Source organism: Rhizobium sp. GN54, assembly GCF_021026345.1.
Taxonomy (GTDB): domain Bacteria; phylum Pseudomonadota; class Alphaproteobacteria; order Rhizobiales; family Rhizobiaceae; genus Mycoplana.
Genome location: NZ_JAJNCZ010000011.1, coordinates 1 through 57,671, shown reverse-complemented (window position 1 = coordinate 57,671; position 57,671 = coordinate 1). Strand labels below are relative to the sequence as shown.

52 protein-coding genes and 2 pseudogenes (1 of these 54 running past the window's edge) are annotated in these 57,671 nt (G+C 60.7%); 31 read left to right on the top strand and 23 right to left on the bottom strand.

Annotated features, from left to right (window positions below; genetic code table 11):
* From LQK81_RS22355 to LQK81_RS22320, 8 genes are all read left to right on the top strand, one after another.
* Positions 1-988 carry the 3' portion of an SIS domain-containing protein gene (locus tag LQK81_RS22355; protein ID WP_230808628.1) on the top strand. It extends 26 nt beyond the left edge of the window, so the window shows 988 of its 1,014 coding nt (coding positions 27-1,014); its start codon lies off the left edge, out of view; its stop codon occupies positions 986-988.
* 88 nt (positions 989-1,076) lie between these two features.
* Positions 1,077-2,402 carry an ABC transporter substrate-binding protein gene (locus LQK81_RS22350; RefSeq protein WP_230808627.1) on the top strand — a complete coding sequence of 442 codons (1,326 nt, stop codon included), beginning with the start codon at positions 1,077-1,079 and terminating at the stop codon, positions 2,400-2,402.
* Positions 2,403-2,415: 13 nt separating this feature from the next.
* Positions 2,416-3,381 carry a carbohydrate ABC transporter permease gene (locus LQK81_RS22345; RefSeq protein ID WP_230808626.1) on the top strand — a complete coding sequence of 322 codons (966 nt, stop codon included), beginning with the start codon at positions 2,416-2,418 and terminating at the stop codon, positions 3,379-3,381.
* Positions 3,378-4,238 (top strand): carbohydrate ABC transporter permease, encoded by an 861-nt coding sequence (locus LQK81_RS22340; RefSeq protein WP_230808625.1) that lies wholly within the window; start codon positions 3,378-3,380, stop codon positions 4,236-4,238. The genes LQK81_RS22345 and LQK81_RS22340 overlap by 4 nt, the downstream gene beginning before the upstream one ends.
* A 10-nt stretch (positions 4,239-4,248) precedes the next feature.
* Entirely contained in the window at positions 4,249-5,094 is an 846-nt protein-coding gene (locus LQK81_RS22335) for a sugar phosphate isomerase/epimerase family protein (RefSeq protein ID WP_230808624.1), read from the top strand.
* Entirely contained in the window at positions 5,091-5,960 is an 870-nt protein-coding gene (locus tag LQK81_RS22330) for a PfkB family carbohydrate kinase (protein ID WP_230808623.1), read from the top strand. Before LQK81_RS22335 ends, LQK81_RS22330 begins: the two co-directional genes overlap by 4 nt.
* Positions 5,957-7,360 carry an NAD(P)/FAD-dependent oxidoreductase gene (locus LQK81_RS22325; RefSeq protein WP_230808622.1) on the top strand — a complete coding sequence of 468 codons (1,404 nt, stop codon included), beginning with the start codon at positions 5,957-5,959 and terminating at the stop codon, positions 7,358-7,360. Before LQK81_RS22330 ends, LQK81_RS22325 begins: the two co-directional genes overlap by 4 nt.
* Before the next feature lie 38 nt (positions 7,361-7,398).
* On the top strand, positions 7,399-8,514 hold the full coding sequence (locus LQK81_RS22320; protein WP_230808621.1) for an ABC transporter ATP-binding protein: 1,116 nt from the start codon (positions 7,399-7,401) through the stop codon (positions 8,512-8,514).
* A 94-nt stretch (positions 8,515-8,608) separates the two neighbouring features.
* Here the strand turns inward: LQK81_RS22320 and LQK81_RS22315 are convergent, their stop codons facing one another.
* From LQK81_RS22315 to LQK81_RS22285, 7 genes are all read right to left on the bottom strand, one after another.
* On the bottom strand, positions 8,609-9,847 hold the full coding sequence (locus tag LQK81_RS22315) for an alanine racemase (protein ID WP_230808620.1): 1,239 nt from the start codon (positions 9,845-9,847) through the stop codon (positions 8,609-8,611).
* A 7-nt stretch (positions 9,848-9,854) separates the two neighbouring features.
* Positions 9,855-10,724 carry a DMT family transporter gene (locus tag LQK81_RS22310; protein WP_230808619.1) on the bottom strand — a complete coding sequence of 290 codons (870 nt, stop codon included), beginning with the start codon at positions 10,722-10,724 and terminating at the stop codon, positions 9,855-9,857.
* A 3-nt stretch (positions 10,725-10,727) separates the two neighbouring features.
* On the bottom strand, positions 10,728-11,492 hold the full coding sequence (locus LQK81_RS22305; protein ID WP_269065089.1) for a class II aldolase/adducin family protein: 765 nt from the start codon (positions 11,490-11,492) through the stop codon (positions 10,728-10,730).
* Complete coding sequence (locus LQK81_RS22300) at positions 11,489-12,673, bottom strand: pyridoxal phosphate-dependent aminotransferase (RefSeq protein WP_230808617.1); 1,185 nt, start codon at positions 12,671-12,673, stop codon at positions 11,489-11,491. Before LQK81_RS22300 ends, LQK81_RS22305 begins: the two co-directional genes overlap by 4 nt.
* Before the next feature lie 95 nt (positions 12,674-12,768).
* Positions 12,769-13,224 carry a hypothetical protein gene (locus LQK81_RS22295; protein WP_230808616.1) on the bottom strand — a complete coding sequence of 152 codons (456 nt, stop codon included), beginning with the start codon at positions 13,222-13,224 and terminating at the stop codon, positions 12,769-12,771.
* Positions 13,225-13,266: 42 nt separating this feature from the next.
* Entirely contained in the window at positions 13,267-14,853 is a 1,587-nt protein-coding gene (locus LQK81_RS22290) for an amidohydrolase (RefSeq protein WP_230808615.1), read from the bottom strand.
* Positions 14,854-15,048: 195 nt separating this feature from the next.
* Positions 15,049-15,675: a TetR/AcrR family transcriptional regulator gene (locus tag LQK81_RS22285; protein WP_230808614.1), complete on the bottom strand. Its 627-nt coding sequence runs from the start codon at positions 15,673-15,675 to the stop codon at positions 15,049-15,051.
* Positions 15,676-15,896: 221 nt separating this feature from the next.
* Between LQK81_RS22285 and LQK81_RS22280 the strand changes: the two genes are divergently transcribed.
* From LQK81_RS22280 to LQK81_RS22255, 6 genes are all read left to right on the top strand, one after another.
* Positions 15,897-16,811 (top strand): polysaccharide deacetylase family protein, encoded by a 915-nt coding sequence (locus LQK81_RS22280; RefSeq protein WP_230808613.1) that lies wholly within the window; start codon positions 15,897-15,899, stop codon positions 16,809-16,811.
* Positions 16,812-16,855: 44 nt separating this feature from the next.
* Positions 16,856-17,692 (top strand): ABC transporter substrate-binding protein, encoded by an 837-nt coding sequence (locus tag LQK81_RS22275; RefSeq protein WP_230808612.1) that lies wholly within the window; start codon positions 16,856-16,858, stop codon positions 17,690-17,692.
* A gap of 50 nt (positions 17,693-17,742) precedes the next feature.
* Positions 17,743-18,582, top strand: a complete 840-nt coding sequence (locus tag LQK81_RS22270) for an amino acid ABC transporter permease (RefSeq protein WP_037408609.1) — start codon at positions 17,743-17,745, stop codon at positions 18,580-18,582.
* Positions 18,579-19,361 (top strand): amino acid ABC transporter ATP-binding protein, encoded by a 783-nt coding sequence (locus tag LQK81_RS22265; RefSeq protein ID WP_230808611.1) that lies wholly within the window; start codon positions 18,579-18,581, stop codon positions 19,359-19,361. Before LQK81_RS22270 ends, LQK81_RS22265 begins: the two co-directional genes overlap by 4 nt.
* Before the next feature lie 73 nt (positions 19,362-19,434).
* Positions 19,435-20,679 carry a hydantoinase/carbamoylase family amidase gene (locus LQK81_RS22260; protein ID WP_230808610.1) on the top strand — a complete coding sequence of 415 codons (1,245 nt, stop codon included), beginning with the start codon at positions 19,435-19,437 and terminating at the stop codon, positions 20,677-20,679.
* Positions 20,676-22,292 carry a 5-guanidino-2-oxopentanoate decarboxylase gene (locus tag LQK81_RS22255; protein WP_230808609.1) on the top strand — a complete coding sequence of 539 codons (1,617 nt, stop codon included), beginning with the start codon at positions 20,676-20,678 and terminating at the stop codon, positions 22,290-22,292. Before LQK81_RS22260 ends, LQK81_RS22255 begins: the two co-directional genes overlap by 4 nt.
* A 445-nt stretch (positions 22,293-22,737) precedes the next feature.
* Here the strand turns inward: LQK81_RS22255 and LQK81_RS22250 are convergent, their stop codons facing one another.
* The 11 genes from LQK81_RS22250 to LQK81_RS22200 all read right to left on the bottom strand — a co-directional run bounded on the left by LQK81_RS22250 (position 22,738) and on the right by LQK81_RS22200 (position 35,069).
* On the bottom strand, positions 22,738-23,856 hold the full coding sequence (locus tag LQK81_RS22250) for a sialidase family protein (RefSeq protein ID WP_230808608.1): 1,119 nt from the start codon (positions 23,854-23,856) through the stop codon (positions 22,738-22,740).
* A gap of 24 nt (positions 23,857-23,880) precedes the next feature.
* A complete protein-coding gene (locus LQK81_RS22245) occupies positions 23,881-25,515 on the bottom strand; it encodes a dipeptide ABC transporter ATP-binding protein (RefSeq protein WP_230808607.1) in 1,635 nt (544 codons plus the stop codon).
* 23 nt (positions 25,516-25,538) lie between these two features.
* The gene (locus LQK81_RS22240) at positions 25,539-26,342 is read right to left on the bottom strand and encodes a hypothetical protein (protein ID WP_230808606.1); all 804 of its coding nucleotides are present in this window, start codon (positions 26,340-26,342) and stop codon (positions 25,539-25,541) included.
* A gap of 50 nt (positions 26,343-26,392) precedes the next feature.
* Complete coding sequence (locus LQK81_RS22235; protein WP_230808605.1) at positions 26,393-27,262, bottom strand: ABC transporter permease; 870 nt, start codon at positions 27,260-27,262, stop codon at positions 26,393-26,395.
* Entirely contained in the window at positions 27,259-28,209 is a 951-nt protein-coding gene (locus tag LQK81_RS22230) for an ABC transporter permease (RefSeq protein ID WP_230808604.1), read from the bottom strand. Before LQK81_RS22230 ends, LQK81_RS22235 begins: the two co-directional genes overlap by 4 nt.
* A 127-nt stretch (positions 28,210-28,336) precedes the next feature.
* Positions 28,337-30,004, bottom strand: coding sequence for an ABC transporter substrate-binding protein (locus tag LQK81_RS22225; RefSeq protein WP_230808603.1), 1,668 nt, complete (start codon positions 30,002-30,004; stop codon positions 28,337-28,339).
* Between the two features lie 90 nt (positions 30,005-30,094).
* Positions 30,095-31,105, bottom strand: coding sequence for a sugar kinase (locus LQK81_RS22220; protein WP_230808602.1), 1,011 nt, complete (start codon positions 31,103-31,105; stop codon positions 30,095-30,097).
* On the bottom strand, positions 31,102-32,028 hold the full coding sequence (puuE, locus tag LQK81_RS22215) for an allantoinase PuuE (RefSeq protein ID WP_230808601.1): 927 nt from the start codon (positions 32,026-32,028) through the stop codon (positions 31,102-31,104). The genes LQK81_RS22220 and puuE overlap by 4 nt, the downstream gene beginning before the upstream one ends.
* Positions 32,029-32,038: 10 nt before the next feature.
* The gene (locus LQK81_RS22210; protein WP_230808600.1) at positions 32,039-33,223 is read right to left on the bottom strand and encodes a hydantoinase/carbamoylase family amidase; all 1,185 of its coding nucleotides are present in this window, start codon (positions 33,221-33,223) and stop codon (positions 32,039-32,041) included.
* A gap of 184 nt (positions 33,224-33,407) precedes the next feature.
* A complete protein-coding gene (locus LQK81_RS22205; protein ID WP_230808599.1) occupies positions 33,408-33,767 on the bottom strand; it encodes a RidA family protein in 360 nt (119 codons plus the stop codon).
* Positions 33,768-33,803: 36 nt separating this feature from the next.
* Entirely contained in the window at positions 33,804-35,069 is a 1,266-nt protein-coding gene (locus LQK81_RS22200; protein ID WP_230808598.1) for an amidohydrolase family protein, read from the bottom strand.
* Positions 35,070-35,440: 371 nt separating this feature from the next.
* Here LQK81_RS22200 and LQK81_RS22195 point away from each other — a divergent pair, with 371 nt between their 5' ends.
* The 8 genes from LQK81_RS22195 to hydA all read left to right on the top strand — a co-directional run bounded on the left by LQK81_RS22195 (position 35,441) and on the right by hydA (position 44,338).
* A complete protein-coding gene (locus LQK81_RS22195; protein ID WP_230808597.1) occupies positions 35,441-36,886 on the top strand; it encodes an amidohydrolase family protein in 1,446 nt (481 codons plus the stop codon).
* A gap of 95 nt (positions 36,887-36,981) precedes the next feature.
* Entirely contained in the window at positions 36,982-37,731 is a 750-nt protein-coding gene (locus tag LQK81_RS22190; protein ID WP_230808596.1) for an SDR family NAD(P)-dependent oxidoreductase, read from the top strand.
* A gap of 2 nt (positions 37,732-37,733) precedes the next feature.
* The gene (locus tag LQK81_RS22185) at positions 37,734-38,870 is read left to right on the top strand and encodes an ABC transporter ATP-binding protein (RefSeq protein WP_230808595.1); all 1,137 of its coding nucleotides are present in this window, start codon (positions 37,734-37,736) and stop codon (positions 38,868-38,870) included.
* Between the two features lie 147 nt (positions 38,871-39,017).
* Positions 39,018-40,196 carry an ABC transporter substrate-binding protein gene (locus tag LQK81_RS22180; RefSeq protein WP_230808594.1) on the top strand — a complete coding sequence of 393 codons (1,179 nt, stop codon included), beginning with the start codon at positions 39,018-39,020 and terminating at the stop codon, positions 40,194-40,196.
* Positions 40,197-40,277: 81 nt separating this feature from the next.
* The gene (locus LQK81_RS22175) at positions 40,278-41,273 is read left to right on the top strand and encodes an ABC transporter permease (protein ID WP_230808593.1); all 996 of its coding nucleotides are present in this window, start codon (positions 40,278-40,280) and stop codon (positions 41,271-41,273) included.
* A complete protein-coding gene (locus LQK81_RS22170) occupies positions 41,270-42,121 on the top strand; it encodes an ABC transporter permease (protein ID WP_230808592.1) in 852 nt (283 codons plus the stop codon). Before LQK81_RS22175 ends, LQK81_RS22170 begins: the two co-directional genes overlap by 4 nt.
* A gap of 29 nt (positions 42,122-42,150) precedes the next feature.
* Positions 42,151-42,888, top strand: a complete 738-nt coding sequence (locus LQK81_RS22165) for an SDR family NAD(P)-dependent oxidoreductase (RefSeq protein WP_230808591.1) — start codon at positions 42,151-42,153, stop codon at positions 42,886-42,888.
* Positions 42,827-44,338: a dihydropyrimidinase gene (hydA, locus tag LQK81_RS22160; protein WP_230808705.1), complete on the top strand. Its 1,512-nt coding sequence runs from the start codon at positions 42,827-42,829 to the stop codon at positions 44,336-44,338. Before LQK81_RS22165 ends, hydA begins: the two co-directional genes overlap by 62 nt.
* Positions 44,339-44,356: 18 nt before the next feature.
* Here the strand turns inward: hydA and LQK81_RS22155 are convergent, their stop codons facing one another.
* Complete coding sequence (locus LQK81_RS22155) at positions 44,357-45,250, bottom strand: IclR family transcriptional regulator (RefSeq protein WP_023513036.1); 894 nt, start codon at positions 45,248-45,250, stop codon at positions 44,357-44,359.
* Between the two features lie 194 nt (positions 45,251-45,444).
* Here LQK81_RS22155 and LQK81_RS22150 point away from each other — a divergent pair, with 194 nt between their 5' ends.
* From LQK81_RS22150 to traR, 9 genes and pseudogenes are all read left to right on the top strand, one after another.
* The gene (locus tag LQK81_RS22150; RefSeq protein WP_330166573.1) at positions 45,445-46,686 is read left to right on the top strand and encodes a pyridoxal-phosphate-dependent aminotransferase family protein; all 1,242 of its coding nucleotides are present in this window, start codon (positions 45,445-45,447) and stop codon (positions 46,684-46,686) included.
* The gene (locus LQK81_RS22145) at positions 46,686-47,522 is read left to right on the top strand and encodes an ABC transporter substrate-binding protein (RefSeq protein ID WP_230808590.1); all 837 of its coding nucleotides are present in this window, start codon (positions 46,686-46,688) and stop codon (positions 47,520-47,522) included. The genes LQK81_RS22150 and LQK81_RS22145 overlap by 1 nt, the downstream gene beginning before the upstream one ends.
* A gap of 5 nt (positions 47,523-47,527) precedes the next feature.
* Positions 47,528-48,415, top strand: a complete 888-nt coding sequence (locus LQK81_RS22140) for an amino acid ABC transporter permease (protein ID WP_230808589.1) — start codon at positions 47,528-47,530, stop codon at positions 48,413-48,415.
* Positions 48,412-49,212: an amino acid ABC transporter ATP-binding protein gene (locus tag LQK81_RS22135; protein ID WP_023513032.1), complete on the top strand. Its 801-nt coding sequence runs from the start codon at positions 48,412-48,414 to the stop codon at positions 49,210-49,212. The genes LQK81_RS22140 and LQK81_RS22135 overlap by 4 nt, the downstream gene beginning before the upstream one ends.
* Positions 49,196-50,623, top strand: a complete 1,428-nt coding sequence (locus LQK81_RS22130) for an aldehyde dehydrogenase family protein (protein WP_230808588.1) — start codon at positions 49,196-49,198, stop codon at positions 50,621-50,623. The genes LQK81_RS22135 and LQK81_RS22130 overlap by 17 nt, the downstream gene beginning before the upstream one ends.
* A 565-nt stretch (positions 50,624-51,188) precedes the next feature.
* The gene (locus tag LQK81_RS22125; RefSeq protein WP_230808587.1) at positions 51,189-52,001 is read left to right on the top strand and encodes an ABC transporter substrate-binding protein; all 813 of its coding nucleotides are present in this window, start codon (positions 51,189-51,191) and stop codon (positions 51,999-52,001) included.
* Between the two features lie 60 nt (positions 52,002-52,061).
* Positions 52,062-53,594, top strand: coding sequence for an amino acid ABC transporter permease/ATP-binding protein (locus LQK81_RS22120; RefSeq protein ID WP_230808586.1), 1,533 nt, complete (start codon positions 52,062-52,064; stop codon positions 53,592-53,594).
* A gap of 44 nt (positions 53,595-53,638) precedes the next feature.
* Positions 53,639-53,839, top strand: a pseudogene (locus LQK81_RS22115) (D-amino-acid oxidase); the annotation flags it as partial.
* Between the two features lie 373 nt (positions 53,840-54,212).
* A complete protein-coding gene (gene traR / locus LQK81_RS22110) occupies positions 54,213-54,917 on the top strand; it encodes an autoinducer-binding transcriptional regulator TraR (RefSeq protein ID WP_230808585.1) in 705 nt (234 codons plus the stop codon).
* A 3-nt stretch (positions 54,918-54,920) separates the two neighbouring features.
* Here the strand turns inward: traR and LQK81_RS22105 are convergent, their stop codons facing one another.
* The 4 genes and pseudogenes from LQK81_RS22105 to traF form a co-directional block, all read right to left on the bottom strand.
* Positions 54,921-55,229 carry a transcriptional repressor TraM gene (locus tag LQK81_RS22105; RefSeq protein ID WP_230808584.1) on the bottom strand — a complete coding sequence of 103 codons (309 nt, stop codon included), beginning with the start codon at positions 55,227-55,229 and terminating at the stop codon, positions 54,921-54,923.
* A 320-nt stretch (positions 55,230-55,549) separates the two neighbouring features.
* Positions 55,550-56,179 (bottom strand): TraH family protein, encoded by a 630-nt coding sequence (locus tag LQK81_RS22100; protein WP_230808583.1) that lies wholly within the window; start codon positions 56,177-56,179, stop codon positions 55,550-55,552.
* Positions 56,180-56,192: 13 nt separating this feature from the next.
* Positions 56,193-57,347, bottom strand: a complete 1,155-nt coding sequence (locus LQK81_RS22095) for a conjugal transfer protein TraB (protein WP_230808703.1) — start codon at positions 57,345-57,347, stop codon at positions 56,193-56,195.
* A 31-nt stretch (positions 57,348-57,378) separates the two neighbouring features.
* Positions 57,379-57,671, bottom strand: a pseudogene (gene traF, locus LQK81_RS22090) (conjugative transfer signal peptidase TraF); the annotation flags it as partial.

Genomic DNA, 57,671 nt, shown 5'->3' with positions numbered 1-57,671 from the left:
TGTAAAGATCCAAAGCGGCGCGGTTGCAATCGCCAAGGACGTGCGTGTCCTGATGCGCGAACTGCTGGACGGCGGTCTGGAACGCATCTTCTTCATGGGGACCGGCGGCGTGCAGTTTCTGACCCAGCCGGCCATCGAGCTTGCACGCAACGCAACGCTCTTCCCGGTTTCAGCCGCCTATTCCGCTCAGGTCGTTCTGGAGCCGCCGGCAGGCCTCGACGACAAGGCGCTGGTCGTGCTGCCGTCGCTCTCCGGCACCACCAAGGAGAGCGTGCAGCTTCTCGCCTTCCTGAAGGAGCGCGGCGTGAAGACGCTGTCGCTCACCGGCCACAAGGATACGCCGCTCGGCCGTGACGCCGACCACAACTTCACCAACTTCGCCGAGGACGATACGTCTTCAGAATCGTTCTATCTCCAGACCCTGCTCATCGTGCTCGCCCTGCTGGCCGAGCGCGGCGAATACGCCGATTTCGATGCGACGGTCGGCGAACTGGCGCTGCTGCCGGAACTGCTGGTTTCGGTGAAGGAAGGCTACGAGGCCGAGGCCGCCGCGCTCGCCCGGGAAATCAAGGACGAGACCTACCACATCTTTACCGGCGCCGGCTCGGTCTGGCCGGAAGCGCACTACTACGGCATGTGCATTCTGGAGGAGATGCAATGGATCCGCACCCGCCCCGTGCAGGCATCCGACTTCTTCCACGGAACGCTGGAACTGGTGGAGCCGGGCGTCAGCCTCTTCGTCTTCAAGGGCGAGGATGCCTTCCGCCCGCTGACGGACCGCGTGGAGAACTTCGCCAAGCGTTACACCGACAAGGTGCGCGTTCTCGACGCGGCCTCCGCCAAGCTTCCGGGCGTCTCGGCCAAGACGCGCAGCCTCATCTCGCCGATCGTCCTGGCGACCATGCTGGAGCGCCTGAGCGCCCATCTGGAAGTCCTGCGCGATCATCCGCTGACGACGCGCCGCTATTACAAGCGCGTCGAATACTGAGATTTTCCTGGTCCGGCGGCGACGCCGGACCAGGTTTTCGACTTTTGCATGCCCCAAAGAAACGAAGACAACAGAGAGGAACTGCGAAATGAAAGCCAACACGTTCTTGAGCACGACGAGCCTCGGCTCGCTTTTCGCTGCCGCATTCGTCATCGGCGGTGTCGGCAGCGCCTCTGCGGCCGATCCGGTCGTGGCCGATCCCAATGCGGCGGTCGAATATTCCGGCACGGTCAGCGTGCTGACGAAATTCGGCCTGCAGCAGCTTTCCCCCTTCTTCGTCAACGCGGCCCAGGAATATGAAAAGCTGCATCCCGAGGTGAAGGTCGAACTCATCCAGGAGAGCGACGACAGCGTGAAGGGCAAGACGAAGGCCCTGGTCGCGTCCAATTCTCTGCCGGACGTCTATTTCACCTGGACGGGCAGCTGGGGTGAGAATTTCGTGCGCGGCAACCGCGCCGTCGACTTGACGCCGGTCATCGGCCCGGACACCGAATGGGGCAAGACGCTTGCGACGGCCGCGGTCTCCGCCTTCCAGTACAACGGCAAGCTTTACGGTATTCCGCTTTATCTCGATGCCAAGTTCATGGGCTACAACAAGAGCCTGTTCGAAAAGGCGGGCGTTGCCGAGCCGAAGACCTTCGAGGACCTGCTGAGCGCCTGCGCGGCCCTCAAGAAATCCGGTGTGACGCCAATCTCCTTCGGCAACAAGGAAGGCTGGCCGGGCGTACACTATGCGGGGCAACTGCTTGCCTACAACGTGCCGCAGGCGACGCTCGAAAAGGACTTCGTCCCGGCCACGGCGGAATTCGCCGATCCCGGCTACGTCGCCAGCCTGACGCAGTTCAAGCAGCTGATCGACGAATGCTCCGATGGGTCGGGTACCAACGGTTCCTCCTATGCCTCGGCCCTGCAGCAGTTCAGCAACGGCCAGTCCGCCATGTACTACCAGGAGATCATCGAATTCGATCAGGCGACGGCCGACGGCGCGTTGAAGCGCGAAGACTTCGGTTTTTTCAAGCTGCCGGTGCCTGCCGACGCCAAGGGTGACGTCAAGGCCATCGAGGGTGCGCCGGAGGGATACATGATCAGCGCCGCCTCGAAGAACATTCCGCTTGCCATCGATTTCATGCGGTTCGTCACATCGGCCGATAACGGCAAGGTGCTTTCGGCGCCGCCCTACGGCCAGCCGAGCGCGACGGTCGGCGGCTATTCTGCCGATGCCATGAACCCCGCGGTCGTCGATGGGCTGAAGGTGATCGCGGATTCCTCCTACCTCATGCCCTGGCTCGACACCGCCAATCCGCCGCGCGTGGCTGCCGCCTGGCTTTCCGGCCTTCAGGCGCTGATCGGCGGCACCATGCCCCCTGAAGAGGTCATGGAACGGGTCAAGGAAGCGGCGGCTTCGTCGAAGTAGGATCGGTCCGACGATGACTGTCATGAAGCAAGACTACAAGGGTGGAGCCGTCAAAATCGGCTCCACCGGGCCGGGCCGGCCTGAACAAGACCGGCTCGGCCCGATCGCCGGGATCCTGTCCTTCCGCTGGGTCCTGATCGCCTTCGTCCTGATCCTCTGGTTCGTCTATTACCCGATCATCGACAACTTCCTCGTCAGCACGAAGAACCAGGACATTTTCACGGGGCAGACCGACTTCGTCGGGCTTGACAACTACCGGCGCCTACAGGGCGACCCGGTCGTCTGGACGGCGATCGTCAACAACACGCTCTATGCCGTCATCTCCGTCATTTTCCAGGTTTTCGGCGCGTTCGTGCTGGCGGCCCTCATCGAGGGGCTTGCCGAGGAGAGATGGCGCCGGTTCTGGCGCGCCGTCTATTTCATACCTTCGGCCATCTCGATCACGGTCACCGGCCTTCTCTTCTATTTCATCTACCAGCCTGATATCGGCCTTCTGGATTCGGCGCTGACGCAGATCGGGCTTGCGGACTGGTCGCGCGCCTGGCTCGGCGAGGAGGGAACCGCGATCTACGCTGTCATCGCCATGAGCCAGTGGCAGGGTTTCGGCTATTCCACGCTGCTGTTCGCCATCGCGATCCAGAAGATCCCGCGCGAACTCTACGATGCGGCGATCATGGACGGGGCGGGAACCTGGCGGCGCCTGTGGAACATCACCTTTCCGCTGACCCGCGAGATGACCGGTCTCATGGTGATCGTCACCATCACCGGCGCGTTCCAGGTCTTCAACGAGGTCATGGTGATGACCGGTGGCGGGCCGAACAACAGCAGCCAGGTGCTTGGCACTTGGCTCTACCAGCAGGGCTTCATCGAAAACGACTTCGGTTACGGCGCGGCCATCGCGTCGCTGATCTTCGTCATCACGCTCATCACCGGCTTTGCGCAGCTCTGGTACACGAAGAGACGGAGGGTCGAGCTGTGAGCATCTCTCATCAACCGCATGAAACGGAGCGCAGGGACTTCGTCGCCGTTCTGGCGAAGGTCTGCCTCGTCACCTTCCTCACCAGCCTCGGCATCGTCGTTCTCTATCCGTTGTTCTGGATGGCGCTCAACGGTTTCAAGACCAATGCGGAGATCTTCGGCAACCCCTTTGCGCTGCCCAGCGGGTTCAGCATCGCGAACTACATCTCGGCCTGGAACCAGGGCATCCGCAACTATATCGCCACGAGCATCATCGTCACGCTCGGATCGGCGGTCTGCACGGTTTTGGTCAGCGCCTGGACCGCCTATGGTCTCACCCGCTCGAAACTGCCGGGCAAGCCTTTCTTCGTCGGCATCGTGCTCGGCGGCCTCATGCTGAGCCCGACGGTCGCCGTGATCCCGTTGGTGCGCATGATGCAGGACCTCGGCCTTTACAATACCTACTGGGCGCTCATCATTCTCTACACCGCCTTCCGCATTCCCTTCACGACCTTCCTGATCCGCGCCTATATGCTGGGGCTACCGCGGGACCTCGACGAGGCCGCCGTCATGGACGGCGCCAGCGAAGGCCAGATCTTCTGGAAAGTGACGCTGCCGCTGTGCAAGCCGATCCTGGTCTCCTGCGTCATCCTGCATGTGCTCTTCGCCTGGAACGAATATCTCTTCGCGATGATCTTCACCAGCGGCGCGGATCTGCAGACGCTGCCCGTCGGCCTCACCTCGATCATGGCAAAACACGGCACCAACTACGCGGTCGTCTTCGCCGCCATGACACTCTCGGCACTCCCCATCGTCATCGCCTTCTTTGCGGCCCAGCGCTTCTTCATCCGCGGGCTGGCCGAAGGCATCGGAAAATAGGGCAGGCATCATGTTTAAACGACAACAGCTCATCGGTGCGAACTTCTCCTTCCAGCACCACCCCTTCCGCTGGACCGCCGAAAAACTCAGCGGCATGGGCTTCCAGCGGATGGAGTTCTGGGGTGTCGCCCCGCATCTCGATCTCTTCCACGACAATCGCGCGCGGCTTGCGGAGGTGAGGGCGATCCTTCGCGACAACGGCCTGACGGTCCACTGCTTCACGCCCGAGCAGGTCCTCTATCCGATCAACATCGCATCTGGCGACAGCGCCTATCGCGCGGCGAGCGTGGAGCGTTTCCTGCGCGCGGCGGATATTTGTGCGGAACTTGGTGCGAAGTATCTTTTCCTGACACCCGGCCGCGGCTTCGAATGCGAAAGCCGCGAAACCGCCTGGGGCAATTCGATCCAGTCGATAAACCGGATCGCGGCCCATGCACGCTCGCTTGGCGTCTGCTGCCTGCTGGAACCGCTTCAGCGCCTCGAAAGCAACATCGTCACCGATGCCGACGCGCTTCACAGCTTCTGGCGCGCGCTCGACGGCGACGATATCGACATCGTTCTCGATCTCGTCGCCATGGCGACGGCAAACGACAGCGTCGACGGCTACTTCGAGCGCTTCGGCAAGCGCATCGCGCATGTGCATATCGTGGATGGAACGCCAGCCGGGCATCTTGCCTGGGGCGACGGCAACCTGCCGCTTGGCGACTATCTCGGACAACTAGGCAGGCACGGTTTCGCCGGCACGCTGACCTTCGAACCTTTCGGCAACGGTTCCTATGCGCTCGATCCCCTTGCCGCCTGGCGGCGATGCCTCGACGCCATTGCCACCCATCTCGATGAAGCGGACACAGAATGACGACGGCCAATCCCAACCTGATCGCTGTCGGTGACAATTGCCTCGATGCCTACCTCAGCAAAGGGTTCGTCACCGTGGGCGGCAATGCCCTCAATGTTGCCGTGCAATGGCGGCGGCACGGTTTGAATGCCCGCTATTTCGGCGCGCTGGGGCCGGATGCGGAAGCCGACATCATGCTCGCCGCCATCGAGCAGGCGGGGCTCGACCGCAATGACGTCGAGATCCGCCCCGGCGCATCGGCAGTCACGTTGCTCACGGACGACGCCGGCGAACGGCGCTTCCTTCTCGAGTCGCTCGGCGTGGGGGAAAAATACGTTCCGAATGCAGACCGCTACAAGGCGCTGCGGCAAGCCGACTGGGTGCATCTCGGCACGAATTCCAGCGAAACGCTCGTCCGCCGGCTCGTCGCCGATGACGTTCCCTTCAGCATCGACGTTTCCACCCGGCATTTCGACCTTTCGCTGCACGACGTGCCGCTGGTCTTCGCCTCCGGCCCGGACGATCCGGCTGAGCCGGTCGATCCGCTGATCGCACAGTTCAGGGCCGCAGGTGCCCGGCAGGTCGTCGTCACCTGCGGCAAGCGCGGCTCCCTCCACGACGATGGAACCGTGACATCCAGGGCGGGTTCCGTGCCGGTTACCGTCGTCGACACCTGCGGCGCGGGGGACAGCTTCATCGCGACCTTCATCGCGTCGCGGTTCTTCGCGGGCCTGCCCGTGCAGGCGGCGCTCGACCTCGCCGCCGAAAGGGCATCGGAAACCTGCACCCATCTCGGCGGCTTCCCGCAGCCCATCCGGGCCATCCCGGACTGGCTGATTAACAAATATGTCGATGTCATCGGCAGCACGGAGAGGGTGGAAACATGAACACCATCACACTGAGGCCGCCCGTCGCGGCGCCAAAGAGCGATCGCTCGTTCTGGCTGCAGAGCATCGCGGCGGATGCCGTCGCGCCGCCTTTGCAGGGCAGCGCGGATTGCGACGTTGCCATCGTCGGCGGCGGCTATGCCGGCCTCTGGACCGCGCTCCGGATCAAGGAACAGGCGCCCGAAACGCGCATCACCATGCTCGAAGCGGATTTCTGCGGTTCCGGTGCGTCGGGTCGCAATGGCGGCCAGGTCCATAGCTGGTTTGCCGAAATCGACATGCTGCACGCGCTTGTCGGCGAAGACGACGCGGTCATGCTGTGCCGGGCAACCGCCGACGCGATCGAGGAATTGAACGGCCTGCAGGCCTCCGGCACCATCGACATGGACCTGAGGCTCGACGGCTGGCTGTGGACGGCCAGTTCGACCGCCCAGGAAGGCGCCTGGACGGCGGCAACCGAACTTTGCCGCGCGCTCGGCGAGAACCGCTTCCGCCCGCTCCGGCGCGAAGACATCCTGCATCGCACCGGCTCGGCCGTCTCCTATGTCGGCATTCTGGAGGAAAGGGCAGGGACGGTGCAGCCCGCAAAGCTCGCCATCGGCCTGCGCAGCCTGGCGCTTTCGAGGGGCATCGTCCTTCACGAACGCAGCCCGGTGATAGAGATCGTGCCGGGCCCCCGGCCCAAATTGCGAACCGCGGAGGGAACACTGACCGCCGGCAAGGTGGTGCTCGCCGCAAATGCGTGGCTCTCCGCTATTCCGGAACTGCATCCCTATCTCTATGTAGTCAGCAGCCAGGTCATCGCAACGGCGCCCGTGCCCGATATCCTCGCGCGGATCGGTTGGACGGACGGGGCATCGATCTGCGACGCACAGCAGCATGTCCTCTATTACCAGCGCACGCCCGAGGGTACGGTGATCTTCGGCCGGGGCACGGGCGGCATCGCCTATGGCGACCGTATCGACGCCCGTTTCAACCGGAGCGGCGACGGCGGCGCGGAGAATATCCGCGAAATGCACAGGGTCTATCCCGAGCTGAAGGACGTGCCGGTGCTCCACGACTGGAGCGGCCCGATCGACTGCACGGCGCAGCACCTGCCGGTCTTCGGGCATCTGAAGAATCACGCGAACATCTTCTATGCGATGGGCTTCAATGGCACCGGCATCGCGCAGGCGCCCGTCGCCGGTCGGATCGTGGCGAGCCTCGTCCTCGGGCGCGACGACATCTGGAGCCGATGCGGTCTGGTCGGTATCGGCAAGCGCACGAGGCTGCCGTCCGAGCCTCTGCGGTATCTAGGCGCCCGGGTCGTTCGCCGCGCCATCCGGCGCAAGAACGACCTCGAAATTCTCGACAGAAAACCCGGGCCGATCACGCGGTTCCTGGCCGGGCTCGCGCCCTGACGACATGTGCTTTTGAAATCGAACAACGGAATGGAACGATGGCCGATCTGTCGCTGAGAAACATCCGCAAGGCCTATGGTGACCTGGAGGTCCTGCACGGGGTCGACCTCGATATAAAGTCGGGCGAGTTCATCGTCTTCGTCGGTCCGTCGGGCTGCGGGAAATCGACCCTGCTGCGCTCGATCGCCGGCCTCGAGACGATAACCTCCGGTGACCTCGTCATCGATGGCGCGCGGATGAATACCGTCGCCCCCTCCAAACGCGGCATTTCAATGGTGTTCCAATCCTATGCGCTCTATCCGCATATGACTGTCTACGAGAACATGGCCTTCGGGCTGCGCATCGCGGGAACGCCGAAAGCCGAGATCGATGCACGGGTGCGCAGGGCCGCCGAAATCCTTCAGCTCGACAAATACCTGCAGCGTCTGCCGAAGGCGCTTTCCGGCGGACAGCGGCAGCGCGTGGCGATCGGCCGGGCCATCGTGCGCAATCCGCGGGTCTTCCTGTTCGACGAGCCGTTGTCCAACCTCGATGCCGCGCTTCGCGTCGCGACCCGCATCGAGATCGCCAAGCTGAAGCAGAGCATGCCCGATGTGACGATGATCTACGTCACGCACGACCAGGTCGAGGCGATGACGCTGGCGGACCGCATCGTCGTCTTCAAGGACGGCTATATCGAGCAAGTGGGCACGCCAACGGATCTCTATCGCAGACCGGCCAACCTTTTCGTCGCGCAGTTCATCGGCTCGCCGGCGATGAATATCCTGAAAGGCGAGGTCGTTGACTGCACCGAGAGCTCGGCGCGCTGCCGGCTCGCTTGCGGTGTCATGCTCGAATTGTCGGCCGAGCCCGGCAGGCTGGCAAAGGGAGAGGCGATCAGCATCGGCATCCGCCCGGAAAACACGCGGATCGCCGAGGGCGATGGAACCGGTCCGACATTTGCTGGAACCGTTGATCTCGTCGAGCATCTCGGCGAGGTGCAGATTCTTTATCTGGATCTGCCCAATAGCGGCGAGAAGTTCCTCATCAAGGCGGATGGAGAGCTTTCCTACGCGCGCATGCAGGACATCCGCTTCACCGCACGCCTCCAGGACATTCACGTCTTCGATGCCGAGGGCAAGGTCGTTCCGGTTCACAGCCGGCGCGACACCTGACCGACTCCGTTCACAACATTGACAGAGGAGCCATGGCCGCGGGAAGCGCCGAGTCTGAATGTCCGGCATTTTCCGACTTTGCTCGTTTCTTCTTCTAGCTGAAAAGCGTCTGACAAACTCCGGCTATCCGTCCATCGTCCGTGAGAACGTAAAATTGCCTCCAGCGATCGAAGCATGTACATGGATGGGATATCCCAAACGTGACCACATCGCCGACGCTAAGTTCCGGAGCGTTTTCAAGGCGAAGAAAGGCATGCTGGTCGTTCAGTTTGAACACAGACATCGATGAAGGGTGGTGGTCAGCCTTCAAGGCCCCGTCACGGAAAATCGCGAGGGGGACTGGCATGCCCTGGTCGAACGAGACGTCCCGCATCCCAAATCCGCAAATCGCAAGACCCGGCTCCGGAACGGATAGGATCTCAGCCCAGAGCTTCAGCGCGGGCTTGAAGGAACGCTCGGCGGAAACCCTCTCCTTTCCCAGAAGCAAGCCGCCTCGCCGGTCCATGGCAGCCAGCCCCCGCCGATAAATTCCGTGATCGTAGAAGAAAATAGCCCCACTTCTGAGGAGCAGAAATGCATTCTTGTCTTCTTCCACGACAGGGACGATCGCTTCGACGACGCGGTCGAAATAGAGAGAACCCCCGGCACTGATGATGAGGGGATCTGCAGGCATGATCCGACGCAGATGCAGAAAAAAGCGGGTTACGAAGGCAAGCAATGCATCGATACCCTCGATGCGGGCCGTTTCCGTCGGTCCTTCGACGGATCCCTCATACGTGGTGACACCTCGCAGGACCAGCATCGGGTCATTCAGGATTGCCTGGGCTATCAGGTGCGCGGTTTCAAAGCTGCGTGCCCCACTGCGGCCCGCACCCAATTCCACAAGCACCGGTATCGACGATCCTGCCGCGGTCGCGGCGGCGCTGAGCACCGCCACAGCCGCAATGGAATCTGCGATGCAAACGATTTCGCACTCGGGATAGTCCTTCCGCAATGCCGCAAGTCTTGGAGCGTTCCGTAAGCCGCCCAATCCGTTCGCGATCAGGATCCTGCTGATGCCATGAGAAAGCATCGCTTCGGCTTGCTGGAGATTGGCGACAGTAGCCGCCCATGCGCCCGCCTCGATCAGATCGGCAGCAATGTCGGGTGACATCGGTGTCTTGGCGTGAGGCGCGATCCTGACACCTGCGGCACGAAGATAACCCAGGAAGAAATCGCGGTTATGGCAGTATGCGGCCTCGTCCACTGTCAGGGCAGGCAGCAACACCTCGCACGCTGACGGGCGTAAACCAAGGACGGACGAAAGAGTGTGGTGAAATTGTCCTAGCGGCATTCGGTGCTCATCCTTTATGACTTGGGGGCGAACGGCTCGCGAGCGCGAGAACACCAGCAACGGTGGTGAAGAGTGACCCCACCAGCATTGCTAGATCGGGGAGGTCTCCCCAGACAATGAAGCCGGCCACAAGTGACAGGGGCACGGCAGAGTAGCGAAACGGAGCGATCTCAGCGAGCGTGGCGATGCGGGTAGCTTGCACAAAAATCCAGGTACCCGCGGCAGCGAAAACTCCTGCGTACGCAAGAAGCATGAAATCTTGAGGGTGCATCGGCAGATAGCCTCGAGCGGCAATGACCGGTGCAACAAGGATTGGTACGGAGAGCGTCGTTAAGAGGGCGACAAGGCCGGATGGAACATCCGCCGACGTGTGTCGCGTAAACAGGTCGCGAGCGCTAAGAAGAAGGGTAGCAGAGCAGGCAAGAAACAGCGGTACATTGACGCCGGTGGACACCGGCCGCGCGAATATCATTACGCCGATGAAACCAAGCACCACACTTATTGTAAGCCTTCCCGTCAGCCGTTCACCAAAGATCAGGGCGCCGGTGGCGGCAGAAATAATGGGCGCGAGCATCATGATGGCGGTCAATGTCGCAAGCGGCATCTCAGCAAGGGCAAAGACGAAGGCGAGACTTGCAAGCCCGTCGCAAGCAGATCTGATTATCACTGCCGGCATGAGCGCATGCTTCCAGCTGTAAGTAGTACCAGTCACCCGCAAGAGGACGAGTAGCGAGGCGGCGCCGATCACGCCTCGAACCATCATAACCTGAAGGGTATCGAATCGCTCGGTCAGCAGTTTGGTGGCGACGTCATTCTGTATGTAGAGAGTCATGGCGACGACGACGAGCGCCGCGCCTTTCAGGGCCTGGTTTTGCATCGCCTATCGCCGGTAGGACCTGTCGATCCGGTCGAGAAGCCTAAGGTGAGCATCCCATTCCAAAACGAGGTCGCCATCGTCGAATGAAACGATGTCTGCCTGCTCAGCCACCCTCGACCTGACCGACGACTCTGGCAGTTTGATCTCACGATTCATCGAAAGCGTCGCAACCTGGATTTCGCAAGCGAGATTGAGATAATACATCAGGTTGAACGCTTCCGCGACACTGCGACCGACCGTGAGCAGCCCATGGTTTCGAAGGATAAGCGCTCGCTTGTCTCCAAGGTCGGCAACAATTCGGGCGCGCTCCCCGATATCAAGCGCAATGCCCTCGTAGTCGTGATAGGCGACATGCGGCACCAATCCCAGAGCGATCTGGTTCAGCGGGAGGAGCCCTTCTTCCAGGCTGGAAACGGCCATACCCGCTCTTGTGTGCGTGTGAATGACGCAGAGCGCATCATGTCGTGCACCGTGGATGGCGCTGTGAATTACAAAGCCTGCTCGGTTAACCCGATAGGGGTTCTCTCCGATCTTGTTTCCGTCGAGATCGATCGTGACCAGAGAGGAAGCGCTAATTTCCTCCCAAAGCAACCCGTAGGGATTGATCAGAAAGCGACTGTCCTGATCGGGCAGTCGAAGAGTGGCGTGTGTATAGATAAGATCGGCCATCCGGTAATGGGCTATCAACCGGTAGCACGCCGCCAGTTCGACCCGGTGCTTCCATTCGGCGCTATGCAAATGCATTGGTGCGCGCTCCTTGTCGTTCAGGCGTCGTGATCGAGGAATTCAAGCAGCCGCTCAGCCGCGGCCGTGAGCTCCTTCGTTTCCCGGTTAAAACAAAGCCGAAAGTAGCCTTCGCCGGCCATGCCGAACGCTCGCCCCGGCGCCAGGCCAACTCCGGTTTTCTGCAGCAGCCTTCCGGCGAACGCCGTTGAATCGGCGATCCCGTCGATGCCGAAAAACAGGTAAAAGGCGCCGGCGGGCGCAAAATGTACGCGGGAAGAGGTTGCGAGGATTGAAGAGATACTTTCGAGCCCTCTGCGGCACCGCTCCATCTGCGTGGCCAGAAATACCTCGCCATCGTTCAGCGCCGTGCAGGCGGCGCGCTGCATGAATACCGCGACGCCCGAAGTCGAATACTGGATCAGATTTTCGATGGCAGGCCCGGCCGCCACCGGTGCCTCGATCCAACCGATTCTCCAGCCGGTCATCGCCCAGTTTTTCGAGAAGGTGTTCACGAAAAGAACGCGATCCTCTAAGGTAATCAGCGAGTGGAGCGATGGTGCGGCCAAGGCGTCGGAATAGGTGAACCGGCCATAGACCTCGTCCGCGATGATCCAGAGGCCGTGCTTCCGAGAAAGATCCAGGATCGCTTGAAGAAACAGGGGATCTGCGGTCCAGCCGGTCGGGTTTGACGGCGAATTCAGGAAGATCGCGCGGGTTTGGGATGAAATCGAAGCCTCGAGCAGGGCAAGGTCCAGAATCCAGCCGGCCGGGTCGAACCGCATGGCAACCTCACGGACATGGGCGCCAGCTAGTCCGACGGCCGCGGAGAAGTTCGGCCACGCAGGGGTGGGCACCAGGATTTCTTCGCCGACCCCTGCCACCAGCCGAACCGCTAGCTGGATCGCCTGCATTCCGGAGCCCGTGACAAAGAAACGGTCAGGTTCGAACTGTTTTCCGAAAAGCCCGCCATAGACCCGATCATGATATTGGGCTAGCGCGCGGCGAAGCTCGGGGATACCTGGCTGCGGCATGTAAAATGTTTCGCCCCGCTCAAGTGCCGTCGCCGCCGCGCGACAGATCACAGCGGGCGTCGGCAGGTCACCCTCGCCAACCCAAAGCGGTATGATGTCGGAGCGTCCAAAACCATGCTTCATGACCGCGGCGATGCCGCTCGCTGGTGCCGCAACGGCTTGTGGGCTGATGGACAATGAGGGGCTGATCATTACGGGCTCCGGACCAAAAAAACGGGTCAACGGCCAAGCAGAGGCGGTCCGTCGACCCGCAAAGCGCGCCCTTGATAAGGGCGCCGGGGAAAGGCTTACTGGTGATCGTAAGGGTTGCCGCGCGTCACGAAGGGTACGATGCTGATTTTTCCATTTTCATCGGACCGGTAACCGCGCACACCCGCATAGGAAATCTTGTTGGCGTCCAGGAGGCTCTTGGCCGCCTCTTCCTGACCTTCGGGAACATACAGAAAGAAAATGCGCGTTTCGTATTCCGGCAGAGGATCGCCGGCTTCGGAAGCCGCCCTCCAGAGTGGTACCTTGGCCGGATCGAGAACCTCCTCGACGTCGCCGATCTCGCGGGTTTTGCCATCCGAGTCAATGACGACGATGTCGGGGTAGTAGTCACCCGCAGGACCGGGCACCGCACGTCTTTTTCCTGGAGCGTTGGTCAAAGTGGTGTAGTTCGCGGGCCAAGTCGTTTGGCCCGGAAAGGGAAAGCGGTTCGCCGCAACGAAGGCAACAACCTCATCATGCGAAGGTACTGGCATTGTGTTCTCCTTGAACGTTTGTGAATTCGTTAGACGATGTACCTAGCGCACCGACCATTCGGGACCGCGGGGGGTGTCGATCCATTCCGGCCAGCGATAGTCCACTGGCGCCTGGAAGTCGGAAGGAAGCTGAGGCTGCACCCACCGCGACCCGCCAACACCGCCGCCAGTTCTTTCACGGAATTCCTGCTGGGCGCGTTCGAGGGCCGCGCGATCTGTCATCATGTCGAGGATCGTCGTGGAAATGACGTCAGCCGCCTTGCTCCACATCGGGTCGATGCAGGCTGGATCGCCGTTCATAGCGTGCCGAAGCCACTCGCCGTAGCGCTTGCCGGCTGGATCCGGCTTAAGCGTTGGACGGGCGACATAAAGACGGACCGTCGGTGCGTGCCAGGTGTATTCGACATAGTCGTCCGCCGCGTAGTTGAACTGCCATGCCGGCAACTGCTGACGAAAAGCGGCTTCGGCCTCCTGTGGCGGGGTCAACCGCATCATATTGTCGATGAAGGGCTCGTCCATCGGCTCGATGCCGTGATTGCGCTGACCTTCGCGGGCGAATTGCTTGGCCGCGTCGCCCCACACGGGCGCTCCGAGCTTTTCGAAATTTCGGAAGGTCAGCTCAGCAAGGGCATGGTTTGGCAGGCCCGCGCGGGTCTTGGTGATCCAGTCCGCCCGCCAGGTGCAGTGGGTCATCGCGGCGATGTGCTCGGCATTGCGGTCGAGCACGGAGAAGACGGTCTCGCACATTTCCAGCGTCGGCGCCCGCATGGAATACTGTATCTGGGAATAGGCGGGCGCCAGGTTGTCGGCCGTTGCCTGCCCGGCGACGGGAATGAATTCATTGAGGGTCCAGGTGCCGGTGTGCGGCAGCATGGATTCCTTCATCATCTTCGAATTGGTGTACATGAGGCACACGGCGTCGATGGCACCCGGCGCGCGCGCGGTCGCGTGTGCATGCGCCACGGCGCCGCCGCGACTTTGGTCGAGCCAAGTCTCAGGGGTGTCGCATTCGAACGTGTAAATACGGCTCCAGTAGGGCGCGCTGGTCGTGTCCCAGAAGCAGCCGTTGGTGAGCGCGTTAAAGGAATGCGGATGAAAGCTGATCGCGGCATCCAGCACGTCGTAATAGCCGTGGGCGGCATGGACCGGCTTGGAACCGCACATCTTCTCCGCCGGCTCGCCGAAGAACCGCAGAGTGCCGGTGATGCCATGCGCTTCCATGGCCTTCTTGGCCGCTAGAAAGCCGGCGAAAGCTCCCATGCCGAGCGCGGAATGGGGATCGGTGTGGCCAGCGGCGTGTTTCGTCGTTCCGGGCCGCGGCGCGCGGCGCGGCTCGGCGACCTGGGATTGGCCGGGCACCGCATCATATTCGGCGTAGCCGCCAACAACGGGTCCGTCACCGTTCGACCAGGTCGCGCAAAAGGCCGTCGGCATTCCCGCGGACCCCTGCTCGACCTCGAAGCCTTCTTCCCGGAGCCGGTCGACGTACCACTGGGACGAACGGTATTCACGCCATGAAGGCTCGTGAAACGACCAGATCGTCTGATGCCAGGTGGAGATAAGAGCGCGATTTGCATCGAGCCAGTCCAGGGCGTGGTTTTGGGCGGCAGAGAAATCACTTCTGGTCATGGGTGCTCCCGGTTCCGCTCTCAAGGCGCAATGGGCCGTCACCGTTCTCACAAGAGAATGGCCGCTGCGCGTCAAGGCGGTTCAGAAAATTTCAGGTTTGCCCGGCGGAATGAGTATGCCGCGCGGGCCACCACCTATGCATAGGGGATGCGGACAAACCGCGCAAGAACAAATTTGGAGTTGACTCCAAATTTGTTAAACTGGGTCTTCGATAACCCCGCGCAGTACCATTTCCAGATGCGGGATCCCCCATTCGCGCATCGCTTCCGGCTTCATCATGCTGGAGGTGACGAGCCGGGCGAGCGCGGCGCTGCCGATGCCGAGAAGCAGGTCACAAAGCACGGAGAGTTCGATGTCGGGCTTGATCCGCCCGTTCTGTTGATAGGCCGCGAGCATGCGCATGTACTGGCGTCGCAGCAGCAGGTCGAGGCGCTTTCCGGTCCGGTGCGCGATGCCGCCGGTGTCCAGGAACTGCGCCGACATGACCACCCTCCAGCATTCGCGGGTAAGGTGGCGCACAGCCTGATCCGCGAGGAGGCGCTCGAAGGCGAGGATACCTTCCACCGGATCGTCCGGGAGATTTTCCAGGAACTTGCGCCGCTCGGGCAGGGCCGCCTGCACGTGGCGAAGCGCAATCTCCATCAGCAGGTTCGGCTTGTTCTTGAAGTAGTTGTAGACCGATGCGGGCGCCACGGAAGCCAGTTCGGCGATTTCCTCGATCTTGGTGATCTCATAACCTTGCTCGCGAAACAGAGCATCGGCGGCGTCGAGCACTTGCTCCACCCGCTTCTTGCGATGCTTGAACCTCAGTCCTCCGGTCATGTCCTGTCCTTCCACACGGTCATGGAAATATGCATTTTCGTCAAAACTGATTCCGTCTCTATTTTTAGAGTTGACACTAAGTTTGTAGTCGTGGAACATGTCAATATATCGAGCGCGGTTCAAGTGGGAAGCGCAGCCAATCGACAAAATAATGAAAACAGCCGGCCTTTCCGTCGCGACAGGCCGCCGGCCGCGCGCGGCCGCAGGAAGGAGAACGCCTTTTGCTCAAGCTGATCGACAACCCGCCGCAATGGCCGAACGGCGCACGCTGCGCTGTCTGTTTCGCGTTCGACCTCGATGCGGAAAGCTTGCTGCACCTTTATTATCCCGAGGATTCGATGCGGCGCATCACGCTCTCCTCGGCCTTGCGGTATGGCCCGAGAGTCGCGGTGCCGAGGCTTATCCGCATCTGGGAACATTACGGTATCAAGCAGACGGTGTACGTTCCCGGATGGTGCGTCGAAACCTACCCGGAAGCGGTGGAGCAACTGGCGGCGGCGGGCCACGAAATCGGCCATCACGGCTGGCTGCACGAGCGGGTCAACGCCCTCGACGCAAGCGACGAGGCGACGGTGCTGAAAGCCGGCATCCAGGCGATCGAGCGGATCACCGGCAAACGGCCGGCTGGTTATCGCTGCCCCTCGGGCGCGTTCTCGCCCGCCACGCTCGACCTCCTGATCGACGAGGGCTTTGCCTATGACGCCTCGCTCTCCGGCGACGACGTGCCCTACATGATACGCAGTGAAAAGGGCGCTCTCCTGGAACTGCCTTCGGACCACGCACTGGATGACTGGCCGCAATATGTAAACATGCGCGATTTCAATCACATGCTGCCGATCCAGTCGCCGGAGCAGGCCATGCAGGTATTCCGGTCGGAATTCGATGCCGCTTGGGCGAACGGAGGCCTTTGGTCCTCGGTGTGGCATCCGTTCGTGTCGGGAAGGCCCGCCCGTGCCCAGGCCATGGTGGACCTCATCGAATACATGCGGGCCAAGGGAGACGTCTGGTTCGCCACGATGGAGGAGATCGCGGCGCATGTGCAAGGCCTCGTCGATAGCGGTGAATGGAAGCCGCGCGAGGAGAAACTACCTTTCTGGCAACAGCCGGTGCCGCAGATCGTTCGCCCGGTGCGTTAGCCTGAAGCGTTCAAATATCAGTCAAACCAAAAAAAGAGGGAACAATGCGTAAAATTGGAATTCTGGCTACCGCGGCCCTCGCCGCCACGCTCTTCGCCGGCGGCGTCTCCGCCCAAACCGTGCCGCAGGACATCAAGGATTCCGGCAAGCTGATTGTTGGCACCGAGCGCGACCACCCGCCGATGGAGTTCATCGATCCCAAGACGAACGAACTCGTCGGCTTCGACGTCGACCTCATCCGCGCGATCGCGGGCAAGCTAGGGCTGGAGGTAGAGTTCGTCCATTCCCGCTTCGAAGGCCTCACGCCAAACCTGCAATCGCGCCGCATCAACCTGATCATAAGCGGGATGTACGACACGCCGAAGCGGCGCGCGAGCTTCGACTTCATCGACTATCTGAGCGCCGGCACGACCTTCTACACGCTCGACAAGAACACCGAGATCCAGGAGCCGAAGGATTTCTGCGGCAAGGTCGTCACCACCAACCGCGGCACTACATATCCGGACTCCGTCAAGAAATGGAGCGACGAGAACTGCGTCGCCGCCGGCCTTCCCGCCATCGACGTGATCACCGACACCGACATGGCATCCGAGTTCCTCTACATAAACCAGGGCCGCGCGGTCGGCGCCGTGCAGGGCACCGAGGCGATCCCGACCGTGCTCGCGAGCACGGATGGCCCCTTCCGCGTCGTCGGCAAGCCGTTCACCAATGTGCGCATCGGCATCGGCTTCAACAAGGAAGACACCGAATTGCGTGATACGATCCTCAAGACGCTCGACGATCTCTTCAAGTCCGGGGAGTATCTCGAGATCGTCAAGAAATGGGGCCTCGACGCCAGTGCGCTCGATGCGCCCACCGTCAATGCGGGCGACGCGCCGTGACGCTCTCGTTCGCTCTCGAAGACAGGACAAACGACCAGCGAAAGCCGGATATGGACGTCATCGACATCTCGAAACTCAAGCATGCGCGCCCGCTTCACCTCGGGCGCCTTGCAACCGCCGCCGTCCTGCTGGCCGCCGGGGCCTACATCGTGTACGCATTTGCGGTCGGCACCATCGACTGGCCGGTCGTCGGGGAGTACATGTTCAGCGAGCGCATCATGAGGGGCGCGGTCACCACCGTCGTCATTTCGGTGATCGCCATGGCGATCGGCATCGTCATCGGTATCCTGACCGCCATCGCCCGTTCCTCGCGGAACATGGTGCTGTCCTCCGCCGCCATGTTCTACACATGGCTGTTCCGCGGCGCGCCGATGATCCTGCAGCTTCTGATCTGGTACAATCTGGCACTCGTCTTTCCGACTATCGGCATTCCGGGCCTGTGGGAAGCCAAGACGGTGGTCGTCATGACGCCGCTAGCCGCGACCCTTATCGCACTCAGCCTCAACCAGGGCGCCTACACGTCCGAGATCATCCGCTCCGGCATGCTGGCCGTCGATATCGGCCAGTACGAGGCGGCCAAGTCGATCGGCATGACCTATTCCGACACGTTGCGCCGCATCATCCTGCCGCAGGCGATGCGCGTGGTCGTGCCGCCGCTCGGCAATGAGTTCATCGGCCTGCTGAAGGTGACGGCGCTTGCCAGCATCATCGGCTTCGGCGAACTGCTCGGAACGGCCCAGGACATCTATTACAGCAACGCCAAGATCATGGAGATGCTGTTCGTCGCCACCATCTGGTATCTGGTGATCGTATCCCTCCTTTCCGTCGTGCAGATGTGGATCGAAAAGCGTTTCGCGCGCGGCTTCGCAAACAGCGGGAGGCACGGATGAAACCCCTCGTATCGGCCGTCAGGCTCGGCAAGAAATTCGGCGACCACCAGGTCCTCCACGACATCAACATCGACATCATGCCGGGCGAGGTCGTCTGCATCGTCGGCCCCTCCGGATCGGGCAAGACCACATTCCTGCGCTGCATCAACCAGCTCGAGACGATCGAGATGGGGGCGCTCTATCTCGACGGGGAACTGACCGGATACCGCGTCGAAAACGACGTCGTGCACCGCCTGACGGACAAAGAGATCGCCCGCCAGCGCCGGATCACCGGCATGGTGTTCCAGCGGTTCAATCTCTTCCCGCACATGACGGCGCTGGAGAACGTCATGGAAGGGCCGACGCGGGTCCTGCGGCAGGACCGGCAGGCCGCGCGGGACACGGCGATGGGCCTTCTTGCCCGCGTCGGGCTCGGCGACCGGGCCGACGCCTTTCCCAACAACCTATCGGGCGGGCAGCAGCAGCGCGTCGCGATCGCCCGGGCGCTAGCGATGCAGCCACGGCTGATGCTCTTCGACGAACCGACATCCGCTCTCGATGCCGAACTCGTGGGCGAAGTGTTAGGGGTCATGCGTGATGTCGCGGCGACAGGTATGACCATGGTCATCGTCACACACGAGCTTAACTTCGCCCGCGAGGTGGCGGACAAGATCGTGTTTATGGCCGACGGGCGCGTGGTGGAGACCGGCCCGCCCGAGCAGGTCTTGGAAAACCCGCAGGAGGCGCGAACCAAAGCGTTCCTGGCGGCGGTCGTCAGCAAGAAGCAGGACGCCGCCTGAGCGGCGGCCGACCATATCTCAACCTCACTTCGAAAGGACGTGCCGAGGCCTCGCCCCGGCAAACGACGCAGCCATGCCCGCCATCATTATCAAACCGGACCGTCTCCTTGCCGACCTGCACCGGCTCCGCACATTCGGAGCCTACAAAACAGGTGTCCATCGCCCCACCTATTCGCCGGAGGATATGGCGGCGCGCCGCTGGCTGGTGGCGCGCATGCAGGAAGCCGGCCTCTCGTCACGCATGGACGGGATCGGCAACATCGTCGGCGAAAACACTGCGGCGCGGCGGCGGCTGCTCGTCGGCTCGCATTCCGACTCGCAGAACCATGCCGGCTGGCTCGACGGCGCCATGGGCGTCATCTACGGATTGGAAATCGCCCGGGCATTCGTAGAGTCGGGCACGCCCGGCGGCGCGGGAGTGGACGCTGCCGTTTTCGCTGACGAGGAGGCACATTTTGCGAGCTTTCTCGGCAGCCGCTCGGCGATCGGCGCGCTGGATGAAGACGAGATCGATATCGCCCGCAACCTCACGACCGGGGAGACGCTGCGCGAGGCGCTTGCCGATGCTGGCCTTGCGGATCTCGATCGGCGAGCCATCGATCCGTCCCAGTATCTCGGCTATCTTGAAGCCCATATCGAGCAGGGCGACGATCTAGAAGCGCGGGGATTGAAGCTCGGCGTCGTCACTTGCATCGTCGGCATTCATCAGTACCGCGTGCGGTTTTCGGGGGCCAGCAATCATGCGGGTACTACTCGCATGGCAATTCGCCGGGACGCGGGCGCGGCACTGGTTTCCTTTGCCCACGCAATTAACGAACGGTTCCGACAACTGGCGGCGGAGCGTACCGTCTGGACGGTCGGCAATATCAGGCTTGATCCCGGCCAAGTGAGCATCATCCCAAATCATGCAGAAATGCTGCTGCAGGTGCGTGATGCCGACCCGGCGGTTCTTGCTCGGATGCGCGCGGCACTGGAGCATCTGGTTGCATTGACAAGGCAGGCCGGGCCGTGCGGAGTGGAGCTCGAAATTCTGGCACAGAGCGAACCTCACGAGATGAGCTGCCATTTCCAGGATGCACTTGGAAACGCCGCATCCCGCATGGCGCCTGGCCGATGGCAGCGGATGCCGAGCGGCGCGGGTCATGACGCGCAAATCCTAGCGCGCATCATGCCAGCGGGCATGCTGTTCGTTCCCAGCATCGGCGGCGTCAGCCATCATGTCGACGAAGACACACGGGAGGACGACATCGTGCTGGGCTGTGAGGTTCTGGCTGCAGCCTGCTCCCAAATTCTTGAAACTAAAGGTGAACAAACATGAAGACGTTCGGTCAATTCGTCGTAGACTGCCTCACCGACTACGGTGTCGAGTATGTCTTTGGCATCCCAGGGGTACACACGATCGAGCTCTACCGTGGGCTCACGGGCAGCGGCATTCGCCACGTAACCCCTCGACATGAACAGGGTGCAGGCTTCATGGCGGATGGATACGCTCGCGTTTCCGGAAAACCCGGAGTCTGCTTCATCATCACAGGGCCCGGCCTCACCAACATCGCTACGGCGATGGGTCAAGCTTATGGCGATTCCATCCCCATGCTGGTAATTTCGACTGTGAATTCCGCTGGCGCCTTGGGATCGGGGGAGGGCCACCTTCACGAGCTGCCCGACCAGCGTCAGCTAATGCGTCAGGTGACAGCCTTCAGTCATACCATTCATCACCCCCAGGAATTCGAAACGGTCCTTGCCCGCGCCTTTGCAATCTTTGAATCATCACGCCCGAGGCCTATCCATATCGAGATACCAGTCGAAATGCTTGGGAGGGAAGTCGATTTCGTAAGGTCATCTCACCGTCGTGTTTTTACCGCGCCTCCCACAGCGCATGACAAAGAAATCAACGAGGCTGCGCAGTTCTTGAACAATTCGCAACGTCCGCTCTTGATCGCAGGAGGCGGTGCAACTGGAGCAGCACGGGAAATTGAGGATCTTGCATCTCGTCTGAGGGCCCCCGTCTTGATGACTATCAACGGCCGTGGAATTCTGGCGGCCGGACACCCCTTGGGCCTATCGATCAGCGCCGCGAGTCCAGCTGCACTGGACCTTATGGAAAGGGCTGATGCCATCCTTGCCGTAGGAACAGAGCTTGGTCCGACGGACTTCGATGAAACGCTGACAACCCGCCGTCATCTTGGTGAGAAGCTTGTGAGAATTGACATCGATCCCGAACAGCTCGTGCGGTCTTTGCGACCCGCGATCCGGCTCGTCGGCGACAGCAAGGCGACAATAGAGGCGCTAAGCCCGGCAGTGCGACCGCGAGAGGCTGAAGGCTGGGGCCAAACGGCAGCTTCAAGTGCCCGCCACGCACTGGAGAGCAAACTCACTGCTGCCCAGCGGGTACAAATAACAATGCTCGAAACACTTCGCGACACTCTTCCGGGAGTCGTGATCGTCGGGGATTCCAACCAGCCAGTGTATGCGGGATGCATGGGCTTCGAGGCCACGGCTCCAAAAACCTTTTTCAATTCTGCAACAGGTTATGGGACATTGGGTTACGGACTCCCCGCGGCTTTAGGGGCGAAAATCGCCGCTCCCGAGCTACCGGTCGTAGCGCTCATGGGCGATGGCGGCTTGCAGTTCACACTTGCAGAATTGGGAAGTGTGACTGAGTACGGCGCACCCCTGATCCTTGTCCTCTGGAATAACAACGGTTACCATGAGATCGAAAGGGCTATGGTGCGCGCGGGCATCGATCTGCTTGGAGTCAGGATCTTTACGCCCGATTTCAAGTCAATTGCTACGGCGTTCGACTGGCGGCATGAGACGGCAAGCGACGTCACTGAACTCTCAAAGATCGTTAAGAGCGCGGCGGCAACGAGATCGCGTATCGTTGTCGAGCTCGATGAGGCCGCCTTTTGTATCGGGGAGGCATCAGAGTGAATTGCCCCGCGGATTGGCTTAATTCTGTCTTCTTAGGCAATCCGCGTGACAACCACGAGGAGAACCCCCGTCCTTAGAGGCCAGAGCGCGCTGCCGGGCGGACGCTGACGAGAGCATGTATCCGAGCACCCCGCAGACATGTCGACCGATCAATGAGCATTGATTTCCTCGGTTGCCGAACAGAGCACTCTTTGCGATACGGCTGATGGCACGCTTACAGAGACTGTCGTTCATTCGGTCGCTTAAGCTCCTTCGCTGCATTCGCCGCGCCTGCCGCTCTTCGCCGTGATCTGCGGCAGGGTCACCGGCAGCCTATGCCGACATATTCCAGATCAAGCGTGACGGCCACGGCCGTCACGCTTGATCTCGGTGTGCCCGTCCCATAACCAAAGTAGCCGTCTTCCGGCCGTGTGATCGTTTAAGCCACAGGCCGATAAATCGAGCGTCACTGGTCAACCAGCTCGACAAACCATTCGCAAATATTCGTCGAATCGTTCGAATAGGCGTGAGACGCTTGTATGCGAAGGCGCTGGGCGCCGGTGCCTGGGACGGTCACGACAATGCTGTTCGAGTAAGCGCCTTGCCCATGGGTCCGCATCGCGAGATAGCGGCCTTCGTCCCAGTTCACGCCATCCGTGGAGTAGTACAGGACGAAATGCCCCTTGCCTTCGACGGGACCGTAAGATCCGCTGCGGCCGTGCAGGAAATAACCGCCCTTGAAGGCGATCATCTGTGGATTCCTGATCCGTTTGGCGAAACGGCTTTTCTGCGGCGCGCTCCAGCTCAGGCCCTTGTCGCTGGAAATGCAGTAATCGAGGTATTCCTCGTCACGCTTGTGATAGACATAGGCGATGAGACGACCGTCGTTGAGCGCGCACAGCGTGCCGTAGCCGCGGCCCAGCGTGTTGAACGGCAAGTCGCTGACTTCCGTGAATGTGGCGCCATCGTCATGGCTGGCGTAGAGCGTATAAATGTGTTCATCCGTCGTGCCGCAGAAGTCGACCACGGCGTCGTTGCGGAATTTCAAGGCATAGATCACGCCGTCTAGGTAGCACGCACCATAGACGCGTCCTTTCTCGGCGCCGATCTCGACCGGATCGCTCCAGGTCAGCCCGTCATCGGTGCTGCGGGTGGAGGTCGGAACCAGATACGGCTCCCAAAGGGCATCGACCGAGATATCGCTGATCAGATGGAACAAGACGATCGTGCCATTGTCGGTGACGATCCCCTTCTCGGTGAAAATCGCGGAGCCTGATTTGTCCAGGTAGTTTTGCTGTGAATAGGCGAGGGGCTCCGGCTCACTCCAGCTTTGGCCGCCGTCGGAGGAGCGTTTATATTCCATCCAGCCGGCGGCTGAATGACCGGACGTGCCGTGGCGGCCCGGATCGTCGGAGCTGCAGCTCGGATAGAAAGCGAAGATCTCCCCGTCTTGGCGCTGGAACGCGGCGTGCCCCAGATGGCCGCTGCGTCCGTTTTTTTCATGGTCGACGAACACGTTCAGCTCGAGAGGCTGAGGGGTAGTTGCAAAGCTGCTGAAAGATGGGGGAGCGACAGGGGTGGTCATGATGGTTCCTTGGACAATTTGATTTCAATGGCGCTGGGCTTGTAGCGCTTGTGCCATTTGTTCGATGATGTCGCCGAGCACCGGCGCTGCCGACAGAAGCTGGCGTGTATAATCGTGCTGGGGCGCACGGAAGACGTCTGACACCGGGCCGGCTTCAAGGCAGCTTCCATTCTTCATGACGATCAGATGGCCGCCGAGAGCCCGCACCACGTTGAGATCGTGCGTGATGAAGAGGTAAGAGACGTTTTCCTCCCGCTGCAGGCGCAGCAGAAGATCGAGCACGGCCGTCTGAACAGACAGGTCGAGCGCCGAGGTCGGTTCGTCGCAGACGATGACGCGCGGCTTGGCGGCGAAAGCGCGGGCGATCGCAATGCGCTGCTTCTCGCCGCCCGACAGCTGGCTTGGGAACCGCCTGGCGTAATCAGCCGGCAGCTGCACCGCCTCCAGCAATTCTGCGACGCGGGCGTCCATGCCATCAGAGGGGCAACTTCGGTAAAGCTGCATGGGTCGCTTAAGAATCTGCGCGATCGTCTGGCGCGGATTGAGCGAGGCGTCCGGGTTCTGGAAAATCAGCTGCACAGCCTGCCGGTCGGCGCGGGAGCGCCGGCGCGGATCCATCGGCAGAGACAAATTGCCGAGAGAAATCTTGCCCTCGTTGGCGTCGATCAGCCCTGTCACGATCCGGGCAAGGGTGGTCTTCCCGGAACCGCTTTCGCCGACGACGGAGAGGGTCTCGCCCTGCGCCAACCGGAAGCCGACACGATCCACGGCGGTCAGGGTCCTTGCTTGGCCGAGAATGCCGCCACCATATTGCTTGACGATGTTCTCGGCTGCGAGCACCACGGGAGCTTCGCAGCGCGGGCCGCTCTCAGCGACCTCCCTGGGGATCGAGGCAATCAATTGGCGCGTATAGGCATGGCTCGGGCGGCTGAAAACCTCCGCGGTCGTGCCCGTTTCGACAATCTCGCCATGCCGCATAACGACGACGCGGTCGGACACGCGCGCCACCACGGAAAGATCATGGCTGATGAACAGAAGCGCGCAGCCATAGCTCTGGCGTAACTCGCGCACGAGCTTTATGATCTGGATCGACGTCGTCACGTCAAGGCCGGTCGTCGGCTCGTCCATGATGATGAGCTTCGGTCTGCAGGAAATGGCCGCGGCGATCAGCACGCGCTGCTGCTGGCCGCCTGAAATCTCGTGCGTATAGCGGTCGAATAGGTCCGCCGGCCTTGGAAGATTGACCTGCTCGAACAAGTCGATCACACGCTTGCGCGCCTCAGCCTCTGAAAGCTCCTGATCATGTGCGCGCAGCTGCTCCACCACCTGCGGTCCGATGCGCATGCTCGGATTGAGTGCCTTCTTGGGATCCTGCGGCACCATCGAGACGGTGCCGCCTCGCAGGCGCCGCAGATCCGGCTCGCTCGCATTGACTATGTCGCAGCCCGCGAGCCGAATCCGCCCGCGAACGTCCGCTTGCGGCGTCCAGCCCGTCACGGAATAGGCCAGCGTGGATTTTCCCGATCCGGACTCGCCTATGATCCCGACCGCTTCTCCCGGGGCGATCTGCAGCGTCGCGCTACGCACCGCGTCCACCGTTCCACGCGCGGAACGATAGGTTATACCCACATCGACAATGTCCAAGACCGGGTCTGTCATGCAGCCCTCCTTCGCCCAAGGGCTCACAGTCCCGGGATGGGATCGATGGTTTTGAATTTCGCCTTGTAGGCGGCGAGATGACGGCTCCAATCGGGGGCTTCGGTATAGCCCATCGTCACCTTGCCGACCGGCCATTCGCGGTTGCGGAAAATCTGCACCGAGCCGGTATGGCTATATTTCGGGAGATGGCGCGAATCCAACGGACGCCATGCGTAGGAGCCGGGTTTGGCTTCGACCGGGTGGCCTGTAATCGGATCGAGCAGCAGCAGATCGCCGCGCAGACGGAAGATCTCGTCGGCCACGTCATGCCACTCGGTGCATTCAAAATTGCTGCCCGGCCACATGACATCGATGCCGAAATTGTTTCGGCTGTCCGGCTCGCTTCTCAGATGCTTGACGATGTTCACGCTGGTGCCCGTCGCCGTGAGGGCGCACTCGCTCGTACGAACCTGCCAGGGGATCGTATCGGGATCGATGATGGCGAACTCGCCCGAGCCGGTGTCCTTTTCGCCGGTGGCAAAGAAGACGGCTGAGCCGGCGTGGAGGGTGATCGCCCGGCGCGGCGACTTCGGAGGCATATAAACGAAGATATTGCTGCCAACTTCGGCGCCGTTCGCCGTCACCGCGCCGCTCAGCACAAAGAGCTCGAACGTGCGGCCTTCGGGAAAATTGAACGAGATGTCCTGGGGAGCCTCGACATAAGCGCTGAACGCCCCGTCGACGTCGTCCTGGGTAAACACCCGCGCGTTGGCGCCCGCCAGATAATCGGCTGCATCCACGATTGGGAATTCGACAAGGGGGCGGCCTTCAATGATTTCACGAGCCATTTATATACCTGTGGGTTGGATTTGAGGGTGAGGTGTCGCAAGCGTTCCCGTCAGGCGGGAAGCTCCCCGCCGGAAAGCCAGCGATTGATTTCGTTGGCGATCACGTAGATCGAGATCACCAGGCTGGCGATGGCGAGCGTCGGAAACAGCGACACCCACCAATAGCCGGCCACCAGCAGGCCGTAGGCCTGGGCCACCAGCAGCCCCCAATCCGGAGAAGGCGGCTGCACGCCGAAACCGAGGAAGGAGAGATTGGCGACCGAAAATACGGCAAACGTCATGCGCACCGTGAATTCCACGACCACGACGGAAAACACGTTGGGCAGAAGCTCTCTCAGCATTACATAGGCGGCGCTATCACCGCGCGCACGCGCTGCCAGGATGAAATCTTTTTCGGCTTGCAGCAGGACCGCGGCGCGAATAGTGCGCGCGACGACCCACATGAACTCGAACGCGATCACGCCGATCAGCGCGACGTTCGACCGGCCGAGCGCGGCAATCAGCAGCAGCGCCATGATCACGCCCGGCAACGAAATGACGGCTTCGCCGATACGCGATAGGACTTCGTCGAACACCCCTCGCAAATAGCCCATCATCAGTCCGAGCAGCGTCCCCGAGGCGGTGCCGATGATCGCTGCGAAGAAAGATACGGTGAGAATGTCGCGCGAACCGACAAGCACGCGGGAGAACACGTCTCTTCCCATATCGTCGGTTCCGAAGAGGTATTCGGCGCTCGGAGGCAACAGCATTGCGTCCAAACGGACATTGAACGGATCGTGCGGCACGAACGCGCGAGCGGTGATGGCCGCAAGAACCCAGAACATGAAAACAATGGCAGCGACGATCAGTGCGAATGAGGGGCGATAAAGGCCTAGGTTGGCGCGGTTCTTTTTCGAATCGGACAGGATCCGGCTCATCATGCCACCGCCTTTCCAAGACGCGGATCCATGAGCCGCTGAAGAAAATCGGCCAGCAGGGTGACGACGATATAGACGAGACCGATCAGAAGCACGCCTGCTTCCAACACGGGCATGTCGTTATATTCCGCCGCCCGAAGCATCATCACACCAAGTCCCGGATAGTTGAAGATTTTCTCCACGATCACCAAGCCGCCGAGCAAATAGCCGACCTGCGTCGCGATCACGATCATTGAGGGGGCCATCGCGTTCTTGAGCACATGGCGGAGCGTCACCTGACTGGGCGTGATGCCCTTAAGGGTCGCCGTGCGGACGTAGTCGCTCTGGTACACATCAAGCGCGTTGGCGCGAATGACGCGTGCGAGATAGCCGAAAAGCGTGGTCGACAGCACGATGGCCGGCAGCAGAAGATAATAGAGCTGGGTTGCGAATGTGCTACCCGGCGGGGGCATGGCGGTAATCGGAAAAACAGGGAAGACCACGCCCAGAACAAGAATGAGAACGATGGCCACGACAAAACTGGGAACGACCATCAGCGCCATGCCGCCGTAAGTCACTATGTGGTCGAACACGCCGCCGATGCGCCGCGCCGACCAGAGGCCGGCCCCGATCGACAGCGGCACAATCATGAAAAGCGTGACGATCCCCAGAGACGCCGATCGTCCCCCGGCGGAACCGAGCATCATCGTCACAGGCATTCTCTGCGCGTAGGAGGTGCCCAGATCGCCTGTCAGCGCATTGCCGACCCACTCGACGTAGCGAAGCGGGGCCGGTCTGTCGAGGCCAAGCTGCGTGGTCAGGACCGCCACGGCCTCTTCGCTCGCATCGTTGCCGAGAATGGCGCGTGCGGGATTGCCGGGAAGTATCTCTGCGCCGACGAAAGCAATGACCGACAGGAGCAGCAAAGTCAGTAGCCCCGAGCCGATCCTGCGAAGGAAAAACGTTCCCATGCGACAAGCCTCGAATCATTGGATAGTGGGAGCGAAGCGGCGTCGTCCTGCGACTGACGACCGCCCCGGTCCGCGTTTGGGAGCATGCGCCCGCGAGGACACATGGCAGGCGAGCAAAGCCCGGCCGTTAGGCCGTGCGCACCGCCTTGTGCAGCACGGGATAGGAAGCCTGACGCTCGAGCCCCTCGATGGAGTTCTGGCTCAAGGAAACCTGGTTCTTGAATGCCGGGTAGATCATCGGCGTCTCGTCCAGCAGAAGATTGTGGATCTTGTTGGCGATCGCACGCTGCGACTGGAGATCGACTTCGGCGGCGAATTGATCCGCCAGCGTGTCGAACTCCGCGTTGGCGAAACGGGCCGAGTTGATGTTTGCGCCGGACTTCAGCTGGATGTTGAAGAACAGGTTCGGCACGCCGCGGTGGCCATAATTGTTGATGCCGGAGATCGAATCGAGCATCGGCGAGCTGCCGTAACGCAGGTTGCCGCGATAAGCGGCGCTATCCAGCAGTTCGAGGTCGGCCTGAACGTTGACCTGCTTCAGCGCGCTTTGCAGCAACTGGGCCATCTGCGGCAGGATCTGGTAGTTCAAGACCGTCAGTTTGAATTGGAAGCCGTTTTCATGTCCCGCCTCGGCAAGCAATTTGCGGGCCTTGTCCAGATCGTATGAACGCTGCGGAACATCGCTCGTGTAGGCCGCGTGGACCGGCGCGATCGGCGCGTCGTTGCCGACGGAACCATAGCCCATCAGCAGGCTTTTCACCAACGCCTCGCGGTCCAGGCAGTGGGCAATTGCCTGTCGAACGCGCTTGTCCTTGAAAGGCTCCATATCCATGCGGAGATGGATTGGATCATGGACGGACGTTTGGCGCACGTCAATCTTATAGGCGGCCGGGTTGGCGAGAATTGCCCGCGCATTGCTCAAGCCGACAGGCCCGGTCATGTCTATGGACTGATTCTGGAACGCCAGAAGAAGCGCCGTTTCATCTTCGAACATGGAAAGTTCCGCGCCGTCGGCCAGAGGCGCGCCGCGCCAGTGGTCCTTGTTCGGCGCAAAGGTCGCGCGCACGCCCGGGATATATTCCTGTATGCGCCACGGACCGGTGCCCACCCAGTCCTTGGCCCAGACGCCATCATAGTTCTCCGGCAGAATAACCGAATTGTAGTTGTCGTTCGAGACGAGCCAGGGGAAGGAACCTACCGGCTTTTCCAGCTCGAACACGACGGTGCTGTTATCCGGAGCGGAAACGGAGCCAGGCAGAAGCGTATTGGCGAACATTCCCGATGCGCTCGACGGGAATTCCGGATTGGCGAGGCGGTTGAAGGTCCACGCCACGTCGCGGGCGGTCAACTGCCTGCCATCGTTGAACTTGACGCCCTGACGGATCTTAAAGGTCCAAACTGTGCCTTCATTGTTCGGTGTCCAGCTTTCGGCAAGCATGGGACGCAGCGTCTCGGGTTCCGACCAGCAAAGATATTCGCCCACCTGGGTAACGGCCATCGTGCCGGCGCCGTCCTGGATGAGGATCGGATCGAGCTGCTGGCCGGGTACGCCGCCGCCCAGACGAAGAATGCCGCCGCCGCCGGCAGTTTGCGCTCGCGCCGGCTCCGGGATGCCCGCAAGAAAATGCGCCGCCGACACGGATATGCCGAGCGTGGTCGCCACCCGAAGGAAGTTTCGGCGGCCAAGGCGGCCGCTCCTAAGTTCATCGATGGCGTGATTTTGCAGTTCGTTGCTGCTGCGTCGAATCTGTTCCTCGTGTTCGTCTGATCTCATCATGTCCTCCTCGTCGCGCATCGTTTGCGTTTCATGCGGTCCGCATAAAGAACAATGGACCTTATAAAGAATCAATTAAACTATTATCGGCTCTTCTCCAAGGCAAAGTTCTCATGCTTGGGTGGTTCTAATCGCCCTATCATCGACTCGATGAGGCCGGCTCCAAGTTGCTGGGTTGAAGCCCGGGAGCATCGATAATGCTGCTGGCTCGACAAGCGCGCCGTGATGCCCGATGACGATGGAGGCGACATGGACGGCGTGTTGCGCCGCCTCAACCGAGCTACCAACCGCGGTGAAGCGTGCTAGAAACGCACCGTTGAAGCTGTCTCCCGCACTGGTGGAATCGACGACCTCGACAACCGGCATCGCCTCGACCCGGCAGATTACTCCGTGGTCACTCATTTCGATGCCCCTCTCGCCATTCTTGACGACGACCCGCTCCACACCAAGTGCTTGATAGCGGGCGATGGTCGCCTGCGGGTCAGGGTCACCGAAATGGAGCTGTTCGTCGTCGAAGCTGGGCAATAGGAGGTTCGACACGCACGCCGCCTGCGAAATCCATTGGTGTAGAATTTCCGCATTTTCCCACAACAACGCGCGGATATTCGGATCGAAAGCTATGGTGCAACCCCGCAGACGTGCTTCATGCAGAACGCGCAGCAGGTTCCGTCGCCCCTGTGGTGGCAGGATGGCGAGCGTGATACCGGAAAAGAAGATCGTGTCGGCGTCGCCGATAGCCTCTTCGAGCCAGGCGGCATCGTCCGCAAGCCGGCGGGCCGCGGCGTCCGAGCGCCAGTAGGAAAAGCTGCGCTCGCCCTTGTCGAGATGAATCATGTACAGTCCGGGCAGCATATCCGTCAGCCGCCGTATGCCGGCCGTGCCTATGCCGTTTTGCCCGATGAAGCGCTCCATCTCCAGCGAAAGGCGGTCGGTTCCGATGGTCGAGACATAGTCGACTGTCCAGCCGGGTGGAGAGAAGAGGCGGGCATAATAGGCGGTGTTCAGGCTGTCGCCGGCGAAGGACTGTACGATGCCGCCCTTACTGGTCTGCCGGAGTTCGACCATGCACTCGCCGATCGAGACGAGGCGTTTGAACCCGCTGTCACTTCTGTCGGCGCTCATGACCCCTTGCCCGTCGGTGCCGGGTGTACGTTCCTCCAATGCGTGGCAATATCGATTCGGCGCGTTACCCAGACGTCGTCCAAGGTAGCGACATGATCGAGAAAGCGCGCGAGATCGGCGGCACGTCCCGGCTTTCCGGCAATCCGGCAGTGCAGGCCCACATTCATCATCTTCGGCTGGGTCCGCCCCTCCTGGCGCAGGAGGTCGCAAGCCCGGGTTAGGTATGTGGCGAAATCCTGTGCCTGCAGTCCGAAGCCGTTAACGTAGCGCCCGTCATTGTTGTCGAGCGTGTAGGGCACCACGAGTTGAGGTTTGCCATTGTCGCTGACCCAGTATGGAAGGTCATCCGAAAAGGAATCCGAATCGTAGGCGAAACCACCGATCTCGGACAGGATGCGCCGGGTGTTCACACTCATCCGGCCCGTATACCATCCCTGCGGCCGCTCGCCGGTGGTTTCCGTGTGGATGCGGATCGCCTCGATAATCTGCCGGCGTTCCTCGGCCTCTCGCATGTCGGCATAGTTGATCCACTTAAGGCCATGCGAAGCGATTTCCCATCCCGCATCCTTCATGGCGGCGACCGCGGCCGGATTTTTCCGCAGGGCATTGGCAATGCCGAACACGGTGACAGGAAGACCACGCTCGGTCATAAGGCGATGCAGCCGCCAGAACCCGGCGCGGCTGCCGTATTCATATTGGGATTCAACATTGATGTTGCGTCGCCCGGCAAGCGGCAAGGTCGGCTCTTCCGTGAGGAAGGCCTCGGAGCCGCCGTCGCCGTCGAGGACGCAGTTTTCCCCGCCTTCCTCGTAATTGATGACGAACTGGATAGCCAGCCGTGCGCCGTTCGGCCACTGCGGGTCAGGCGGTCGCCCGGCAAATCCGAGCAGGTCGCGGTGGGGCTGGAGAGGTGATGTGGACATCCCGATCTCCTCAATAGGCCAGGCGATGAAGGCCGGCGGCGAGCACCTCGATGCCGGCGACGATGTCTTCGATGGATGAAAATTCGTCCGGAGTGTGGCTGCGCCCGTCCTTGCTGCGTACGAAGATCATCGCCACCTTGGCAATCTTCGCCATCTGCTGCGAATCATGACCGGCACCGCTTGCCATCAGCATCGTCGGCACTCCCTGCGTATCGGCCGCCGCCCTGAGAGTCGAAACAAGCGTCGGATCGGAAGGGCAGGCCGGGTGGTCGATCATGATCTTCCAGCTGATCTCCAGGTTACGTCGTTTCGCCACCTCCCGCATGAAGGCCTCATGGGTGTCGTAGAGTTTCTGGCACAGATCCGGATCGGGGTGGCGCGCGTCCAGCGTGAAGGTCACGCTGTCCGGGATGATGGCCGTTGCGTTGGGTTTCACATGCACGCGCCCGACCGTCGATACGGCGGGACGGCCCCAGCGATGGGCGGTATCAACCACGCCAGAGACTATCTCGGCGAAACCCGCCATGGGATCTCGGCGCAGGTCCATCGGGAACGCACCCGCATGGTTCTGTGTGCCACGCAGTTCGATTTCGTAGTGGCGGATTCCGGTAATGCCGGTCACCACGGCAATCGGCAGATTCGCGTGTTCGAGGATCGGACCCTGTTCGATATGCAGTTCAACGAAACTGTCGATATCGGCGCGCCTGGCCTCCGGAATGAGCGCTGGATCGAGGCCCACCTCTCGCATGGCGCTGGCGATCGTCTCGCCGCCGAAGCCGATAGTCGTCTCCGGATCGTCGGTCCGGATGCCGCCGGTGATGGCGCGCGAGCCCCAGAAATTGGCGGAGGGGAACCGGCTCGATTCCTCTTCGCAGAACGCGACGCATTCCAACGTGCGCTTCGGCTGGCCGAACTGTTCCTTCAACGCCTTCAGCGCAATCAGCGCCGCAAGCGCGCCAAGGATCCCGTCGTAGCGCCCGCCTGGCGTCTGTGAATCGATGTGTGAACCCGAAACGATCGACTTGCCCGGCTCGCTTCCTCCCAGCCGGCCCCAGACATTGCCGACACTGTCCATCTTCGCGGTCAGGCCGGCCTCCTCGCACCAGCGGGCGTAAAGCTTCGTCGCCGCCACCCATTCCGGGGAATAGACCGTGCGGGAGACCCCGGTTCCACCGTCGGAACCGTGCTGGGCCATGTCGAGAATGAGCTTTTCGACGAAGGCAGGGTCTATGGTGATGCGGGGAGTGGCCGTCATTATTGTCTCCATTGACGTAAATCGGGGCTTCTGGCTTGGGATCGGGTAAGAAAGCCCCGCCACTTCCAGTGAAGGAGGAGGCGGGGCGCTCGGCGGCCCTTGGGAGGAGGGACTTCCGGAAACGTCAGGGCTTCAGTGCAAAGACCTGGATCTCGACGAGCAGGCGGGGATCGGCGAGCGGCGCCTCCACGCAGGCGCGCGCGGGCGCGGCATCTGGCGCAACCCAAACGTCCCAGACGCTGTTCATAGCATCGAAATCTGTGCCGTGCTTCAGCCAGATATATGCATGAGTGATGGCGGCCTTACCGGTGCCGGCCTCGGCCAGCAAGGCATCGACGCGGGCGAGGATATTGGCGGTCTGCCCGGCAACGTCCAGGTCGCGATCCGAAGATACCTGCCCCGCAAGCACGACCATGGTGCCGCTTAGCGGGAATTCAACGACCTGACTCATACGGTTGCTGCTGTGATGGCGAATGATGGTCATGCAAATTTTCCTGTTGTTGTGGGAGAGATCCAGCTATTATGAACGGATGGGGAAGACGCGGGGCGACATCGCTTCGATAGAGCGGCCGGCCCAATCGCGCGCCGGTGCGTTGGCGATGACCTCGCGTTGCGCCCTGCGCAGCATTTCGATGTCTTCATCGATTTCGAAGGCCGCAAGCTGCCCGTCGGCAACCAGCTTCACCCCGTCCACGTAGACGTCACGGATAGCTCTGTCGTTTGCAGAATAGACCAGGCTCCGCAGCGGCTCGTAATCGGGCTGCATGTAGGGATTGGTCATGTCGACGATCGAAAAATCGGCCTTGCAGCCGGGGGCCAGCCGACCGAGATCGGGTCGGCGTATAATGTCGGCGCCTCCGGATGTCGCAGCCGTGAACGCCTCCGCCGTGCTGGCGGCGGTAAAGCTGCCCGCGACGATGCGCCCGGCATAGCAGGCCATCCGCAGTTCATCGAGCATGTTGTGCGGGAAGGTGTCCGTGCCGATGCCGCAACGAATTCCCGCCTGCCGGTAGCGGTGCAGCGTGTTCATGGCGATGCCGCGCCGCGCGAAAACCACCGGGCAATGCGCGACCTGGGCGCCGCTGTCACGGAGCACCGCGAAGTCGTCCGCATGGGGATAGTGCAAGAAAGGGTGGTCGTTGAGAAAGATGCCGTGACCGATCACCGTATCCTCGCCAAGCGCCCCGATCTTCTCCAGCCAGCCGATGGGCGTCTCGCCGTAGCGCCTCAGGATTTCCTGAAATTCGATGACGGACTGGGCCGCATGGATCTGAATCGGCTGCCCGCGCTCGCGCGCCGCCGCCAACGCATCCCGGATCTGGCCCTCGCTGCAGGTATCGACCTGGGCAGGCGCGATGAAGCCCTGGATGCGGCCGCTGGCATGACCGGACGCTTCGTCCGCTGCCGCAATCGCGTCGCGAAGCAGACGGTCGCCCCGCGCGAAATCCAGATCGTAGCCGACCGAATGCCCGTCCTTCGTATACCAGGGACCTGAGCGGAACATCGTCCAGAGGACCGCCCGGATACCCATTGCGGCATAGTCCTCGGCCCATCCTTCCCGTGGACCGCCAAGGTCGCAGATCGTCGTGACGCCGCTCTTCAGCAGTTCGGCAACCGCCACGCGGCAGGCGTGACGCGCATATTCCGGGGCGACGTTGAAGACGGGCATGAACTCGTAGAGCGAGCTTTGCCCCAGCTTCGGGCTCCCGAGTTCCTCCAGCATACCCTTCCAGCCGGGTTCGTGGCCGGGATGGCTGTGGAGATTGACGAAACCGGGCATGACCATTCGCCGTCTGCCGTCTATCTCTACATCAAACGGGCCGTCATATGACTTGCCTACATGCACTATGCGATTTCCAGTAAAGGCGAAATCGCCATCGTTCTCATAGACATGCGAAGCGCTTGCGGCATCCCAGGCAACCAACCACTCGCAATTGCGGATAACGGTGATCGACGGCTTCGTTTCAGTCATGTGCGTTCCGTGTAAAGAATGACGTTCTGTCTACGGAGACGATAGTCGCTTTCATTGTTTTGTCAACCACGCAATCTCGGCGTATTGCGCCCTCGAATTTGCCGAAAAATTATCTTGACAATCGCCGGCTGCGTCGTGACCATGATCCATATTAGGAATTCTATTCTTTATGCGGAACGTGACCTATGGCTGCCCTGGACGGAGTGACAAAAATTATTCGCCGTGCCCATTGCGTCGTCTCTTGGGATGACGAACAGGGTGGGCACGTCTATCTGCGCGACGCCGACATCGCCTTCGGTCGATCCATCGTGGCCATCGGAGACGATCTTGAGGCCGACGGGGCGGAGGTGCTGGACGGGCAGGGCTTTATGGTCATGCCGGGTCTGGTCAACATCCATTCGCATCCTGGAGAGGAGCCGCTGAACAAGGGGCTTTGGGACGAGGTCGGCAGTCCCGGCTTCTATAATACCTCCCTTTACGAATATCTGATGGTGCTCGACCGCGATCTGGCCAGCACGCAGGCAGCATATCGCGTCGCCTTCGCCGAATTGCTGAGGAGCGGCGTCACCACGATCTGCGACCTCGCGGTGCCGACAGAGGGATGGCTGGATGTGATCGCCGCGACGGGAATCCGCGCCTGTGTCGCGCCGATGTTCCGCCAGGCGCGCTGGGTGACGGAGAACGGGCACAGGTTGGATTATGCCTGGGACATCGCGAGGGGACGCGAGGGCTTCGAGCGGGCCCTTGCCGAAATTGCGCAGGCGGCGCGGCATCCCTCCGGTCGCCTCTTCGGTATGATGGCGCCTTCCCAGATCGATACCTGCGACGAAGAGCTGCTGCGGGATGCGCATGCGGAAGCCGTCCGCCTCGACATTCCCTTCCAGACCCATGCGGGGCAGTCGCTGACCGAGTTTCACGAGATGACGCGCCGTCATGGACTGACGCCAATCGGCTTCATGAGAAAGATCGGCATCCTGTCCGAGCGCACCATCATCGGGCACGGCATCTTTCTCGATCATCATCCTTGGGTGCATTGGCCGAAGACCGACGATCTCGGCAGTATCGCGAGCGCCGGCGCGACGGTTGCTCATTGTCCGACGGTTTTTGCGCGGCGGGGGATCATGCTAGACCATATCGGATTGTACCGTCAGCGAGGAGTCAACCTCGGTATCGGTACCGATGTCTATCCGAACAACATGCTGGACGAAATGCGGCTTGCGATCTACGCCGGCCGGCTCATGGCTAGCAATCCACGGGATGCGACGCTTGCCGATGTTTTCGCCGCCGCCACGGTTGGCGGAGCGAAAGCGCTGCGCCGTCCCGATATCGGCCGCATCGCACCGGGCGCCAAGGCCGATCTGGTGATGGTGGATTGCCGCGCACCCGTGATGCAGCCCTGCAGGGATCCCTTGCGCTCTCTCGTCTTCTCCGCCTCGGACCGCGCGGTCCGCCATGTCTTCGTCGATGGCGACCAGGTCGTGAAGGACGGCGTCGTGCTGACCGTCGACGAGGCGGAAGCGGCAGCTGCCCTTTACGAGGCGCAGTGCCGCGCCGTCAAAGGCGTGCCGCGCAACGATTGGGCCGGCCGCACCATCGACCAGCTCGCTCCACCCTCGCATCGTTGGGCGTGACCGACCGTCTTGTTGAAAGGATATCTTCTCATGACCATCAACTCCCGCGTCCGAGCTCTGCCGGACAGCGCGCATTACCGTCCGGATCGCAGTTCATGAGCCCGCTCAAGGAACATGTGATCATCGTAACCGGCGCCGCGCGCGGTATTGGCAAGACCATTGCCGAAACAGTTGCGCGCCAGGGCGGCCATGTCATCGTGACGGACATCTTGACGGACGGAGCGGAGGCAGTCGCGGCTGGCATCACTGCGTCCGGCGGATCGGCCACGGCCTTCACCCTGGACATCACCCGGCCGGAAGACGCCGAGGCCGTCGCCGGAAAGATTCTCGAACGGTTCGGCCGCATCGACGGTCTCGTCAACAACGCGGCCCTGGATGCACCCCACGGCCGCGCGTGGGAGATCGGCACGGCCGAGTGGCGCCATGTGATCGAGGTGGATCTCAACGGCGCCTGGTATTGCTCCCGCGCCGTCATTCCGGCCATGCGGACGCAGCGGCGCGGCCGGATCGTCTTCATCAGTTCGATTGCCGCCCGCCTCGGCTCGCCGCATCTGTCGCCGGCCTATTCCACGGCAAAGGCTGGATTGATCGGACTGACCGTCTCGCTCTCGGCCCAGCTCGAATCCGACGGCATCCTCGTCAACGCCATCACGCCGGGGCCGACCGGCAATACGGGCGCCGCCTATTCCGAGGCCGGCCGCAAGGCTTATCTCGATGCGCATCCGCTCGGCTTCGGCGGACCGGAGCCGATCGCCAATGCGGTCGCGTTCCTACTCGGACCGGGATCAGGCTGGACGAGCGGCGCGGTCATGAACGTCAGCGGCGGACATTTCAGGGGAATCTGACCATGGTCATGGAAATGACGAGCGGATCAACAAAGTCATGCGCAGGTGAGCAAAACGCGGTTCGCTTCCGCGGTGTGAGCAAGCATTTCGGTGAAGGCGCCCATGCGCTGACGGTCATTCGCGATCTCAACCTGACGATCGGGAAGGGCGAGTTCTTCTCGCTGCTCGGCCCCAGCGGGTGCGGCAAGACGACGGCCCTGCGCATGATCGGCGGCTTCGAGCATCCAAGCGAGGGCGATGTGCTGCTGGACGGAGAGAGCATCATCGCCGTGCCGCCCTACCGACGCGACATCAACATGGTCTTCCAGTCGTATTCGCTGTTCCCGCATATGGATGTCTATGAGAACATCGAGTACGGACTGCGCCGCAAGAAGGTCCCGCGCCAGGAACGGCGCAAGCGGATTGCCGATGTCGTCGCGCTCGCCCAACTCGACGACTACGTCTCGCGGCGTCCGAACCAGTTGTCCGGGGGGCAGCAGCAGCGCGTCGCGCTCGCGCGCGCACTGGTCAATCAGCCGAAGGTACTGCTGTTGGACGAACCACTCGCGGCGCTCGACGCGAAGCTTCGCGGCACGATGCAGGAGGAACTCCGCCGCATTCAGCGCGAGGTCGGTATCACCTTCGTTTTCGTCACTCATGACCAGCAGGAGGCTTTTGCCTTGTCGGACCGCGTCGCGGTAATGCGCGCGGGCCGTCTGGAGCAGGCCGGGACGCCACTGGAACTTTACAACCAGCCCGCCACCCGCTTCGTCGCCGATTTCGTCGGGCAGTCGAATTTCATCAGCGGACCGGTTTGCACCACGGCGCGTTGCCTTCTCGAACTGGGGCAGGAAGGGGACCGCGTCTTTCTCCCCGCGGAAGCGCCCGGCACGGCAGCCACGATCGTCGTTCGGCCGGAGCGGATCGCTTTGCATGCGGACCAGCCGGAATTGCAGGGTGAAAGCCTCTCCCGCCTCGCCGGGGTTGTGAGTGAAAACACGTTTCTGGGTTCGAAACACGTCCTCCGGATTAAGACATGTCTGCCGGAACCAATCCTGGTCGAGGCCAGCCATGCCGCTGTCAGCGCACTGGCCCCGGAACCGGGCCGTTCGCTCTGGCTCTCGTGGAGATCCGGCGACGGCGCGCTGCTCGCCGACTGAAGCGCCGAGACCATTCCCCAACATCGTCGGGGATGCGCGCATGTGCATCCGCGATCCCTCCCGCTTTGTCTTCGAAGAGGCAGATGCGGGCAAAAGCAAAGCCGGGGCAACCGGTCAACCGTCACTGAAACCTGAGAGGGACTGTCCATGACTGATAATCACAATGACATCCGCGTGCTTGCCTCTGCGGACTGGACCCGGCGCAATTTCTTGCGCCTCGCGGCCTTTGCCGGAGGCGTGGCCGCCCTGTCCATCAACGGCGTTGCCATCGCCGCCGACAAGGGGGATCTCGCCGAAAAAGCGCGCAGCCTGAAGGGTGATGCCGATCTGGGCGACACGCTATTCATCTATTCCTGGGCGGACTACGCCAACCCGGAAGTGCTCGACGCCTTTTCCAAGGGCGCCGGTCCGCGCATCGAAATCGCCACTTTCGATTCCGTCGAAGCGGCCATCGCCAAGCTGGAAATCTCTGGCGGCTCCGCCGGCTACGACATCGTCGTCGTGGGCGATGCCTATGTGGAACAGATGATTAATCGCAAGCTGATCCAGAAGCTAGATCATTCGAAGCTTCCGAATCTTGGAAACTTGCGCGACGAATTCCAAAATCTGCCATTCGATCCCGGCAACCAATACACCGTCATGAAGAATTTCGGCACGATCGGAATTCTCTACAACAACACCGTGATCAAGGAGCCGATCAAGAGCTGGGACGATTTCTTTCGGGTGGGCGCTTCCGAGGTTGCAAGCCGCCGTCTCTCCGTCCTCAACGACCAGCCGAGCGTCTTCGGTCTCGTCTTCTGGCGCGAAGGCAAGGACTATAACACGGGCGACGAGAAGCGCCTGAACGAAGCCAAGGATGTGCTGATGAGGGACCTCATCCCGCACCTCAAGGCATTCGACGCCAACCCTGTGCAGGGACTGCTGAACGGCGATTACGTGCTTAGCCAGGGCTATCTCGGCAGTTCGCGCCATATCTTCGAACAGGATCCCGACAGCTACACCTGGGTCTATCCGGAGCCGCAATGCGTACTGTGGAGCGATCATTACGCGGTGCCGTCCGGCTCCAAGAGCACGGATGCCGCCCATGCCTTCATCAACTACATGCTGGATCCCGATGTGGCCGCGGCCGAAGTGGCCCATATCGGATACGACACTGGCGTAAAGGGTGTCATCGAGAAGCTGCCTGACGATCTCGTCCGCAAGGACATGATCGTGTTTCCCGAAGGGGTCAACGACCGCCTGATCTACCAGAAGGTGGAAGGCTCCAATCCCACGCTGCGCATCCAGATCTTCAACGAACTGAAGGCGGTGGCGGCACGCAACTAAAGCCCCGTCAGCAGGAACCCGTTCGGGTTGATTGGACACGCAACCAGCACCCGCGTTCAGGCGATCTCGGCTGTACGCGGGATGCCCATCAGGTGGCGACTCCCGCCATCGGTCGATTTCCAAACAGATAGGGAGGCCCGCGAGTTGACCTCGATAACGGTCCAGGCAAATGCATTCTCCACTCTTGGAGGCCGGAAGGCGGCAGGCTTCAGCTTCGCCGTAGTGCTTCTGCCGTTCTTGCTGTACGCCGCTTTTTTCATCGCTCCCGTGGTCCTGATCGCCGTGCAGAGCCTGACGCCCTATGTCGTGGGCAGCAATGGCGGGCTGTCGGACGCAGGAGGCCTGACGCTCGACAATTATGCCGGCGTCTTCTCTCCCACCTTCCGTTCAGTCTTTACCGACAGCCTGCGCAATGCGCTGGCGGGGTCGCTGTTGTGCCTGCTGATCGGCTACCCGGTCGCCTATTTCATCAGCACCCGCTGTTCGGAACGCCTGAAGCCCTGGTTTCTCGTGCTGGTCATCCTGCCATTCTGGACGAGCTACCTGCTTCGCATGCTCGGCTGGCGCATTCTTCTTGGTGCCAATGGCGATATTTCCGCCGTCCTCCAGAGCCTGCACCTGCTTGCCCCCGGCCAGGGTCTTCTCTTCACCCAGGCGGCCGTGCTGCTCGGGCTGGTGTACAATTTCCTGCCGGTGATGATCCTGCCGATCTATGTATCGATCGAGCGCCTTTCGCGCGAGCACCGGGACGCCAGCCGTGATCTCTACGCCCGGCCCTGGGAAACCTTCCTCAGTATCACGCTGCCGCTCACTTACCCCGGCATCATGGCCGGGATGACCGTGGTCTTCATCATGATGACCGGCGACTACGTGACGCCGGAGCTGATGGGCGGGGCCAAAGGCATGATGGTCGGAACACTGATCTATTCGCAGTTCCTGCAGGGAGAAAACTGGCCTCTGGCTTCCGCCATGTCGCTTTCGCTGGTTTTCGTTCTGGTGGTCGCGGTCCTGGCGATGAGCGCCGTTGGATCGGGTCTTCAGCGGCTTCCGACTCTCTTCAGAAGGGTGACCCGATGAGCACGTTCCGCACACTCCCGGCAAAGTCCGTCCTGCTTGGCGCCTGGTCGCTGTCCGTCGTCTTCTTCCTGTTTCTTCCCATCGTGACGGTCTTGGTCTACTCGTTTAACACCGGCAATTATCTGATCGCGTGGAAGGCTACGGGTTGGCGCTGGTACTGGCGCATTCTCGAGGACGGCAATATTCTCGCCACATTGCGCACCAGCCTGACAGTCGCCGTTCTTTCCACGCTTCTCAGCCTAGTCGTCGGAGGAATGAGCGGCCTGATCCTCGGGCGCCGGCCGGCGGTCATCGCCTATCCACTGAGCCTGCTGTTGCTCACGATTATTTCCTTTCCCGAGATCGTGAAGGCGGTCGCCTATCTGACCTGGTTCGTCAAGATCGACCTGCAGATCGGAATCCTGCGTATCGCCATATCTCACGCGCTGTTCGGCAGCGCCATCGTCGCGTTCATCGTTCGCGCGCGGCTTTCCGGAATGGATGGCAGGATCGAGGAGGCGTCGGCCGATCTGGGCGCCACGCCCATGGTCACTTTCTTCACCGTGACGCTTCCCCTGCTCATGCCCGCTTTTCTGGTCGGTGGTCTTCTTGCCTTCACGCTGTCCTTCGACGACGTGATCGTCTCTCTATTCGTTGGCACGGCCAACAGTACGACCTTGCCCGTCTATATCCTTGCCTCAGTCAGGCAGGGCCTGAAGGGCGATATCGCCGCCGTCTCGGCCGTGATGTTCTGTCTCACGATTCTCGCCTTCACCTGCGCGGGCATCTATCTCGCCCGCACCGGCGCATCCCGGCGCGACACCGTCCTGATGCTCGCGGGCCAGAACGATGCGCATGCCGGACAATAACTCTTTCGCAAAAGACTGGAGAAACAACCGTGACCATCGATAAACCCGTTGCCCTCGTGACCGGCGCAGCCTCCGGCATTGGAGCCGCCACGGCGGCCGATCTGCTCGGAAAGGGCTACATTACCTATGCGCTCGACAGGGACGGCGCGATGCTGTCCCGCCTTGGACCGTCTGCCAACCTGCGATGCCTTACGGTAGACGTCGCGGACGAAGAGGCGCTGGCCGCGGCTGTCCGGCAGGTGATCGAGGCGGAAGGGCGGCTTAACGCCGTCGCCGCGGTGGCCGGCATCAGTGTGACGGCTTCGCTGACAGAAACGCGATCCGACGATTGGGATAAGGTGCAACGGGTTAACCTGCGCGCTGTCTATCTGCTGGGCAAGCTGACCGCTCCGCATCTGGAAGCAACCGGCGCCGGCTCTTTCGTCGCCGTAGCCTCCGAACTCGGTACCGTCGGTCAACTAGGCCTTGCAGCCTACGGCGCCGCCAAGGCCGGGGTGATCAACCTGGTGCGGGTGATGGCGCTGGAATATGCGACTCGCGGCGTGCGCTTCAATGCTGTAGCGCCCGGCGGCGTCGCCACGCCGATGATGGAGCGGGAGCAGAAGCGGCTGGGCCTGACCGTCGACGACGCCGCGCGCAACATTCCGATGGCGCGGCTTGCCCGCCCGTCCGAGATCGCGTCGGTCATCGCCTTCCTTCTTGGACGTGAGGCGTCCTTCGTCACCGGCGCCACGTTCGTGGCCGACGGCGGATACACCGCGCGATAACGCCAGGACGCGCCGCGACGGCGCGCCTGAAACTGCCAAGCAAGGGAGGAATTTGCGCGTGGACGCAGTCATTCAAAATGGAACGGTGGTGACGGCTAGCGATATGTTTCTCGCCGATATCGCCACCAGGGACGGGAAGATCACGGCGATCGCCGACCGGATCAAGCCGCCGCCGGACGTGCGCGTCATCAATGCGCGCGGCATGCTGATCATGCCCGGGGGCGTGGATGTCCACACCCATCTGCAGACGCCCGGCGTTCTCGCCGATACCGCGGATGACTTTTTCACCGGAACCGTAGCCGCTGCTCATGGGGGCACCACGAGTATCGTCAATTTCTGCCCGCAGATTCGCGGACAGGGTCTTCTTGCTTCGCTGGCCGAACATCGCCGGCTTGCCGATCCGAAAGCGGTCATCGATTTCGCCCTCCACAGCATCGTCGCCGATCCGTCGGAGAAGACGCTGTCCGAGCTGGGTGCGCTGCCGGCTGAGGGCGTGACCAGTTTCAAGCTGTTCATGGCCTACAAAGGCGACACGATGGTGGATGACGGGACCATGATCCGGGTGCTCGACGAAGCGGCGCGGCGCGGTGTCGTGGTCATGGTTCACGCGGAAAACGGCGATGCGGTCGAATTCCTGCGTGATCGCTTTGCCGCCGAGGGCAAGCTTTCGCCCCGCTATCATGCGCTCAGCCGCCCGCCGCGCGTGGAGGCGGAGGCGACCAATCGCGCGATAGCGCTGGCGGAGATCGCAGGCGCGCCGCTGTATATCGTTCATGTCAGCTGTGCGGAAGCCCTTGAGGAAGTCCGGCGCGGACGGGCGCGCAAGGTCAATGTGCGGGCGGAGACCTGCAGCCATTACCTCCATATCACCGAGGAAGTGTTCGACCAGCCAGGTTTCGAAGGCGGCAAATATATCTACACGCCGCCTCCGCGCACCGCCGGCCAGCCCGATATCCTGTGGGAGGCATTGAGCTGTGGCGACCTCCAGGTCGTCTCGTCCGATCACGGGCCTTTCATGTTTAAGGGTGGCAAGGACATCGGCAGGGACGATTTCCGCCTGATCCCCAACGGAGCGCCGGGCATCGAAGAGCGCATGGTGCTGGTCTGGCAAGGCGTTGTGCGCGGATTGCTGACGCCGAGCCGTTTCGTCGATCTCGTCTCGACCACGCCGGCAAAGCTGTTCGGCCTCTACCCCGCCAAGGGCACGATCGCGATCGGGGCCGACGCGGATATCGTGGTGTGGGATCCGGCTGTCGAGCGCCGGCTCAGCGTCGATGCGCTTCATTCGGCGGTTGACTACACGATGTACGAGGGCAAGCAGGTCAAGGGCGGGGTCCACACGGTCCTGTCACGCGGGGACGTCATCATCGAGAACGGAATGTTCAGGGGCGCGCCTGGACGGGGTCGCTATATCATGCGCCAGCCCGCCAGCAGGGCTGCGAGCGGTTAGCATCGGGAAACCCGTGTTTCACGGTCCGGTAAAAGCTGGCGCGGCTGGTGGCCGCGCCAGCGTGTCGCGATGAATGTCGCGTAGTGACACGAGCATTTCGCGCGCGACCGATTCCTCGAGCGGCAGGAAACGGTCGATCATGAAGGAGCAATTGAAGACATAGGAGACCTCGCCGTCCCGATCGAAGATGGGCAGGGCGATCGCCATGATACCTTCGGTGAATTCGCCCTTGCTGACCGCATAACCTCGCCGCCGGGTTGCCTCTATGCCCGCCCGCACGTCTTCTTCCGTTAGCGGGCTGCGCGAGGTGTAGCGGGTTGGCTGCCAGTTTCTGAACCAGGCATCGATACGCTCGGGTGACTGCCACGCCAGATAAGCCCGCATTTGCGCGCAGGCGTCGCGCGGGAAGCGGTGACCCACGGGGAAGGACAGTTCCATGCTCGTGGGGCCATTGAATTTGTCGATGACAATATAAGCCCCGTCGTTCATCGGCTGGGTCAGCAGGCAGGGTATGTCAACACGATGGACCAGCGCGGTGAGATGACGGCGGACCGCATCCAAGACGGGCGAATTGAGCAGGCTGGAAGCGCTGGTGAAAATGCCGGAATGCAACCGGTAGGTTTTAGAACGCTGATCGTATTTCAGCCATTCGAAATGTACCAGTGTCTTGAGAATGGAATGGCAGTGGGTTTTTGAAATGCCGAGCGCGGCGACGATTTCCGCCAAGGAGGCTTCGTGAGGCGCCGCTCCGTTCAAGTACTGGAGTACGGCAATGGTGTTTTCCAGCGCGGGTACCAATCCCGGGCCGCTGCGCGAGGGTTGCTCGGCCATATGTGGGCGGAGCAGCCAGTGCTCTCCATCATGAAGCAACTCGGCACCCGAGGAGCGTGTGTCTTCTTTGGAATCAGGCATTGCGCTTCGTTCTCCATAAGGAACAACTTCCTTCGCACTAGTGGATTTTGGATTCAAGCCAATGCGCGAAAATTTCACAATTCCGGCCGTTCGGGTGCCACCACAAAAAGATAGCTAACTCTAAAAATAGAGTTGACTACATTTAATTGCCAACGTTACATGAGTGCAGTGGGAGCGATGCGAGGAGCGAGCAGTTGCTGAAATCAGGAACGGAACTTTTGATGATCCCAGGGCCGACAACACTGCCTGGGGCCGTCGTTCAGGCTCTGTCGCGTCCTGCGACCGATATCTATCACGGCCCGCTGCACGACGTTTCGCTGGACTGCCTTCAAGGTCTCTCAGAGTTGTTCGGCACCAAGGAGCGTCCCTATATTTTTACCGCCAACGGTCATGGCGGCTGGGAGGCGGCGCTTTGCAACACGCTAAGCCGTGGAGACCGCGTCCTGGCACTTGAATCCGGTCTTTTTGCACCTCATTGGGCTGAGACCGCGCAGACGCTTGGAATCAGCATCGAGATTCTTCCAGGGAGTTGGAGGCGAGCGGTCGACTGCGAAGCCCTAAAGGATCGGCTTCGGGCCGATACCAATGGCAGTATCCGCGCGATCCTTACCACGCAAGTTGACACCGCGACGGGTGTCCTCAACGATATCCCGGCGATCCGCGGCGCTATCGACAGCGCCGGACACGACGGGCTGCTGATGGTGGACTGCATCGCCTCGTTGGGGTCTACGATTTTCCAATTTGATGCCTGGAAAGTCGATGTTGCCGTGGCGGCCTCTCAAAAGGCGCTTATGACGCCCCCGGGGCTCGCCTTTCATGCCGTGAGTCAGAAGGCGCGCAAGGCGCACCTCATGGCCGGACTCCGAACGAGCTATTGGGACTGGTCGCTGCGCGACCGCGCTGACCATTACTTCTGGCATTCCGGCACGCCGCCCGTCAGTCTCTTGTTTGGGTTTCAAGCGGCAATCCAGTTGATCCGGGAAGAGGGACTAACAACGGTAATCGCCCGCCACGATGCGCTCGCCAAGGCGGCGCGCGCAGCGGTGGGTCGTTGGAGCTTATCGGGAGGCGTTGAACTGAACGTGTCGACGCCCGGTGAACAGGCTGCGGCCGTGACCGTCATGCGCGTGCCTGAAGGCACGGCGCGGCCTCTTGTCGACTACTGCAAACAAACGTTCGGCGTCCTCTTCGGTGAGGGCATCGGTGCCTTGGAAGGCATGGCAATTCGGATCGGACACATGGGTCATGTCGGTGCGCCGCAGCTTATAGGCGCCCTGGGGTGTCTTGAACTTGGCATGCGCGCCATCGGGGTTGCCTGCAAACCCGGCGGCATTGAGGCGGCGCTTGTCGCGCTTGAAGGCCTCTCCAGGCAGAAGCCGCAACCGGCTGCCGTTCCGGTTGTAGAAATTTCAACTCAGAAGAGGGGGGTTCTATAATGAAGAAGTATTTGGTCCCGGCGCTGCTCTGCGCGGCATTTTTCCACGGCAGTGCGGCACGGGCCACCGAACAGCCAGCTGTTCCCGACCGCATAGCGACCGCAAAGAAGGTCCGTATTGCCGTCAACGCCGGGTTTCCGCCCATGGAGATGCGCGACCCAAAGACCAATGAGCTTGTCGGGTTCGATATCGATCTTGGCAACGCCATCGCGTCCGAGCTCGGGCTTGAGACTGAATGGGTGGATGGCGCGTTCGAGCAAATGATTCCGGCGCTCATATCCAAACGTGTCGACCTGATCATGAGCGGTATCTCTGACCTGCCGGAGCGGCGCGCCACAGCCGACTTCATTGATTATCTGAAATCAGGGACGCAAATCTACGCGATGACCGATGGCCCAATTTCGCAGCCGTCGGACCTTTGCGGCCATACTGCAACTGTCAGCCTGGGCACCTCGATGCCAGACGAGCTGAAGAAGTGGGCCCAAAAGACCTGCGACGACAATGGCAAGCCGCCATTGAAGATCATTCTCGACAACAATCTTGGTCAGCAGATTATCAACCTGAAGCAAGGGCGGGCGCAGGCTGCGGTGCAGTCGCTGGAAGGTATCGACTTGATCCTCGAACAGGAGAAGGGGGCGATGAAGCTGGTCGGGGAGCCAATCCACGTGACCTTCCAAGGCATTGCATTCCGCAAAGATGATACCGTCCTGCGCGACGCTTTCTTCTGGGCCACCAAGCGAAAGTTCGAAGACGGTACCTATGCTAAGCTCCTTGAGAAGTGGAAGCTAACCACCGCGGCTTATCCGACGCCAACGATTAACAAAGATCCGGAGTGATGGCCGTGACCACGCAACATCGCGGTTCAGGAGCGGTTGCGGCTATGCCAGCTTCGTTGCCGCGCCTTGATATTGCCGAAGCTGTGCGTATCAGGCGGTTCCGACCGCTACGATTATTGCTGGGCGCGCTCGCCATCGCATTTGCGATCTTCGTTTTCAGAGCTTTTGCTGATGCGCAGATCGACTGGAGCGTGGTCTGGGAATATCTGCTGGCACGAATCACCATCGTCGGACTGGGCTTCACAATCCTGATGACTCTCGTTGCCATGATGATCGGATTGTCAGTTGCGGTAGTGCTTGCCGTGGGGTTCGGTTCGCACAATCCCGTCACGCGCTGGATTTGCAAGACATATGTCTGGCTTTTTCGCGGCACGCCACAACTCCTCCAGCTGCTTCTATGGTACAATCTTGCATTGGTGTTTCCGATCGTCGGGTTTCCGGGCTTGGGCTCTTGGCAAACTGTCGATCTGATGGGACCGTTCGCTGCGGCGGCGATCGGACTTGGACTGAACGCCGGCGCCTACATGTCGGAGATTATTCGTTCGGGGTTGCTGTCGGTCGATACCGGACAGTATGAAGCGGCAAAAGCGATTGGCATGACGAGAGGCAAGACCTTGCGGAAAGTAATCTTCCCGCAGGCGATGCGCGTCATTATTCCGCCCCTCGGCAACGAATTTATCGGAATGACAAAAAACACGTCGCTTGCCAGCATCGTCGGCTTCGGCGAGTTAATCTTCGTCATGCAGTCGATCTATTTCTACAACTTTAAAGTCATAGAAATGCTGCTCGTGTCAGCGTTTTGGTATCTCGTCGTCACATCAATTTTGTCGGTGGGACAGTATCAACTGGAAAAACGGTTTGGGCGCGGCTTCAGACGGGGAGGGAGCCTATGAACGTCGTTTCCGCTGTAAATCTCTCGAAAAGCTTCGGAGCGTTCGAGGTTCTCAAGGGCATCAATCTCGACATTGCGAAAGGGGAGGTGGTCTGCATCATAGGTCCCTCGGGCTCGGGTAAGACCACATTCTTGCGATGCATCAACCAGCTGGAATCGATCAACAGTGGCGCGCTCTGGGTGAATGGCGAGCTTGCGGGCTTTCGCGTTGTCGGAGAGCGTATCCTGCCCCTGGACGAGCACGAGATTGCCTTCCAGCGCCGCGCGACTGGCATGGTGTTCCAACGTTTCAATCTCTTCGCCCATTTGACTGCCGAACAGAATGTTGCTCTCGGGCCGGTCGAAGTCTTGGGACAAGCCCCGGCCCAGGCACTGGGAACAGCGAGAGATCTCCTCGCTCGCGTGGGTCTCAGCCAGAAGCTTAAGTCCTATCCTGCCGAACTCTCCGGCGGCCAACAGCAGCGTGTGGCGATCGCCAGGGCGATGGCCATGAACCCGCAAGTCCTGTTGTTTGACGAACCGACCTCCGCGCTTGACCCGGAGCTTGTGGGAGAGGTCCTTAAAGTTATGCAGGAGGTGGCAACAACCGGGATCACCATGGTCGTTGCGACCCATGAACTGAATTTTGCACGGGATGTCTCGGATCGGGTTGTCTTCATGGCGGACGGCCGGATCCTTGAGGTCGGCTCTCCGGAGCGCATGCTTACTAAACCCCATGAACCACGCCTCAAGACCTTTCTAAGTGCCCTCAGCGGATCGCGGGCTGGGAGCGGAGACTCAGATGCGCAATCAACGTAAATTCTACATCGACGGCCAGTGGGTGGCGCCTCTTAAGCCCAATGACCTCGAGGTAATCAATCCGGCGACGGAGAAGCCAATCGCGGTGATTTCCATGGGCACGGCCGAGGATATCGGCCGCGCAGTTGCCGCCGCCAAGAGGGCCTTTGTAACCTACAGCCAAACAAGCGTCGAGGAGCGGCTGGCGCTGCTCGAAAAACTGCTCACCGTCTACAAGCGCCGCTACGATGAGATGGTCGACACGATCACCATGGAACTCGGCGCGCCGAAGACCATGACGCGCGAACAGCAGGCCGATGTCGGCGTCGGCCACCTCCAGGGCTTCATCGACGCGTTGAAGCGTCTGAAGACCCGCGACCGGCTGCCGAACGGCGACGTGCTCCTGCGCGAGCCGATTGGCGTCTGCGGCCTAATCACGCCCTGGAACTGGCCGATCAACCAGATTGCACTGAAGGTGGTGCCGGCGCTGGCGACCGGTTCGACCTGCGTTTTGAAGCCGAGCGAATTCACTCCATTGAATGCGCTGCTTTATGCGGAAATGGTGCATGAATCGGGCTTCCCGGCGGGCTCGTTCAACCTCGTCAACGGTGACGGATTCGAATGCGGGGCGGCACTCTCCAAGCATAAAGATATCGATATGATGTCCTTCACCGGCTCCACCCGCGCCGGCATTGCCGTGAGCAAAGATGCTGCAGATACGGTCAAGCGAGTGACGCTGGAACTCGGCGGCAAATCGCCGAACCTCGTCTTCGCAGATGCGGACTTAGAGGATCGCGTGGCCGGCAGCATACGCGAATGCTTCAACAATTCCGGCCAATCCTGCGATGCGCCGACGCGCATGCTTGTCGAACGGTCGGTATACGACAAGGTGGTCGAGATCGCCGAGCGCATCGGCAAGGCGACCAAGGTTGGCAATCCCGAGGAGGAAGGCGAGCACATTGGCCCGCTCGTTTCGCATATCCAGTTCGGCCGCGTTCAGGCGCTAATCGAGGCGGGCGTTGCCGAAGGGGCGCGCCTCATTGTCGGCGGGCCAGGCAAGCCGGAGGGTTTTGAAACGGGCTATTTCGTGAAGCCGACGATCTTCGCCGACGTCAACAACGAGATGCGGATTGCCCGCGAGGAAGTGTTCGGCCCGGTTCTCTCAATCATTCCCTTCGACACGGAAGAGGAAGCGATTGCGATTGCTAACGACACCCCCTATGGCCTTGCCGCCTATGTGCAAACGGGCAATCCGGGACGCGCCGAGCGCGTCGCCGCCCGCATTCGCGCTGGGATGGTGCACATCAATGGTGGCCCACACCGCTACGGCAGCCCCTTCGGTGGCTTCAAGCAATCCGGCAATGGCCGCGAGGGGGGCATCTTTGGGCTGGAGGATTTTCTCGAAATCAAAACCATCCATCAGCCGGTGTGATCATCGTGTGCGGTCGATCCAGCTGATCGAGAACGACGCGCTTGCTGCTCTGGAAAGGAAATTTTTGGCGATCTTTTCGCCAATCGGTCGCCGCCGATCGCGCCAGAGAAGCTACTGCCGGCCAAGCTGCAAGCCATATATTCCTTCCGCTCTGCACCGCTGCTGATAGAGCGTCAGATTATGCCCTTTGTTCCGCTGGTTCGTCGGCATTGGTATCGACATGCGGCGCGGACCATTCGGCGATTTAGAAGACCGAGATCAACTGCTCGCAGGCGACATCGCCAAGAAGTTCCTGGCTGCGATTCTTAGACCAACCCAAGGTCAAGAGCCTGTTGTCCACCGACCACCGCTCCGTCGAAGGCACGTTATATGAGGCCTGGCTCCGATTAAGAGCGGCAAGTGAAGGATGGTTTGAACAAGTGAAAATTTTGCCGATCATTCTCATGAAATGACGGCTTGACAAACATCAATAATGGAGGATTGATACCGGTCTCTTCCGAGGTGAGACCGGTATCAATCTCCCGTCGGTGAGTAAGAGGGTGAACTTAACCGAAAGAGAAAACATATGATTCACGCACTGAAAAAGGCAATTGGACTAGTTGTTTCTGCCGCAATTTTCTCCGCCGCCGTTTCCGCTGCAGGGGCGGAGGACAACCCCTTGGGATTGATTGAGCCCGGAAAGCTCCACGTCGGAACGATCAGCGACGGCCGGCCCTACAGTTTCATAGACGGTGAAGGAAACTTCGTTGGCTTTGAAATCGACTACTTCAACGATCTGGCCAAGCGGATGGGCTTCGACGAAGGCCAAGTAGTTGTTACAGCTCAGGACTTCACGGCGCTACTTCCGTCTGTCGCGAATGGACGTTTTGATGTCGCATTTGCCGCGATCGGGACGACCCCTGAACGTTTGAAGACGGTTGATTTTAGTACCGGGTATCTGGCCGGGTTCATGTCGATCATGACGCCCGACGAGTCAATTAAGACCCCTAAAGACCTTGCCGGAAAGCGGATCGGCGTCCTGCAGGGTTCTATTCAGGAAACTTATGCGGCCAAGAATTTCAAGAACAGTGAGATCGTTCGCTTTCCAAGCAACAACGCTGCTGTCGTCGCGCTCGTTAACGGTAGCATTTCGGGCTATTTTCTCGATTACGAAGGAGGTCTTCTTTTCCTCAAACAGTATCCTCAGCTCAAAATGACGATCAATATTTCCTCTTCCGACGCGCCGGCTGGCTTTGCCATAAAGAGAGGCAATGTCGCTCTAAAAGCCGCGCTTGACAAGGCAATCAAGGAATCTATGGCTGAAGGCGTTTGGCAACGGCTGTACGAGAAATGGCTCCCCGGTGTGCCTATGCCCGAGCAATACCTCCCCAACAGGTAAAAAAAAGCCGAGGCCCGCGTGCAAGCGAGCCTCTCTTCCCGTTTGTCTGGAGCCATGAATATGGGATGGTTTGAAACCTTCACGCGCACATTCTTTGACTTAGAGGCTATGGCCGCGACGCTTCCCCAAATGCTTTTGGTTGGGCTGAAAAATACGTTGTTGTTGTCTTTCTTGTCTACGCTTATCGGGACTGCCATTGGCATTGTACTCGCTATTCTAGGCGTCTCCCCCTTTAAGCTCCCGCGCTATATCGCTCGAATCTACACTGATATGTTTCGTGGAATGCCGGCGATCGTGACAATCCTCATCGTGGGACAGGGACTTGCGACGCTTGCCCGTCCAGTTTTTGGCATGTCGCCATATCCTCTAGCAATCCTTGCGCTCAGTCTGATCAGCGGAGCCTACATCGGCGAGATCTTCAGGGCAGGGATCCTCAGCGTGGAGCGCGGGCAAATGGAGGCCTGCCGTGCTCTCAGTATGAGACACTCGCAAGCGATGCGGCTTATCATTGTTCCCCAAGGTGTGCGGCGGGTCCTTCCTGCACTGGTCAATCAGTTCATCGGCAACGTCAAAGACTCTAGTCTAGTTTACCTTCTCGGCTTGCTGCCTTCAGAAAGAGAGGTTTTTCTTATTGGACAAGACTTTGCCATCAACACGGGGAATTTGTCGCCGTTGGTGCTAGCGGGCTTCATATACATGGCGATAACCGTCCCGCTAACGCATCTCGTAAATGTAATCGACTCAAGCTTTCGGCTTCGAAAACCGACAAATGAGCCCCAAAGCGGTCTTCAGGAAGCGGTCGAGTTAGAGCAGTTCAAAGCGGCTTCAGAGACCGTGCCCGCAGCTGATCTTACTGGAGGGTATTCTGGCTACGGGGGAATCGAGATTCGCGGACTCGACGTCTACTATGGCGACTATAGGGCTTTGAGCGATGTGAACTTAACTATCAAACCGGGAACGGTAACGTGCCTTATCGGCGCGTCCGGCTCCGGGAAGTCAACGCTCCTTCGTTGCCTCAACAGGTTAGCCGAACCCCGCGCGGGTGTAATTGAGCTCGATGGCATAGATGTACACCAGATAAGCCCGGAAGAATTGCGGGCGCGCGTGGGAATGGTTTTTCAAAATTTTAACTTATTCCCCGACCACACCGCTCTCGAGAATGTTGCGCTTGCACCCGAGAAGGTCAAGGGCATGCCTCGCGAAGAGGCACGGAGGATTGCCGCAGAACGCCTGACCGAGGTTGGGCTCCAGAATCGCTTGGGTCACCGACCTCGTGACTTGTCCGGTGGACAACAGCAGCGGGTAGCAATCGCGAGAGCCCTAGCTATGACGCCTGAGGTTATGCTTTTCGATGAAGTTACCAGCGCGCTCGATCCCGAGCTCGTGAAGGGTATTCTCAACCTCATGGCCTCCCTTGCGGAGAAAGGTATGACGATGGTTATCGTCACGCATGAGATGAATTTCGCGCGTCAAGTCGCAGATCAAGTCGTCTACATGGATGAGGGGCGGATAATCGAAGTTGGGGCGCCATCACAGATATTCGAGGCGCCGGCCAGCGAACGTTTGCGGCAGTTTCTTGCGCAAGTAATTTGATGACTGGCGCCAACCGCATGCTCGATCGATAGAAACACATTCCAATGGCTGAAACCATCCTTTCTTCGGCCGTCATCATCGGCGTTTCCACCGGCGTCCAACTCGCACGACGCAGCATAGGCGTCACCATACTCAATGACGGTCCGCAGGCCAATGGCGCTTCCGGCCGCTCGCTCTCGTGGTGGAACCCGGCCCGGATGCGCTCGGAGACTTATCATTGCCTGCGCAGGGTCGGTATTGATCGGTTGATGCCGTGCTGGCAGAGGCGCCAAGGTGTGGGAGGGCAATCCGACGCTTATGGTCGCCTCGATCGGGGGCGGCGGCAGGCTTTCCTCGCGGGTGCGAAACCGGTGATGGGCGCGCTTGAAGCACTTCCCAGCTACTATTTTTCCTCCAGCCACAGCGGTGCAACGCTGAGCCTTATCGCACCCAATGCTCGCCGTCTTCGGGCCCGAGCGCTTTGTGTCGCGTTTGGGCATGGGTTCTCTGGTTCTGCCCAGGCAGCACGGTCAGCGAGGTTCCATAATTCAGGTTATGCAATCTAAGGTTGCATTCATGGTAGTTTAGTTAAAGGGATCACATGATCTGTTCCAACTGACGCTCTACAAGGAATTTAAAATGCGACACTGGCTGGACAAGCTGACCGATCTCGCCGCCATTCCTGGCGACGAAAGCATCTTGAAGGACGGGCTGGCAACCTTTACCGAACAGATCGGCTTTACAGGCTATGCCTATCTGAACATCCAACCAGGGCGCTCACTCGCGATCTCGAACTATCGTCGTGAGTTTCAATCCGACTATTTCACGCGAGGCTATCTTGCGATCGACCCCATCATTCGACGCGCCAAGTCCCTGAAGCGAGCCTTCACTTGGAGCATCAAACAGGACAATCAACGGCTGACCAAAGCGGAACGCTCGTTCTTTGCCCATGCAGCCGATTTCGGAATTCGCTCCGGCGTCACGGTGCCTATCAAAGCCGCACACGGTACTATGGCGATGTTTACGCTTGCCTCGGAGAAGTCGGCCATCGACCTGGACCGCGAGATCGACCCTGTCGAAGCTGCATCCGCAGTTGCGCAACTCCACGCCCGCATCAGTTTTGCTGATCCGACCCCGAGTATCGAGGAACCGACTGCTCTGGATCCCAAAGGGGCGGCCTATCTGAGTTGGATAGCTGTCGGGAAGACTATGGAGGAGGCAGCGGACCTCGAGGGCGTCAAGTATAACAGCGTTCGCGTCAAAATCGCCGAAACAAAGAAGCGGTTTGACGTGCACACTCTGACCCATCTGACCGCTGTCGCTATCCGCCGAAAGCTGATCTGAGCTTCAGTTCACAGACACCTTTGGGATATAGCCGAGGATCGTGACCAGCGTGTTCACCACATAAATCTGCGCATGCATCTCCATGCAGGACTGGATGTAAGTGAGGTGCTGCGCGCCGCCCGCCTCCTTACCGGATTTGTAGGTGTCGGGCAGAGCCTGAAACAGCCGGTCTGCATTGTCGACCAGACGCCGATGGGTCCGGATAGCATCCACCGTCAAGCTCTCCAGGTCAGCCTTGGGCAGACCCTGCGTCAGCCCGTACACAGGACGCATTTCCAGTTTGTCTTCCGAAGTCGGCGCGTCCGGTGTCATTCGATCCAATCTCCGGCATGTCCGCGGTGCGCCCCCGCAAACGTTAATCCCTGATCCCAAGCCGGGGGTTGGAAACTGTGCTAGACAGTCCTGAGACCTTTAGTACCGAGGCACCTGGACATACGTCACAGGCCCCCGGCCACAATGGTCAGAGGATTCTGATGTCGAAACAGCCGACATCAACTGCTAGCAGGGGTTTCCACACCCCGAGGCAGCGCGTACTGCCCTGCCCGCCCTTATAGAGGGCGGACGCTGAATTCGCCAGTGCAAACATGCACATGATCACGTAAGTCGCATAGTGACCTTCGCGAGCATCAATGTCATTTGGCACCGATCTCGGAGAGATCGACACGAATACCCGCCTTGTTGGGATCGTCGCTCCGGGCTCCGTTCGTGACAGGATCGCTCACTTCCTCCCCGGCAGAATCTGCGGACTCGTCGATCGCGTCGATCGTGGACTCGTCCCCACCAGGTTCAGGGGCCTTCACCTCACCAGGGTCCGGCGCTCGGAATACGGCCATTCCCTCGAAATACCCCGTCTGCCAGGCGATGATCGCCTCATCGAATACCTGCGGCAGCACCTGCTTCGCCGTCGGGTCGCCATACCATTTCATGACGATCCGATAGACCTTGGCGAAGAGCGCTGTGCCCATGCGGAGATTTTCACAAGGATCGACAAGGTCAGGTCTCAGCGCTCCGGCCTCCATGATGCCAAGACCCGCCGGATATTGGGTGACGCCGACACGCACGATGTTGCGGCCGACATGCTGACGGATCAGTTCCATCGCCTCGTCGGACGTGGCCGGCTTCGGCACCAGCACGATGCGGTTTCCGGACGCTACTGTAATGGCGAGCGGATCCTGCGACCCTGCCCGCTCGATGAACCTTTCGACGATCGCCGGTTTCAGGCCGGGATCGGCGCATTGCTGGATGAGGGTAGCATCGACCATCTGGTGATCTCCATTATGTGTTGAAGGCCATAACGACGGGCAGGTCGAAGAGCTTTGCCCAGGCGGTCACGCTCGCCTTCTGGATCGCAATGATCGAAGTGCCAGCGGTCCACCAGCCGTTACCCGTCGCGACGATGACGGCGGGGGAATGCAGCATGGACTGCAGGACCGGCCAGACGAGGAGTTGCTCGTAGCAGATGAGCGGCTCGATCCTCGTTGTCCCAACCTCCACGACCTGGTTCGCGAACAGGTGCGCTTTTGCGCCGCCGCCCTGCCCTGTCCATCGCAACCATGGCTGCCACATGGAAACCGGAACCGGCATGCGCTCCTTGTAGAGGATGTCCGCGGCGCCGGAATGAACCGCCACCATAACGTTGTCGTAGCCGTGGACATCGATGACGTCGGCCCCGGCGACGACCGTGACGTCGCGCCCGTTCAGTCCCTCCCGCCAGAGGCGAGCGACCGTCGGCGTCCAGAAACCAAGGGCGCTTTCAGGAAGGACGACGACGCGGCTTCCCTCGGCTGCCGCTTTGCGCACCGTTGCGACCAAGGCACCATGATACTCGAGCGAAGCATCGCGACCGAGCATCTGACCGTACTCGAGATCGACGCCCCTCCATCCTTCCGGGAGCGTCGGCCCTGTCCAAGTGGCAGTGGACCAAAGCCATAAGCCTCCGAGACCAATGGCGGCAGCCGGCCGATATCTCGTCACCATGACGAGCAGACCGGCTGCAGTTGCGAGCAAACCCCACCATCCCCATCCTGGAAACAGCACTCCGGCCGCGGTCAGCGGATGCGCCCATCCTGTGATGCCGAAGGGCGGCAGCCCCGTCAGCACCGCCGCCGCCAGATAACGCACCGGTCGTCCTATTCCCGAGTAGCCCCTTCCCGGATGCCATGTCCAGAGAGCCGCATGCACGACGACGAAGGAGAGTGAGGCCGCGAACCAGAGCAGAAAGCCCGGCCCAAGATCGGCTGAATAGAAATTGGCGACGCCCTGCGGTAGACCGCGAGAGGCGGACAAGAAATAGCCGGCCGAGACGAGCGCCGCGATCACGCGTGACGGCGACAACGCCCAGAGCGCCGGGAAGAGCATCGTAACTGGGAAGGCGAGCACATTGCCGCTCCAGCCGAGTGAGCCGCAGGCGACGGATGCGAGGACAATCAAGGCAGATCGCCAAAGATCCGAAACGCGATAACGGATCGAAGGTGAAGACCGGTCGGGCGAGACCGAGGAGACCGCTGTCGGGGACCGACCCGAAGTATCGGGAGTCATAGGAGCTCGCAAAAGAAGAGTAGAGATAGAGATGTCCTGATGGCACGATGCCACCAGGATATGGCGTGATCGTCCTGCCCTCCCCGTCCGTCTTCCGGACGACAGATGCGGCAAGGGAACCGCCGTCGATCACGACGTGATCCGTGATTTCGACATGCTGTCCGGGAAGTGCTGCGATCATCTTGATCAGCGGCGCGAACCCACCGGCGCACAAGC

Excerpts from the sequence above, each read along its gene's own strand:
- LQK81_RS22350 (WP_230808627.1), top strand. The coding sequence starts at position 1,077 with ATGAAAGCCAACACGTTCTTGAGCACGACGAGCCTCGGCTCGCTTTTC.
- LQK81_RS22345 (WP_230808626.1), top strand. The coding sequence starts at position 2,416 with ATGACTGTCATGAAGCAAGACTACAAGGGTGGAGCCGTCAAAATCGGC.
- LQK81_RS22335 (WP_230808624.1), top strand. The coding sequence starts at position 4,249 with ATGTTTAAACGACAACAGCTCATCGGTGCGAACTTCTCCTTCCAGCAC.
- LQK81_RS22330 (WP_230808623.1), top strand. The coding sequence starts at position 5,091 with ATGACGACGGCCAATCCCAACCTGATCGCTGTCGGTGACAATTGCCTC.
- LQK81_RS22325 (WP_230808622.1), top strand. The coding sequence starts at position 5,957 with ATGAACACCATCACACTGAGGCCGCCCGTCGCGGCGCCAAAGAGCGAT.
- LQK81_RS22320 (WP_230808621.1), top strand. The coding sequence starts at position 7,399 with ATGGCCGATCTGTCGCTGAGAAACATCCGCAAGGCCTATGGTGACCTG.
- LQK81_RS22315 (WP_230808620.1), bottom strand. The coding sequence starts at position 9,847 with ATGCCGCTAGGACAATTTCACCACACTCTTTCGTCCGTCCTTGGTTTA.
- LQK81_RS22310 (WP_230808619.1), bottom strand. The coding sequence starts at position 10,724 with ATGCAAAACCAGGCCCTGAAAGGCGCGGCGCTCGTCGTCGTCGCCATG.
- LQK81_RS22300 (WP_230808617.1), bottom strand. The coding sequence starts at position 12,673 with ATGATCAGCCCCTCATTGTCCATCAGCCCACAAGCCGTTGCGGCACCA.
- LQK81_RS22295 (WP_230808616.1), bottom strand. The coding sequence starts at position 13,224 with ATGCCAGTACCTTCGCATGATGAGGTTGTTGCCTTCGTTGCGGCGAAC.
- LQK81_RS22290 (WP_230808615.1), bottom strand. The coding sequence starts at position 14,853 with ATGACCAGAAGTGATTTCTCTGCCGCCCAAAACCACGCCCTGGACTGG.
- LQK81_RS22285 (WP_230808614.1), bottom strand. The coding sequence starts at position 15,675 with ATGACCGGAGGACTGAGGTTCAAGCATCGCAAGAAGCGGGTGGAGCAA.
- LQK81_RS22275 (WP_230808612.1), top strand. The coding sequence starts at position 16,856 with ATGCGTAAAATTGGAATTCTGGCTACCGCGGCCCTCGCCGCCACGCTC.
- LQK81_RS22270 (WP_037408609.1), top strand. The coding sequence starts at position 17,743 with ATGGACGTCATCGACATCTCGAAACTCAAGCATGCGCGCCCGCTTCAC.
- LQK81_RS22265 (WP_230808611.1), top strand. The coding sequence starts at position 18,579 with ATGAAACCCCTCGTATCGGCCGTCAGGCTCGGCAAGAAATTCGGCGAC.
- LQK81_RS22260 (WP_230808610.1), top strand. The coding sequence starts at position 19,435 with ATGCCCGCCATCATTATCAAACCGGACCGTCTCCTTGCCGACCTGCAC.
- LQK81_RS22255 (WP_230808609.1), top strand. The coding sequence starts at position 20,676 with ATGAAGACGTTCGGTCAATTCGTCGTAGACTGCCTCACCGACTACGGT.
- LQK81_RS22250 (WP_230808608.1), bottom strand. The coding sequence starts at position 23,856 with ATGACCACCCCTGTCGCTCCCCCATCTTTCAGCAGCTTTGCAACTACC.
- LQK81_RS22245 (WP_230808607.1), bottom strand. The coding sequence starts at position 25,515 with ATGACAGACCCGGTCTTGGACATTGTCGATGTGGGTATAACCTATCGT.
- LQK81_RS22240 (WP_230808606.1), bottom strand. The coding sequence starts at position 26,342 with ATGGCTCGTGAAATCATTGAAGGCCGCCCCCTTGTCGAATTCCCAATC.
- LQK81_RS22235 (WP_230808605.1), bottom strand. The coding sequence starts at position 27,262 with ATGATGAGCCGGATCCTGTCCGATTCGAAAAAGAACCGCGCCAACCTA.
- LQK81_RS22230 (WP_230808604.1), bottom strand. The coding sequence starts at position 28,209 with ATGGGAACGTTTTTCCTTCGCAGGATCGGCTCGGGGCTACTGACTTTG.
- LQK81_RS22225 (WP_230808603.1), bottom strand. The coding sequence starts at position 30,004 with ATGCGCGACGAGGAGGACATGATGAGATCAGACGAACACGAGGAACAG.
- LQK81_RS22220 (WP_230808602.1), bottom strand. The coding sequence starts at position 31,105 with ATGAGCGCCGACAGAAGTGACAGCGGGTTCAAACGCCTCGTCTCGATC.
- puuE (WP_230808601.1), bottom strand. The coding sequence starts at position 32,028 with ATGTCCACATCACCTCTCCAGCCCCACCGCGACCTGCTCGGATTTGCC.
- LQK81_RS22210 (WP_230808600.1), bottom strand. The coding sequence starts at position 33,223 with ATGGCCCAGCACGGTTCCGACGGTGGAACCGGGGTCTCCCGCACGGTC.
- LQK81_RS22205 (WP_230808599.1), bottom strand. The coding sequence starts at position 33,767 with ATGACCATCATTCGCCATCACAGCAGCAACCGTATGAGTCAGGTCGTT.
- LQK81_RS22200 (WP_230808598.1), bottom strand. The coding sequence starts at position 35,069 with ATGGTCATGCCCGGTTTCGTCAATCTCCACAGCCATCCCGGCCACGAA.
- LQK81_RS22195 (WP_230808597.1), top strand. The coding sequence starts at position 35,441 with ATGGCTGCCCTGGACGGAGTGACAAAAATTATTCGCCGTGCCCATTGC.
- LQK81_RS22190 (WP_230808596.1), top strand. The coding sequence starts at position 36,982 with ATGAGCCCGCTCAAGGAACATGTGATCATCGTAACCGGCGCCGCGCGC.
- LQK81_RS22185 (WP_230808595.1), top strand. The coding sequence starts at position 37,734 with ATGGTCATGGAAATGACGAGCGGATCAACAAAGTCATGCGCAGGTGAG.
- LQK81_RS22180 (WP_230808594.1), top strand. The coding sequence starts at position 39,018 with ATGACTGATAATCACAATGACATCCGCGTGCTTGCCTCTGCGGACTGG.
- LQK81_RS22175 (WP_230808593.1), top strand. The coding sequence starts at position 40,278 with ATGCCCATCAGGTGGCGACTCCCGCCATCGGTCGATTTCCAAACAGAT.
- LQK81_RS22170 (WP_230808592.1), top strand. The coding sequence starts at position 41,270 with ATGAGCACGTTCCGCACACTCCCGGCAAAGTCCGTCCTGCTTGGCGCC.
- LQK81_RS22155 (WP_023513036.1), bottom strand. The coding sequence starts at position 45,250 with ATGCCTGATTCCAAAGAAGACACACGCTCCTCGGGTGCCGAGTTGCTT.
- LQK81_RS22145 (WP_230808590.1), top strand. The coding sequence starts at position 46,686 with ATGAAGAAGTATTTGGTCCCGGCGCTGCTCTGCGCGGCATTTTTCCAC.
- LQK81_RS22135 (WP_023513032.1), top strand. The coding sequence starts at position 48,412 with ATGAACGTCGTTTCCGCTGTAAATCTCTCGAAAAGCTTCGGAGCGTTC.
- LQK81_RS22130 (WP_230808588.1), top strand. The coding sequence starts at position 49,196 with ATGCGCAATCAACGTAAATTCTACATCGACGGCCAGTGGGTGGCGCCT.
- LQK81_RS22125 (WP_230808587.1), top strand. The coding sequence starts at position 51,189 with ATGATTCACGCACTGAAAAAGGCAATTGGACTAGTTGTTTCTGCCGCA.
- LQK81_RS22120 (WP_230808586.1), top strand. The coding sequence starts at position 52,062 with ATGGGATGGTTTGAAACCTTCACGCGCACATTCTTTGACTTAGAGGCT.
- traR (WP_230808585.1), top strand. The coding sequence starts at position 54,213 with ATGCGACACTGGCTGGACAAGCTGACCGATCTCGCCGCCATTCCTGGC.
- LQK81_RS22105 (WP_230808584.1), bottom strand. The coding sequence starts at position 55,229 with ATGACACCGGACGCGCCGACTTCGGAAGACAAACTGGAAATGCGTCCT.
- LQK81_RS22100 (WP_230808583.1), bottom strand. The coding sequence starts at position 56,179 with ATGGTCGATGCTACCCTCATCCAGCAATGCGCCGATCCCGGCCTGAAA.